The organism is Thiorhodococcus drewsii AZ1 (genome assembly GCF_000224065.1).
Taxonomy (GTDB): Bacteria; Pseudomonadota; Gammaproteobacteria; order Chromatiales; family Chromatiaceae; genus Imhoffiella; species Imhoffiella drewsii.
Genome location: NZ_AFWT01000018.1, coordinates 1 through 55555 on the forward strand (window position 1 = coordinate 1; position 55555 = coordinate 55555).

Sequence of the window (55555 nt, forward strand, 5' to 3'; positions counted from 1 at the left end):
AAAGATAGTGCTCTATAACCGCTATTTTTGAGTCGTTCGCCGACTTCAAAGCGGCTTGCGAGAATTTCTTTCGTCACCCGAACCAATATCGTGGTGACCTACGATCGTTGCTGACGGAAAACTTCGCCATTGTCGGCGAGTAAAAACCGAAAAATTGGTATTAGCTCGGTATACATGTATTGTTTACTCGGCCGCGCTGCTGGGTGAGCCTGGCTGACGACGCGATCCAGGGGCAATGAGGCGGATGCTAATTCTCGGCGCGGATCAAGTCGACGCGGCCGCCAAGTCGCGGTTTTTGGCCCATCAAGCTGACGTACGCTGCTACCATGCTCCAGCTTGGCTGGCGGCGTTATGCGAGGGCTTCGGGTTTCGCGATTGCACCCGCTATGCCGTCGAAAACGGCGATCTGGTCGGACTATTACCCATGATGCGTCGCAGCAGTCTTCGCGGACAGAGAGAGTGCGTCGCGTTGCCGTTTTCGCATCAGGTACCCTTGCTCGCGAGCGACGCCTCGGTGATTCCTCGGTTGGTAGAGGCTGCGCTTGAGTTGGCGCCTCGGCTTGTGGTACGCGATGCGGTCGCGTTGGCCGCTTCCGGCCGACGCATCGACAGTGGCTCTGTCACCGCTTGGGTGGATCTGCGCGATGGATACGAACAGGTGTCGCAGCGTTTCAGCAGTATGGCGCGGCGCGGCGTGCGGAAGGCTTTGCAGGAGGGGATTGATGTAACCCTCGCCACCGATGCCGCCGCCGTGGATCAGTTCTACGAGCTGATGATTGAAACCCGCAGACGACAGGGGGTGCCGATTTACCCTCGGCGCTTCCTGCACGCCATCAGGCGACACTTCGGGCTTGAGGCGTCACGACTGTGGCTTGCCCGCGATCAGGGGCGCGTGATCGCTGGGCTTTGGCTGCTGCTTTTCCAAGGGCATGTGCTATATGCCTTCGGTGCGTCTCGCTCGGAACCGGAGGCATTGCGCAAGCGACCCAACAATCTGCTCTTTGATCGCGTGATCGCCAGTCTTTGCAACGAAGGTTATCCGACTTTGGACCTCGGCAGCGCGCACCGCGACAATGCCGGTTTGATCGCGTTTAAGCAGGGATGGGGTGCGCAGATGGCTCCGATCACATGGCGCGTCTGGCCGGAGCAGTGTGGATTTCAACCCATCGCGCGAACCGGTGCGCTGGTCGGCGCGGTCTCCATGGCACTGCGCAAGATGCCCGTGCCGCTCTACCTGCAGCTGTCCGCGCTATTGATCGGGCGACTTGGATGATTCATCGGCGACTGACAACTACCGTTTGCTTGGCGGATGCCCCGGCTCCGCTTGAGGTGGCCGTCCTGGCGGAGCCGTCATGAGCGGGGTCTTGCGGCAGACGGCACTTGCATTGCAAAAATGCTTGAGCGGATTCGACGCCAGCGCCGATGCCGACGCAGCGAGCGACCTGGACGAGTTGTTAGCGCCAATCTTTGTCATCGGCGCTCCTCGCACCGGCTCCACGCTACTGTTTCAGGCGGTCTTGCAGCACTATCATGTGGCCTATATTTCAAACCTGATGGCCCTGATGCCGCGCTGGATGCTGCGCGTGTGCAGCGCTCGTCGTCGCTGTTGCAGTGGTTATCGTTCGTCACCGCGTCAGAGCCGATTCGGGTATGTATCTGGGCTGTGTGCACCGAACGAGGCAGGAGCGGTACTTCGCCACTGGTTCGGCTTCCCCGCCGACGCCCCTCACGTGGACCGAGTCCGAGCAACGGTCGCGACCATCGCACGACTGGCCCGTGCGCCACTATTCGTGAAGAACCAGGTCAACACCACCCGTGTCGATGCACTGCTCAGCATTTTTCCCGCAGCGCGCTTGCTGTTCCTGACTCGCGACCCAGTGTTTACGGCACAATCGCTGATCATGAGCCGACGGGTGCTGTCCACGGATGATCGTCAGTGGTGGAGCGTGGCGCCCTCGGGATATGAGACAGTGCTGGAGCGAGAACCGTTGTATCAAGTGTTGTGGCAGGTGGATCGCTTGGAAGAGCTGGCGCTAGCGGCCTGTCTGGCGCACCCGCAGCAGGCTCTGGTGGTGACCTATGAGGCACTATGCGAGCAAACGGCATCCACATTGACCGGTATCGGACAGGCATTTCAGCTCCAAGCAACCGGAATCGATGCCCCACCGCTAGACTCCGCAAACCGGGTACGCTTGCCCGCCGACGAATGGGAGCGACTGAATGCCCTGCACGCGCATCATTTCGCCTCGAACGCTCGGGAACGGGCATATCGGCGCTATGCGATTCGTGTAATCGGCTGACGAGCCGCTCCGGCGACGCAACCTACACTTTCGATCGGACTTCATACCATGGCCAGAAGCCCCGTTGCCCGTCTGTTGAACGCGATTGCCGGGGAGGGGTTGCCGCCAGCCATCCGCGATGGTGGTCTATTCGGTGCGCTACTGCAACGACTCTTCGGGCGGCGCATCACGGCTTTCGCGCGGCTGCGAGAGGCGTCGCCAAACTTGTCTGTACAAGCGCTGAAGACATTCTACGAGGACGAACTCTCGGGTCGAAGGCATCGCGTGTCCGACAATACGAGAGATGTGATCAGACGTATCGATACGGATGCACTGCCCGGTCGTTTCTGCGATGTCGGTTGCGGGACCGGGCATCTGCTGCGCGAACTCGTCAAGAACGGCGCGCGCTTTGGCGTCGGCGTGGATATCAACATCAGTCACGACGACGGGTCAGCCCGTGCGCTGTTCGTCGAGGCATTGATTGATCGGTTGCCTTTCGCCGATGCGACCTTCGAAACGGTGGTTTCGACCCATGCCCTGGAACACACGCTCGACCTGTGCGCGGCTGTCGGCGAGTTGCGCCGAATTGCAGGTCGCCGGTTGATCGTGGTCGTACCGCGGGAGCGCCCCTCGCGCTGGGCGCTCAACGCGCATTTGCACTTTTTCGTCTATCCGTGGCAACTGGCGTTGGCGATGCGTCCGACCGGAACCTACTGCTGCGAGCGCATCGGCTCAGCCCTGTATTACATTGAGGATTTGGCTTGATGTCCACCTACACGAAAACCCTTGCAGCAGCGGCGGAACGGGGCGCGATGGCCGCGTGAAGCGCTGGACGCAGTTGTTGGTGTATGCCTCTGTGGCCTTCGTGCTGCTGTGGCTCGCTCGCCAGGACATGCTGGCGATGCCGAATATACGGGACTGGCCGGCTTTGGCGGGAGCGGTCGCATTCCTGGGTGCGGGCTTCGCCGGTTCGGCATCGGCGTGGCGTCGCTTGCTTCAACTGCATGGCCTTGATGCGTCCCCAGCCCAGTCCTTGGCCTCGGTAGGGCTGACCATCTTCGGCAAGTACATCCCCGGTAAGTTGTGGGTGGTGATGGGGCGGGCGAGCTATCTGGCGGACCTAACCCGACAGCCGCTGTCGGTCCTGTCGATGGTGTCGCTACATGCACAGGTGATCACGTTGTGGGTTGGGCTACCGCTGGGGTCGCTGGTCTTTATCTTTGCCAATGACGGGACTTGGCGCAATTTGGCACTGCCGACGCTGGGGTTGTGGGCACTGATGTCGGCCTTCCTGTTTTCCGACGTGCTCGGGCGCAGCCTGAACTGGTCGCTGCAACGCTTGGGTCGACCTCGGATGTCATTGCCGTCATTGTCCCCTCGGCTGGTACTGCGCGCGGCGCCTTGGTTCTTGGTCGTCTGGCTCGCCTGGTGCATCGGATTCGCCTTGCTGGTGGCCGCCTTGAGCGGGGAGCCGCCGCGGCTTGCCGACGGACTCGCCTTCGTTTTGGCCGCGACCCTCGCTGTGCTAGCAATTATCGCGCCTGGCGGGCTTGGCGTGCGTGAGGGGTTGCTGGTGCTGCTGCTGGTGATGCTGGGCCATCCGACGCCGTTCGCGACCACGGTGTCGGTCATTGCACGCCTTTGGTTCCTTGGGGGCGAAATTCTGCTGTTCGCGGCGGGGCTTGCCGCGCAGCACGGCTTGGGCCGGCCGCCGCCACGGCATGACCGATGAAGAAGCGGCGGGGTTGCCTTTTATGCAGGCGATCAATGTCTTGCTGGTTGAGGCTCATTAAGCCTGCTGCCTGCAATGCCGGTGGGGATTTTAAGGGTCTTGGCAAGGTCCGGTTACTCGGCTCATCGCGCTCGAGTTCTGAAATCGGACGCGCGCAGGTGCTGGAGCAGTCGTTTCGCGAGATTGGTGGCGCTGTCGCGCGCGCGCGCTTCGGTCAGCGCCAGCATCCCGGAGGGCCAGCGCTCGGGATGGCAGCTCAAGACCAGGCGCGTCTCCTGTTGCCCAATCACATGGGCCGCGAGCCGCACTGGGTGGATCGGCCCCGGTAGCTCGCGCCCAGCGACTCGGTCGCGCAGATTGTACGGGCTGCCAAAAGTACCGCCCGTATCGGTGAGATAGAGGATGTCCGTGAAGTCGATACCGGTGGCATCGCCCAGGAGCGCAAATCGCTCTGGACCAATGCCTGTGGAAAAATCCATATTCGAGGCGGCGGACAGCGGTGCACCGTGAGGTGCAACCGTGTCAACCGGCACAAGAGAACGGCAGGCGGCCAATTCGCGTTCGAAAAGGGCCAGCGCGGCATCGCTATCCCCCTTGCAACGCGACAAGCTCTCATAGTGAAAACCGGTCTCGTGCCCAAGATCCGCAATACGCCGCATGGCTGCCTCGGGGAACCGCATGTGCTTGTCGCAGCGAAAATAGTAGGTCGCACGGATACTGCCCTTTGCTTCAGCCTCGGCCATGGTTACGGCGCGTTCGGGCAGACGGTCTACGTCATGGCGCAGGTAGACGAAGGGTTGCTTGGCGGGTGCCGCGAAATAATCGCGAATTGGATGAAATCGATAGCCAGCGGCGGCTAGCTCGTCGAGCAGAGACGCATACTTGGTCAGGGAGTGGGCCATGCGCGTTCTTTTGGTTTTCCTCGTGTGACTCAATGCTTGAGCGTCACGTCTCTCACTCGGCTGGCGCGTGAGTCATCCGCCGACATGGCCGCGTTCCAAGGGCCCGCATCAATGCCACACCTCATCGAGACCCTGGGCATCAAGGATCCGCTCGGACCAATGGAGCAAGGTGTCCGGATCGGCCTGCGCGATTCGCTCGCGGATGGCTTCACTGGGTGGGCCAAAACGGCGTTCGATCAAGCGCAGGAGAATCACCGCCGAGCCGAGTTGCTTACCTTGTTCGATCCCCTTTTCGATTCCGATCTGTTCCACAGAGGTGATGTAGGGCATGCGTCGCATCCTCTCCAGTTGTTCAAGCTCGCGCCACAGCGTGCGTTGCAGATCCGCCGGTAGCTGCATCATCCAGTCGATTACGCTAAATAGGTCGATGATGCGCTGCCTGTCCCAGCCGCGATCGTACAACAGCTTTGCTAGTCGCCACTTGGCGGCGTAGCGACCGGCATCGTCGCCTCAAGTCTGCTGCGTCAGCAGATGCGCCGCCGTGACCAGCGCGAAGGGGTTCGGGTCACTCAGCAGCTCCTCCAGTCGCGGCAGATAGTCCCGCAATTTCACGACCGGAAAACGTATCCCGACGTGGCAGCCGAACAGGCTGTAGCCAAACCGATGGGGCTTCCAGGAGGCGCTGGCATCGGCCAGGAGCGCCAGGGTGGCGACCGGACGGCGGTATTTGTCGTAGAGACGGTAATTATAGGTGAAGAGGCGCTCGGCAAAGTCCGTGTCGTGATCACTCTGGATTTCGAGGTGGATGAAGACCCAGTGTTCCGCGCCGTCGTGGGTGCCCACCCGCACCAGTTTATCAAGCAGACGCCGTCCGAGTTCGGCATCGCGCACGACCTGCGCCAGTTCCTGATCCAGGAAATCGTGGCCGCGCGACCAGTCAATCTTAGAGGCCGCTGCCGGAAAGTAGAAGGCCATGAATTCGGGAAAGGCCCGTGTCACGGCGTCTTTCCAGGGGGTGTCATAATCGTCGCGCGCGTCGTTCGTCATCCGTCTTGCCGTTCAATTCGACCGTGCTGGAGTCGATAATGGTGCCCGTCGCCGGGGCAGGTGGCTTGTCCCTTTCCGGTCAGTGGCAGTTCCAGCCGCTCGCCATGCGCACTCATCCAGCCGATGTGCCGCGCCGGAACGCCGACCATCAGGGCATAGGGCTTGACGTCCTTGGTGATGACTGATCCGGCACCGATGAAGGCATACTCGCCGATAGTCACTCCGCAGACGATGGTGCAGTTGGCGCCTAGGGTGGCGCCCCGTCGGACCAGTGTCGGGCGGTATTCGTCCTTGCGGGGAACGGCCGAGCGCGGGTTGTAGACGTTGGTGAAGACCATGCTCGGGCCGCAGAAGACGTCGTCTTCCAGGGTAACGCCGTCGTAGACGGAGACGTTGTTCTGGATCTTGACGTTGTCGCCAATGACGACCTGGTTGCCGATGAAGACGTTTTGCCCGAGCGAGCAGCCGTACCCGATTCGGGCACCGCCACAAATGTGGGCCCAGTGCCAGATGCGTGTGCCATTGGCGATTCGTGCGCCTTCGTCAATGATGGCGGTGGGGTGTGCGGAGTAGTCCATGAAGGGGAGACCGATCTAGCGTGCGCGTTTGCAGAAGGGGTGGTAGTCGCCCTGAAGGCCCTGGGGCGTGGTGTTGCGGATCTGGTAAACGGTCTCCACGGCGGTGCGGGCATCATCCAATCCGTAGCCCTCGCCATCAAGGATATGCTGGTAGCTCGCGGTGTGCAGATCGGTAAATCCTTCTGAGAACTCGACCTCCTGACCGCCTACGGTGATCGATCGATAGGTGCGCTGACCCTGTTCGCGCTGTGCCTCGGGCAGATGATCGGCGTTCACGGAAAGGAACCAGCGCACTCGCGCCTTTTCCAACTCCAGCCGGCCGGCGGCGCAATCGGCGCGGTTGATGTGCACGGTGCTGTAACGCACCTTGCCGAAGACCCAGGTCAGCATGTCGAAGAAATGCACGCCGATATTGGTCGCAATGCCCCCGGATTTTTCGGCGTCCCCCTTCCAACTGCGTTGATACCAGTTGCCGCGCGAGGTGATGTAGCTGATGTCGACCTCGTGGACGCTGTCGTCGGCGGATCGGATGGCATCCCTGAGGGCGATGATGGTGGGGTGCAGGCGCAGTTGTAGGATGTTGTAGATCCGGGAGCCAGTCTCTGACTCGATCTCATGCAGGCCGTCGAGGTTCCAGGGGTTCAGAACCAAGGGCTTTTCGCAGATGGCGTGGGCGCGGTTACGCAGGGCCAATCGGATGTGGGCATCGTGCAGATAGTTCGGTGAGCAGATGCTGACATAGTCCACAGCTGAGCCCTTGCGACGCAGCTTGTCGATATGGCGGTCGAAGCGCTCGGGTTCGGTGAAGAAGTCGGCTGACGGGAAATAGCTGTCGATGATGCCGACGCTATCGTTGGGGTCGAGCGCGGAGATGAGCTCATTGCCGGTGTCCTTGATGGCGCGCATGTGACGCGGGGCGACGAAGCCTGCGGCGCCGATGAGGGCAAAGGTCTTGGAGTCCATCAATGATCCCCGTGCGGTGGGTCTAGTTAATGCCGTTTCTTGTTCTTGGGAAGCCTGAATCCTCAGGCAAACTGCATGATGCACTTTTTTGCTGTCAGACGGGAGAGCTTACGGCGTGTAATGTGAACTTGGTCGCGGGGCTGAGTGCCGTATCAAGTCCCCGGAGCGAGCGAACTTGCTTCTTGGCAACGACCGTCGAACTTCTCAAAGTTCAACTCCATAGCCAAGGCTATGTCGAGTAACCGACCGCGCTGGCCGCTCAGTCAGCAACGATGCAGGCGCGCCGTCGCTCGCGGAACTGGGTGGCGGAGATCCAGAAGATATCCGGCTCGACTGTCTCGACGCGACGCTGGCGCTGGATGTGGTCTATGACGAGGTCGAGGGACTGGGCTAGCCTCGGCATCTCAACGATTCTCTACAACGCAGTAGATCGATCTTCCAACAGCCAATCGGCCCAGTCGGGTAGGGCGCCGCCGTCTGTCAGGATCTCCACGCGGCCGGCACGGATCACCGCGATTTGGCGGAAGGGATCGTCGGCGCTGGAGTTATCCAGAAGGCGGACGTGATCGCAGAGCGGGAGAGCGGTCTTCACGTGGCCGAGTAGTCGTGGGATTCGGGCCAAGACCTTGTCGGCCGGCATCGAATGGCCGCCTTCGCTGATGCGCTGGGCGACGCGGGCCTGGTTGAGCTCGGCGGTTTCGAGATGGATGAAGACCAGTACGATCTGGTAGCCGAGTGTCTTGGCTTGGGCGATGAAATCGATCTTCGAGGGGTGCGAGAAGACGGTTTCGAAGCAGAAGCTCCGTCCTTCTTTCAGGAGTCGTTGGCGCAGTTCGGTTGCGACCCAGGCGGCGTCGTAACTGCGGGCCTCGGGGGCGTTGGGATAGAGGTCCCGGGCGATCAGGTCGGCGTTGATGAAGGGCAGCCCGAGCGGGGCCAAGCGTAGGCGGTAAAAGGTGCTCTTTCCGGCGCCGTCGCCTCCGGTGAGGAGCCACAGCTGCCTGCCGTCGCTCACGATTCGGGCTCAGTCGTCACGACGAATCGCCCTCCCTCGAACTGGCCGACGTCGATTTGTCCGCCTGCACCGATGCGTTCCAGATAACCCGGATGCGCTCGCGAGGTTTGGTAGCGGATCGGGCTGGACGTCACGGCCGTGCCGAGGGTGCCTTGTGTGCGCTCTTGCTCCTGTGAGTTGAACACCTCATTTGGGTCCAATGGTGCCGTGGTGACCGGCTCAACGCGGACGCGCGCCAATCCGGCCGTGATCGACAGCAGCGCGTCCGGATGCAGCAGTTGCGAGACTTGGCGCCCGATGCTGGCCCAATATTCGATCTGCTCTGCCGTGCTGCGGTGAAAGCGTTCGCCCGTCACGGCGGCGGCCTGCATGAGTTCGTGTTGTAGACGAATCGGTGAAGCTGATTTGGGCATGGTCGAGGCACCAAATGAATAGAATTGAAGAAAACGTAGCAGAATGCTACGCCTGCTTCAATGTGGTGACTGTGAAGAAATCGACAGGTTTTCGACCGTCGCGGAAATCGCGTCCCGCTATCTTGGGCGCCTCAGGCATGTCAGGCATATGGCGGATTGATGTTGGTGCGCATGCATGTGCATCGACGAAAATCGGGAATCTATTCGATGCCTTTGGGCTTCGATGCAATCCAGTATGAGGTCGACCGATTGGTATTTCGTTTCTTGAAAGCAGGCGCGCAGCGCTTGACTGTTTCTCGTCCGGCGAACTCGATGTTGGCTGGGCTCATACTTTGGGTGTTGCCGATCCTGGCGCTCGCCGACGCACCCGCCTTTCCTCGACCGGAGCTCATGCTGCCGACCCAGTCTCTCGGTCCGGCTGAGTTGGCGGTCGTCGTGAACGACCGGGATCCCTTGAGTCGGCGAATCGCGGATTACTACATGGGGCGTCGCGCTATCCCCGTAGCGAATCTGGTTCATGTGGCGTTCGATCCGGGTCGGAGTGTTATGCCGGTGGATGAGTTCGCGGCCCTCCGGGCCGAGGTGGAGCAGGCGACTCCGGCGACGGTTCAGGCCTATGCACTGACCTGGGCGGCGCCCTATCGGGTTGGCTGCATGTCCATCACGACGGCCTTCGCGGCCGGTTATGACGCGGCGTTTTGCGCCAAGGGCTGTCGCATGACCAAGCCGAGTCCCTACTATGGATCTGACAGTTCGCGTCCGTTCGATGATCTGGGATGGCGGCCGACGATGGCGCTCGCAGGCACCAATTTCGCCGAGGTCAAGGCGCTGATCGACCGTGGTGTCGCCTCCGATGGCACCCGTCCGGCTGGCACGGGCTATCTGGTGAAGACCAGCGATGCGGCGCGTAGCGTGCGGGCGGCGAGCTTCGATCGAGCGCGATCGCTTTTCGGCTCGGCGGTGAGGCTGCGGCGGATCGACGCGGACAGCATTTCGGGTCGCCAGGATGTCCTCTTCTATCTCACCGGCGCGAGGCAGGTCCGCGAGATTCGCGCCAATCACTTTCTGCCGGGGGCGATCGCCGATCATCTGACCTCGACCGGAGGGAAATTGACCGACAGCCATCAGATGAGCGCGCTTGAGTGGCTGCGCGCCGGGGCGACCGGGAGCTATGGAACTGTCGTCGAGCCGTGCAATTTCACCAGCAAATTCCCGGATCCGGTCGAGCTGATCGGACGCTATCTGAATGGTGCGACCCTGATCGAGGCCTATTGGAAGAGCGTGCGCATGCCGGGGCAGGGGATCTTCATCGGTGAGCCGCTGGCACGCCCCTTCGGCGGCTATGGTGTGGCTTTCGATGGAACGCGCTGGGTCATGACCCTCTATGCGCTCACGCCTGGGCGCTACCGGTTGGAGGGCGCCGAGCAGCCCATGGGGCCGTATCGTCCGATCGCGGGGTTCGAGAAGTCGGGCGCGGAGCCGGTGCGGATTCGGACGGATCCGGGCGATCCGACCTATTTTCGGGTCGTGCCCGAGGCGGTGTCTGGTTCGGCATCGGGTTGAGCGGTCGGGGTGTCGGCGCTCAGGTCTTGCAGACAGGCGGCGCAGAGGCAATCGCCGTATCGATCTCGGATGCTGGCGGTTGTGGCTGGCGTGAGCGGGATCTTCATGCAGTCGCAGCGCTCGATCCGCGCTGCGTGACAGAGAAAGGTCTGACCGCAGCGCGGGCAGACCTTGCGGATCCCTGGATCCGACGGGATGCTCAATGCGCCAGCATGAAGGCGGTGAGGTCGGCGATCTCCTGCTCGGTCAGCTCGGTCTTGGGCATCGTTGCGCCGGGCAGGGTGCCTGTCGGATCCTTCAGATAGGCCCGGATCCAGGCGGCGTCGCGTTTGCTGCCGAGGTTGTCGAGCGATCCGCCCATCTCGGCCATGGGACCGGATTCACCGGCCAGGGTATGGCAGAGGTTGCAGGTTTTGGAGACGTAGAGCCCGGCGCCCCTCTGGACGTTTCCGTCCTGGGCGAATGCGCCTGCGCTGATGAGGGCCGAACCAATCAGCGCGGCAGTAAGGCGTGGATGGATCATGCAACTACTCCGAGGGGGTGTCCGCTGTGCCGGTTTTGGCCTCCGAGGATGTCTCCGAGGTCGGACTCAGATGTTTGAGAAGGTCCGTGTGGCCGACGTGCATGTGGCAGGTGACGCACTGCATGCGACCCTCACTGGCGAAATAGGTCTGGTGGCCGAAGGCGGCGGCGGGTTGCTGGTCGGGTGCCTCGGCTAGATGGGTGTGGCAGGTCAGGCAGCCGGAGTCGTAGACGAAGGTGCCGCGATGCTCCAGATTTGCGGTCCAGTCCGGTTCTCTGAATAGAGAGAGAAATTCGCCCCAGACGTCGACGACGCCTGTCTTCGCCTTGGCGACGATATAGTCGGTCTGCCCGGTATGGGGCAGATGGCAATCGGCGCAGGCCGCCGTCAGGCCCTTGGGGTTGGCTCCACCGTGGATGTCGGCGGCATAGGCGGCGGCGAATGGCTTCATGGTGTGACAGGTGGAGCAGAATTCCACTCCGGCGGTCGATTCGAGCGTGCTCTGGGTCAGGATCCACGAGCCGATCATGAGCATCGGCGTCAGCAGGCAGAGTCCCAGGATGAGAAAGATCCAGTTGCGGGTTTTCATTGGTCTTCGATTCGGTTGTTCGATGCCTGCGATGTTACGCTTCCAAAATCCGTGTCGCCAGGGTCGCGGCCGTGCTTTAGAAGTCGCTAATTTAAGCGTTTTCATGTGCTTGGCTACGCGATTGATATCCTTGTCCGTGAGGTGGGTTTGTGCGGTGTTTCCTGGGTTTCGTAGCGCTGTACCCAGGCTACGGGGTTCCGGGGTGTCGATTGCGACTCGCCGGCCTGTTGCCTTAACCTGAGGCGACACCCTTGGAATCCGTCCGCTCGTCGATGGCGGCCACTTTCGGATCCGTCCGCCTTCACGATCGAGGCCAGTTATGTTGCTCGAAGACACCGACCGCTATGCCCTGCGTCGGCAGGGACGCTATCTCTACGCTGATTTCAAGCGTCCGCATCGTGTGCTCAGCACCTGTCGCGTCAACGGCGGTGTGCGCGAGGATCTGACCCACGTCGCCAATCATCAGAGTTGCGAGGGTGTCGGCCATCTAGTGCCGACCGGAACCGATCTGAGTTGCGAGGCGGTTCATGTCCGCGCCTGTGCCGAAGTCGCGCTTCCGTCTGCGACCACGGCGCTGATGGCGACCGCCGCCAATATGCAGTGCGCAGTGCTTGGGCACGCCGAATATGCCGATCTGAGCGTGACGGTAGCAGCGACGGCCGGGGTGCTGAGCAACGCGACGCGTGCCGGCGACCCCGCCGGCTGGCACGAGTACCCAGAGGGCAGTCGACCGTTGGAGCCTGCGCCTGACTCGGACGTCTCTCCGGGCGAGCGCGGTTCTGGCACCATCGTGACCCTGGTCTTTATCAGCCAGCCCTGTACCCCGGCCTGTCTGGTGCGAGCTGCGACGCTGGTCACCGAGGGTAAGAGCACGGCCGTGCTGGACCTGCGCATGCCGAGCATCCAGTCGCCCGGGCTCGCGACCGGGACCGGAACCGACCAGATCGCCATCGCTGCCCCTTTGGCACGCGACGACGACTGGGAGCGCCATTGGGCCGGCGGTCACAATACGCTGGGCGAATTGCTCGGGCGCGCCACCCACGATGCCGTGACGCGTTGTTTGCTGCTCCAGAACGGTGTCTGTGCCGAGTTGCGCCGTTCGCTCTGTAGCGCGCTGGGTCGGCACGGGTGTCACGAAATGGCCCTGTGCGAACGCGCCCGCGCCGAGTTGGGTCCAGAGACGGCGCTTCTGTTCGAGCGCAACCTGCTCGCCATCATCCACGATCCGCAGAGCGCGGCGGCGGCCTATGGTTTGGCCGAGATCATGGATCTCACGCGCGCTGGGGTGCTGCATCGCGAGGTCGCGCGCGAGTCCATTCTCAACCAGGCCGCGCTGCTGGCGGCGGCGGTCGCGGTGGCGCCCGAGCGGTTCGCCGAGTTTCGCGACCTGCTGCGCCATCGGTATGCCCTGGAGCCCGCCGATCTGGCGGCGCTGGCCGTGGTGATCGGGTTTGCCCATAAATGGATCTGAGCGCGCATCTGGCCCTGGTTCTGGCGGCCTTCGTTTTAGATCTGATCTTCGGGGATCCCGTCTATCGATTTCACCCGATTCGGCTCTTGGGTGCCTGGAGCCTGGTCTGCGAGCGCGGGCTGTTCGGGCTGGGTTTGAACGGCCGGTTTGGCGGTGTGCTGCATTGGCTGATGGTGGTCGGCGGTGCGCTGGGTGTCTGGTGGGCCGTGCGCGAAGGGCTTGGCTGGATGCATCCCTGGCTGGCTTGGTGCTGGGATCTGTTCCTGGCCTACAGTCTGCTGTGCCTGCACGATCTGCTGGTTCATGGTTGGCGGGTGCTGAAGGCGCTGCCGGATCTGGAGCGCGCGCGGCATGCGGTCTCGATGCTGGTGGGGCGGGATACGGATCGGCTTGGGCGCGACGGGGTCGTTCGCGCCACCATCGAGAGCCTGTCCGAGAATCTGACCGATGCGGTCCTGACGCCGTTGTGGGCGCTCTGTCTGTTCGGCCTGCCTGGACTCATCCTGGTCAAGGCGGTCTCGAATCTGGACTCGATGGTCGGCTTCAAGGACGCGCGCTATGGCCGCTTCGGGTGGGCCGGGGCGCGCTCGGACGACCTGGCGCACTGGCTGCCGGCCCGACTGTCGGTCCCCTTGATCGCGCTCGCGTCGGCATTGATGCGTTTGCACCCCGGTCTCGTCTTCAGCGCCGCGTTGCGTTACCACGCACTGCTGCCCAGCCCTAACTCCGGCTGGAGCGAGGCCGCCTTCGCAGGCGCATTGCGAGTGCGGCTCATCGGTCCCATTCATGTTGGTGGTCGCTTGGTCGTCGATCTCTATATCGGTGACCCGGACTGGCCTGCCGACCTCGACGCTGGCCATCTGCGCCAAGCGCTGTGGCTCATTCTGATCAGCTCGCTGTTGGCGCTGGCGTTTGGGTTCGGGCTGGCAACCCTGCATTCGATCATCGGGTGAAAACCGGTACCCTTCAGAACAGTGTGCGCGCAACCTGGTCTGGGGATTTTGCAGTCATCCCGCTTGTCTCGGAGGGCTGCGGAAATGACCCGACGGTACACTCGACGTTCCGAGTCGGGCTGGTTATAACGTCTAGGCACGCGGCTGAATGATCTTTGAGCTGCTTCACGGTTTGTCGACGCCGAAGACGTCAGGATTAGGCAGGATAGGGAACGCGGCGATCGACTGAACCACCTCCGTAAATCACACTCTAGGCAACGGATCAATCGCGATTCGATTGCATGACGGGGCCACAGGGATTGGACGATCCGAGAGATACAGCAGCAGCGGTTCGCGCGGCCTTGCGGGACGATGTCGAGGACCTTCCTCCGGCCCCTGCCGCTGCCGTCAAGCTGTTGCGTCTGACGCGGGACGAGGGTGGCGACGTTTCGATTATCGCGCACCTGATCGAGACCGAGCCGGCACTGGCCGCAAAGGTGCTGAAGATCGTCAACTCGGCCTATTACGGTTTTCCGCGCAATATCCAATCGATCCATCGCGCCGTCACGCTCTTGGGGCTCTCCGCCGTGCGTCGGGCGGCCGTCCAGGTGCTCTTCTTCGACAGTATGGTGAGGCGTGGCGGCAAGGGCGCGTTCGATCGGCTCTTCTTCTGGCAGCATAGCCTGCTGGTCGCCATTCTCAGCCGGGGTCTGGGCGAGTGGCTCGGTCATCCGGATCCGGATTCGCTCTATGCGGCCGGTCTGCTGCACGATCTTGGCAAGGCGATCCTCGAATCCCAGGGGCGCATCCGATATAGCGATTTCCTGACCGCGTCCGTCAATAGCGGCAATCCGACGATCGAGGACGAGCGCACCTTCTTCGGCGTCTCGCACGATCTGGTCGGAGCCCTGGTGTGCGAGCGCTGGGGGCTGCCGGAGATGGTCTGTCGCGTTCAGGCCATGCATCACGCGCCCGACCTTTCCGAAGCCCCGACCCAGGAGGCGGCCCGGGAGGTGGCGATCGTGGCCATGGCCGATTTCATCGCCTGGACTCAGGGTATTGGCTCGGTCGATACCTTGAGCGGTCCACCACTGGCCTCGGACGTATTGGATCTGGTGCCTCTGGATCAGATCGATCTCGCGACCTTGCTGGAGGCGGCCGACGCCGAGATCACCGAGATCGGCGGCTTCTACGGTCTGGAATTCCCGACTTCGATGCAGTTGCGCGCAAGGATGGTCGGCACGGCCATCAGTCTGCGTCGGACCGCGCCGCTAGAGATCGGCCAAGCGCGATCCGAGCTGCGGGCGAGTTACACCCTGCCGCATCACAGTTTGGATCCGGACGAGTTCATTCCCAGCACCCTGGAGGCGTTGCGGGAGGAGTTCGGGATCGGATCTCTGCTGATGATGCAGATCGAGCCCAAACGACGCAGTCTGGTGGCGACCCATACCTGGCCCGAAATCGCGCCCGGTGCCTACTCTCGGTTGCGTCTTGAGCTTCCGATCGACACATTGTCCGGCGACCTGGTGCGCTGTCTTCGTGAGCGTCGACCGACGCTCGTCGGTCCGTCGGCCGAGAACGACGTCGTGTTGGCTGCACTCGGGGTGACTGTGGCCGCCGCCGTCCCCGTCCTGAATAACGGTCGTCTGCTGGGGGTTCTCTGGTTGGTCAATGGCCCTGGAGCCTCGTCTTTCGACGTTGGATTGTTACTGGAGGTTCAGCGCGTTGCCAGCGAGTTGGGGATTGCCCTGGATCGCAGTCGCGTTTTCGCCCTGGAGCGGGCCAGGGCCGAGATCGACGCGCTGACCCGTCTTTCCAACCGCGCGGCCATCGATCGGTTCCTGGATCAGGTGTTTCGCCAGTCGACCGAGTCCGGTCTTCGTTTTGCTGTGGGGCTGGTGGATGTGGATCGTTTCAAGGGCTTCAACGACACCTTCGGGCACCTGGCTGGGGACGATGTCCTGCGTATCGTGGCCGACAGTCTGCGTGGCATGACGCGTCCGAGGGATTTCATCGGTCGCTATGGCGGCGAGGAGTTTCTTTTCGTCCTGGTCGATTGCGATGCTCCTGGTGCCTTGAGCTATGCCGAGCGCATCCGGGCGGGGGTCGAGCAGCGCGGCCAGCTGCTTCTCGAACGTTTCCCTGGACATCCTCTGACCGTGAGCGTTGGCGTCGCGCTCTGTGACGGCAGGGGCGCAGATCCGGCTCAGGTCGTGGGCACCGCCGACCGCGCACTCTATCGCGCCAAGTCAGATGGACGTAATCGGGTCGTGCCGGCTTGGATACTGGGCGATTCTTCTGCTGTTTCCCCTGCCTGAGCCGGAGCCTCTGTCCTAAAACGGGCCGTTGAACTGCACCGTCAGGCGTTCGAACCCGAATCGGGCTTCAGATGTGCCGGACGAATTCCGAGCGCCAGTAGGGCGATCGCGTAGAGCATGCCGCCGGCGAGAATCCAGACGAAGAGATGTGCGATCCGCGTCCAGTTGTCCATCGCGATCCAGTCGGCGGTCGTGCCCGTGCCGAGGATGAGCGTGAGTCCCATGACGAGACTCGCGAGCGCTCCCTTGAACAGCAGGGCCGGCCATTCGGGGCGCGGCCATAGGATTCGCGATCTCATGAGCCCCTGGAGTAGCAAGCCGGCGTTGACCGTGGCCGCGACCGTGGTGCCGATGGCGAGGCCGGCATGCCCAAGCGGATACATGAGGGCCAGGCTGACGCCGATGTCCACCGCCAGCGCGATGGCGGCGATTCGCACCGGCGCGCGGGTGTCGTGGCGGGCATAGTAGCCGGGTGCCAGGACCTTGATCGCCATGAAACCGACGATTCCGGGCGCGTAGGCCATGAGGCTGTGGCTGGCCATGACGACATCATGGGCATCGAACTCGGACGAATGGAAGAGCGTGGCCATGAGCGGGCCCGAGAGCACCAGTAGACCGATGGCAGCCGGCAATCCCAGCAGCAGGACCCAGCGCAGCGCCCAGTCGAGCGTCGCCGAGAAATCGGCAGGATCCTTGTCGGCATGGCGTTGCGACAGTCGCGGCAGGATGACGGTCCCGAGGGCGACGGCGAGGATGCCGAGCGGAAACTCCATCAGGCGGTCGGAATAGTAGAGCCAGGAGATGCTGCCGGTGGCCAGCAGCGAGGCCAGCAGGGTATCGAGCAGCAGGCTGATCTGGGCGACCGAGACCCCGAAAATGGCCGGTCCCATGGTGCGGATGACGCGCCTGACGCCTGGGTCGCGGGCGTTGAAGCGCGGTCGTGGCAGCAGTCCGAGCTGACGCAGGAAGGGTAGCTGAACGGCGAGCTGGGCGATGCCGGCGATCAGTACGCCCAGCGCCAGCGCGACGATCGGCTGCTCCAGATGCGGGGCGAGCCAGATGGCGCAGCCGATGAGGCTGATGTTGAGGATGACCGGGGTGAGGGCGGGAACGCCGAAGCGCTCGTAGGTGTTGAGGATGCCGCCCGCGAGCGCCGTCAGCGAAATGAACAGCAGATAGGGGAAGGTGATCCGCAGCATCTCGACGGTCAGTTCGCGCTGGCCGGCGTCCGGGGCGAATCCCGGGGCGAACACCAGCACCAGCACGGGTGCGCCCAGGACGCCGAGCAGGGTGATGAACGCCAGTCCGGCGCCGAGTGTGCCGGCCATGTCGTCGACGAATCCCTTGAGCGCGGTGAATCCGCGCTGTTGGCGGTATTCGTTGAGCACGGGGACGAAGGCCATGGAGAAGGCGCCCTCGGCGAAGAGACGGCGCATGAAGTTGGGGATTCTGAAGGCGACGAAGAAGGCGTCGGTTGCGGCATCGGCCCCGAAGAGCCGGGCCAAGATCAGGTCGCGGGTGAATCCCAGGATGCGCGAAATCAGTGTGCTGCTGCCAACCTTGGCGAGCGATGCGGCGAGTGAGGCCACGCGGCGGCTCCGAAAAAGGCGCGATTATAGGGCCTCGGGTACCCCAGTGCGGCGGTTGGCAAGCGTCTCGCGCAGGGCGTGTCTAGGGCGGCACCCTATCGTCGATGCACCGAAGCTGTCGACGTCTGCCATGCGGTGCGTCGGAGGTGGACGCTTGGGTTCGGCAAGTCCGCGCGGATATCCGCTTCCGTTGGCGCGCGACCGATGATGTGGCCGATGTTAGGTCTCGATCCGTGTCGCGGAGCGAGTGGTCCGACGGACGGTGGTGCGGGCTGTGTTATGAGGGGGCTTTGGGTGCGATAAGGGGTTGACAGCTATGGGGGGATCATGAAAAATGGGCGGTCTCGAATTTACCACGCAGATTCAAGCAGCCGGATTCTCAGGAGACCCACTTGGCCAATTCACCACAAGCCCGTAAGCGCGCGCGTCAGGCAGAAGTTCGTCGTCAGCGTAACATGGCGCAGCGTAGCGCGTTGCGCACCTTCATCAAGAAGGTGGTCAAGGCGATCCGGGCGCAAGACAAGGATGCCGCTATCCAAGCCTTCAAGGAGGCTGTGCCTCAGATTGATCGCGCCGCCCGCAAGGGTGTGATTCACGCAAATAAGGCCGCTCGTCACAAGAGCCGTCTGAACGCGCACATCAAGACGATGGCCTGATACGGCGGTTTTCGGGAAGAATTTTGCAGTGACCCAATAGGGACCGTAGAGCTTCCTGAAAAACAAAAAAACCGGCTTAAAGCCGGTTTTTTTGTGCCTGTAAGATCGATGGAATCCGAGGTGTCGGTTCAGGGCGGCGAGCGGAAATCGGATCATTCACCGATTCCGCCTCATGATCATATGGGTTGCGTCTTGTGGCTGGAGCGCGGGCGGTAAGCGAGCCCCAACAGCAGCAGTCCGCAGAGGATCATGGGGGTCGAGAGAATCTGTCCCATGGTGAGCCAGTCGAAGGCGAGATAGCCGATGTGGGCGTCCGGCGTGCGCACGAATTCCAACAGAAAGCGGAAGCTGCCGTAGCAGGTCAGAAAGAGGCCCGAGACCGCCATCATGGGGCGGGGCTTGTGCGAGAAACCCCACAGGATCGCGAACAGTACCAGCCCTTCCAGCGTCGCCTCATAGAGCTGTGAGGCGTGCACGGCCGGGCTCAAGAGGGTGCCGGGAGGCTGGTCCAGGCATTGTCCGGGGAAGTGCTCGCAGGGCAGTCGCATTCCCCAGGGCATCTCGGTGCGGTGTCCCCAGAGTTCTCCGTTGATGAAGTTGCCGATGCGTCCGGCGAACAGACCGGGCGGGACCAGTGGCGCCAGGAAGTCCGCGACCTGGAAGAAGCGCATCCCCTGGCGTCGGGCGAAGAGGAACATGGCCACCAGGACGCCGATCAGCCCGCCGTGGAATGACATGCCGCCTTCCCAGACCTTGAGGATGTTGAGCGGGTTGGCGAGGATCTGATCGAAGCCGTAGAAGAGCATGTAGCCCAGGCGTCCGCCAGCGATGGTGCCCAGAATGCAATAGAAGATGAGGTCGTCAAGTTTGTCCGCGTTCCAGGGGGCGCCCATGCGGCCGATGCGCCAGCGCCCGAGCCCCCAGGCCGTGGCGAAGCCGATGAGATACATAAGGCCGTACCAATGGACCTTGAGTGGGCCAATGGCGAGCGCAATGGGGTCGATGTCGGGATAGGTCAGCATGGTTGCGGATGGTATCAGTGGGAGATGATAGGTTTGAACGCGGCGGCCGTTTCTGCAAAGTCGAACTCGGGGAGCTTGGAATAGAGGCGTCCTGAGAATTGCCCCGCCCACTGCTGCCCCTTCCCAAGGGGCGCGCGCAGGGTGGAGCCGGGGAGAATCGTGGTCCGAGTCGTCTGGGTCTGGAAACTGGCGACGCCTGTGTAGCCAAAGAGTCCGTAGAAGCCCTCGGCACCCTGATTGCCTTGGGAGCTGAGCAGCGACTCGGTGTCGCTCAGGCCGGGGAGCGGAATATTCTGGCCGAATTTGTAGGGTTCGTCGAAGGCCTCGAAGATATGGATCTGGACGCCATTCTTCCGCGACCAGGCGAACGCATCCGTGAGGAAGGCCGTCGTCAATTCGGGGTTGCAGTAGCGGCGCATGATGGCGAAACCCTCTGGTGTCAGGCGTCGCGCGTCCCGGTCGATATGAGCCGAGAGTTGGGCGGTGGCCGATCCGGCTGCTGGCGTCCTCAGGTTTTTCTGTCCCGAGAGGTTGAATGGGATGCCATCGGTGGGCTGGCCGATCTCTCCGATCATGAGTTCGATGGAACGGCCGTCGGCGAGCTCCGAGAGGGTGTGTGTCAGGCGCGTCCACTGGATGTCGAGTTCACCCGTCTTGGGGGCGAAGAAGGCGTCCCAATTGCCGGTTCGCGCGGCGATGTCCAGTGCCTCGGGGCTGGGGTAGATGTTTTCCATCAGAAAGTCCACTTCCGCGAGGAGATTCTTGACGTCGCGCGTGAATTGCTGAATCGCCGGATCGGTTGACCTTGGATCCAGCGCGCGAAACTGGTTGCCGCGGACCCCGACTCTGAGCCCGAGGCCGGCGAACTCGCCGCCGGGTGCCATCCGAGCCTTGGCGAAGCGCACCATCTCGGTGATCTGCTCGGTCGGGGTCGGCTGACCGGGCGTCTTCGCGGCGATGGTGGCGTATTCGTTGCTGACGATGAGGTGGGTGACCGTGCCGGGGAAGCGGTCGTTGGCAACCTTGGCCTGGGCGAGCGCAGAGAGGATGGCGAAACGCATGCGGTCGTTGATCAGCGTGCCGTAGACGGCGGCGTTCTCGACGCCTTGCTCGATGGTCAGGAGGCGTTTGCCGGCACGGGCGTTGATCTCGGCCGCCGCCAGGGCGATCTGGCCGTTGGCATCTCCGGCGAAGAAGCCTGGGTTGAGTCTAGCGCCCGGGTCTTGTTTGCGAGCTGGCGCGAACAGTCGGAGATGAACCGTATCGAGTTTCAGATCGCGCCCCGGTTCGCCCTGGGTTTGGATCAGGATTCGGCTCGGGTCCGGTTTCACATAGACGGCGGTCGGCGGGAAATGGAAATGGAGTGCGTCGATCGAGCGATTGGTTGTCGTTGGGCCGCCGTCGCCAGGGTGGAAGCGCACCCGGTTATCGGTCCAGACCGGAAGCGTGGCATAGCCTTCGCCGTCGAGTTCGCGCCAGTAGCCGGGTTGAAAGCCAGCTCCGTAGGTTGCCAGCTTGAGCGGTGAGTCTTGGGCGGCTTCGACCAGATAGCTGAGCTGGCGAAAGACCGATGCCTGATTGTCGATCTCTTGTGCCGGTCCGGGTTTCTGCCCGTCGAAAAAGCGGAAGAGGGTGCGGCTCCATTGGGCGTCGGTGGCATCCTCCAATGCCGTCGGGTCGAAGTCGAGCCGACCGCTGGCCTCGACGGATCTGAGTCGACCGTTTTGGGCGAAATAGAGGTCGATCTGCTGCTCGGCGCGCAGGAAGGCGTGCGCTGGATCGGCGATCGAGAGGCCCCCGACATAGGTGTTGAAGGAGGGCGTATAGAAGCGATTGCTGGCGTAGGGATTATCCGGGGTCTGACTCCATTGGCCGACATAGGGCTGATAGGCGAGACCCATTCGCGGCGTTTCCGCCCAGGCTGGGGTGATGCATCCGATCCAGGCGAGCAGAACGGCGATGCCGCGATGCCTGGCGGCTGCGACCCTCGGTTGCGCGAAGACTGCTGTCATCGGCGGCCTGCTCCCTTGTTGCCTTTGTCGGGGTTGCGTAACAACACATAGACGGCACCGGTGCCGCCGTCGCGCTGGGGCGTCGAGCAGAAGGCCAGCACCTGGTCGTAGAGCCGCAGCCAGTAGTTGATTTTGCCCTTGAGCACGGGTTGACGACCCGAAGACCGATGTCCCTTGCCGTGGATGATCCGTGCGCAGCGCACGCGGCGGTGCCGGCATTCGGCCAGAAATTCGCCGAGCAGCTGTCGGGCGTGCTCGGACTGGAGGCCGTGCATGTCGACTTCCAGACCGACCTCGATCGCGCCGCGTTGAAGGTCGGCGAGCAGGCGTCGCTGAATTCCGGGCCGCGCGAACAGCAGATACTCGGGCGTCTCGATCTCCGATTCCGACAGGCCGGCGACGCCATCCTCGTCGGGAAGCGCGGGCTCGCGCGGACGTGGCCGGGGTGGCGGCTTCTGGCGGTAAGGCTCGGCGGTTTCCAGCGTCAGGCGCGAGACATCCTGCATCTCACCGAGAAACAATTCCAGCTCGGATTCTTGGATCTGTTTCTTCATGTCCTGGTGCGAGATGGAGGCTCGGGTGATGGCGGGGGCAGGGCGCGCGTGGCGGCCAGTATATCAGCCTGTATCGGGTCTTGAGTCCTGTGCCGCTCGTCGAGTCGTGGGCGTTTTCGCATAAGACGCCCTCGGGTGATCGAGGTTCAATCGGGGGGCGATGCCGCGTTTCAGGGCGCGCGGGCGTCTGGGTTTGATGGGCGGCTCGCGGGCTGGGCTCCGAGTGTCGCGGCGAGGGTGTCGGTCGCCATGCTTTTGGGTATGATCTCAGTGCTTCACCGTCGCGGTGATCGGGGTGGCCGGTTCCCGGCATCCCTGTCATCGGATCAGGATGTGCTCGGCTCCCCGGGTCACCCGTATGTCTTCAGCGATCCAAGCGCTAGCCACAAGGGGCAACCGTAACTTCATGAAGATCCTCGTCAGCAACGACGATGGCTATCAGTCGCCAGGATTGATTGCCCTCGCCGACGCGCTCGGTCAATTGGGTGAGGTGCTGGTCGTGGCGCCCGAACGCGACCGAAGCGGCGCCAGCAATTCGCTCACCCTGGAGTTTCCGCTGCGGGCCAAGCGCATGGCCAATGGCTATATCCGTGTCGATGGGACCCCGACCGACTGTGTGCATCTGGCGCTCACCGGTTTGGCCGAGTCCGACCCGGATATCGTGGTTTCGGGCATCAATCATGGTCCCAATCTGGGCGACGATGTGCTTTATTCGGGTACGGTTGCGGCGGCGACCGAGGGTCGCTTTCTGGGTTTGCCCTCGATAGCCGTGTCGATCGCGGCCTACGAGCCGCTCTATTTGGAAACGGCAGCGCGCGTGGCCGTCGAATTGGTGTCGCGACTGCGCGAGTCGCCGCTCGAATCGAGCATCATCCTGAATGTGAACGTGCCGGATTGCCCCTATGCCGAACTCGCGGGATTCAAGGCGACTCGACTCGGCCATCGGCACAAGGCTGAGCCGGTGATCGCTGCTCAGGATCCTAGGGGCCGGGCCATCTATTGGGTCGGACCCGCCGGCCCCGAGCAAGACGCGGGACCGGATACCGATTTCCATGCCATTCGCAACGGATACGTCTCCATCACGCCCCTGCAGGTGGATCTGACGCGACACTCCGCGCTCGAATCGCTTGGATGCTGGCTGGCAACATGCAATTGATGGCGGATCCGGTCGACTCGGGAATCGGCATGACCTCGCGTCGTACGCGTGAGCGTCTGATTCAACGTCTATCGGATGCCGGAATCCAGTCGCAAGAGGTCCTGCAGGTGATGCGCCATCTGCCGCGTCATCTGTTCGTCGACGAGGCATTGGCCAGTCGCGCCTACGAAGATTCGGCCCTGCCGATCGGTCGCGGCCAGACCATCTCGCAGCCCTATACGGTTGCGCTCATGACGCAGGCGCTGTTCGAGCACTGTCGACCGGATACGGTGCTGGAGGTTGGAACCGGGTCCGGTTTTCAGACGGCGGTGCTTGCGTCTCTGGTGCGGCGGGTCTACAGCGTCGAACGGGTGTGCGAGCTGCTCGAACGCGCCCAGCAGCGGCTCGGAAGTCTCAAGATGCGCAACATCCGTTTTCGCCATGGCGACGGGGCCGAGGGTTGGCGCGAGTACGCACCCTTTCAGGGAATCATGGTGACGGCCGCGCCGCGCGGCGTTCCCCGGATGCTCGCCGAACAGCTCGCGCCCGGAGGGGCGATGGTGATGCCGGTCGGTGAGGGGGGGCAGCAGATGCTGGTGCGGGTGGTTCGTGGCGCCGATGGGTTCGAGCAAGAGATATTGGATTCGGTCAGTTTCGTTCCCTTGTTGACCGGGGTCGCTTGATGGTGTGATGCGGGCGAATTGCGCGCCGCCCGGTGAGCGCCTGTCATGCGGGAGAAGGCATGCTGGAGAAAGACCTGGATTCGACGCTCGATTCGATCTTGTTCCGACCGTTTCGGCCCCCATCTTGGTGGACAAGCCGTGGTTGGATTGCTGTATTGGCCGTTGTATCAATGCTGGTGGCCGTGCTCGTCGTCGAGGGCTGCGCCTCCAACAGGCCGGCTCCGGTCTACGGCTGGAACTGGGAGGGGCCGGCGCCGGATGGTTTCTATCTCGTGCGGCGAGGCGACAGTTTGAGCGTGGTCGCGGAGCGGCTTGGGATCAGCTCGCGCAGGCTTGCGAAGTGGAATCGTCTAAAGCCTCCGTACACCATTTATGCGGACACCCTGCTGAGAACTGCGCCTCCTGGAAAGACGCCCGCGCGTCGTCCGGCGTCCACTGTTGCGTCGAGGGCGACGCCAACACCGTCGACATCTCGTCGATCGGTGTCTTCTCAAGGGCTGAGTCGGACCAAGAAACGCGCCGGCCGCGAAGGTGCCGGAAGTCGTCGCGCCCCTTCGGGAGTGGACTGGTTCTGGCCGCTGAATGGCCCCTTGGTTCAGACCTTCAGGGAGGGTGATCGCACGCATTCGGGAATCCGTATCGGCGGCTCTCCTGGGGATGTCGTACGGGCTTCGGCGGACGGCCAAGTGGCCTATAGCGGTGGTGGACTCAAGGGTTATGGCAACCTTATCATCATCAAACATAACGATAAGTATTTGAGCGCCTATGGCTTCAATCGCCGGCTGCTGGTGGTGGAGGGGGATCGCGTCAAACGTGGGCAGGCGGTGGCAGAGGTTGGACAGGGGGCCGAGGGTCAATACCTGTTGCACTTTGAGGTTCGCCGCAATGGAACGGCTGTCGACCCCGTACTCTACCTGCCGCAGCGCGACTGAGCTGACCGGCATAATGGAGAGAGAGGGATTATGCCCATCGCTAAAGATCGCGAGGTCAACGAACGTTCGGCAGAGATCGACAGCGAGTCTTTGCTCTTGCTTCGCGAGGACTCGGATCCGATCGAGACGGAGGATGCCGAGGAGGTCGATTCGGCGAGCAGCGAGCCGGTCGATGACAAGGATGAGAGCGAGATTCCGACCGAGCGGTATGCCTCTGGCGAGAGCGATTTCGACGCGACACGTCTCTATCTCAATGAGATCGGTGAATCCAAGCTTCTGAGCGCCGAGGAGGAGGTCTACTTCTCTCGTCTGGCACAGTCGGGCGACAATGCCGCCCGTCAGCGCATGATCGTCAGCAATCTGCGGCTGGTCGTGAAGATTGCGCGGCGCTATCTCAACCGCGGGTTGCCGCTGCTCGATCTGATCGAGGAGGGCAACCTGGGCCTGATTCGGGCGGTGGAGAAGTTCGATCCGGAGCGCGGTTTCCGTTTCTCGACCTACGCTACCTGGTGGATCCGCCAGACCATCGAGCGGGCCATCATGAATCAGACGCGCACGGTTCGTCTGCCCATCCATGTCGTCAAGGAAATCAACGTCTATCTCAAGGCCGCGCGCAAGCTTGCCCAGCAACTCGATCACGAGCCCACGACCGAGGATATCGCGGGTCTGCTCGATAAGCCGATCAGTGACGTCAAGCGAATGCTCGGACTGAACGAGCGCATTGCCTCGGTCGATACGCCTTACAGCAAGGACGCCGACAAACCTCTCGTCGATATGCTGCAGGACGAGGCGGCCAACGATCCCTCGGACCGCATTCAGGACAACGACATTCAAACCAACCTCGAGCATTGGTTGGGTAAGCTGAATGGCAAGCAGCGCGAGGTCGTCGAGCGGCGTTTCGGCCTGCACGGCTACGAATACTCGACGCTCGAAAGCGTGGCTCAGGAACTCGGCGTCACCCGCGAGCGTGTGCGTCAGATCCAAATGGATGCGTTGAGACGCTTGCGCGATATCCTGGAAAAAGAGGGGTTTTCGGTCGATTCGTTCTTCAAGTGAGCGATCGGCTCTGTCTTTGACGATGCCTGACTTGATCTCGCTCAAGTAGTCTGCACATATCCGATATTTCCCGCTGATGTGGTGTTCGTCCTCGGTTAGGGACGGCTGTGTCAATAGTCCGCATCGAAAGAGTGCCTGTAACGCGCTTGGTGTTGACGCTGTGTCAGGGTTCCCGTGATATGGGCTCCTCGGAGCCCAAGGACCGAGGCATGCAGTCTTGCGGCTGGATGGCCTCGAAAACGTCGTCGTTTCCCCGTGTTTCCTTGGGAGGGGTCTATGCAAGCCAGTCTGGAGCAGAAGTACAATTTCGAGATTGTACGCTGGTTCACTGTGATGGCCGTGGTCTACCTGGTGGTGGGCGCGGCGGTCGGGGTCTACATCGCGTCGGAGCTGGCCTGGCCGTTCCTGAATTTCGATAGCCCTTACATCTCCTTCGGGCGTCTGCGCCCAGTCCATACCAATGCCGTCATCTTCGCCTTCGGCGGCTGTACCCTCATGGCGACTGCCTTCTACACCGTGCAGCGGACCTGTGGGGTACGGCTGTGGAGCGACAAATGGGCGCGCTTCACCTTCTGGGGCTGGAACGCGGTCATCGTTCTCGCGGTGCTGACGCTTCCGTTCGGACTCACCCAGTCCAAGGAATACGCCGAGTTGGAGTGGCCGATCGACATCCTGATCGCGGTCGTCTGGCTTTCCTTCACCATCAATTTCATCATGACCATCGCCATCCGTAAGACCTCGCACATCTATGTGTCGAATTGGTTCTTCCTCGGGATGATGGTGATGATCGTCTATCTGCACGTCGTCAATAGCCTTGCGATTCCGGTCGGACTCTTTAAGTCCTATTCGATCTTCTCCGGTGTGCAGGACGCCATGATCCAGTGGTGGTGGGGACACAACGCGGTTGGCTTCTACCTGACCGCCGGCTTCCTGGGAATCATGTATTACTTCGTGCCCAAGCAGGCGGGGCGCCCCATCTATTCCTATCGTCTGTCGGTCATCCATTTCTGGGCGCTCATGTTCGGTTATGTCTGGCTCGGTGCGCACCATCTTCAGTACACCGCGCTTCCTGACTGGACCGGTTCGCTCGGGGCGGCCGTCTCCATTGCCATGATCATCCCCTCCTGGGGCGGTGCGGTGAACGGTATGATGACGCTGTCCGGGGCCTGGGACCGCCTGCGCACCGACTATGTGCTGCGCTTCCTCATCATCGCCTTGGCCTTCTACGCCATGTCGACCTTCGAGGGACCGGTCATGGCGCTCAAGACCGTCAACGCGCTGTCGCATTACACGGACTGGACAATCGGTCACGTCCATTCGGGTGCCTTGGGCTGGGTAGCCGGCATTTCGATCGGTGCCATCTATCATCTGATGACGCGTCTCTATCACACAGAGATGTTCTCGGTGCGACTCATCAATTTCCATTTTTGGACCGCGACCATCGGTACCGTTATCTACATCGTGGCCATGTGGGTGTCGGGGATCATGCAGGGTCTCATGTGGCGGGCCTATGACGAATACGGCACCCTGGCTTACACCTTCGTCGAATCGGTTGACGCCATGCATCCCTACTATGCGATGCGCGCGATCGGCGGAATGATCTTCTTGCTGGGCGCCGTCGTGATGCTCTTCAACGTGCTCATGACCATCCGTAAATCCGTCGTTTCGGGCAGCCTGGACAAGGCCCGAGCCGTTCCTGTCGCCGCCTGATCCGCAAGGAGTCGTAGCCATGTCTGACGCAAAGGTGAAGCCAAAGTCTTTCCAGGAATGGATGGAAGTCAACATCTGGGCCCTTTTGATCGTTCTCGGGTTCGTGCTCTCCATCGGTGGGCTGGTCGAGATCGTGCCGCTCTTCTTCATGAAGAACACCTTGGAGCACACCAAGTTCCCCGAGATCGTCTGGGGCAAGTCCGGCAAGGAGCCGATCGTTGCAATCGATGAGGCGGGAAAGACCCAATGGAACTGGCAAACGGGGGATGGTGTGCGCCCCTATACGGCGGTGGAACTGGCCGGGCGCGACATCTTTCAGCGCGAGGGCTGCTATCTCTGTCACTCGCAGATGATTCGCCCCTTCCGCGACGAGAAGGAGCGCTATGGCCATTATTCGCTCGCCTCCGAATCGCTATTCGACCATCCGTTCCAATGGGGCTCCAAGCGCACGGGGCCTGATCTGGCGCGGGTCGGTGGCAAATATTCGGACGAATGGCACCGCCAACATCTCCGTGACCCACGTGCGCTGGTTCCGGAATCCGTGATGCCGGGCTATCCGTGGCTCGATCACTCTTACGTCAATGGAAAGAGTATCAGGCGCCATATGAAGGGGCTGCGTCTGGTTGGTGTGCCTTACGCCGATGCCGACATCGAGGCCGCTCCGGCCTTGCTCGACGGCAAGACCGAGATGGACGCGCTCGTCGCCTATCTCCAAGTCTTGGGCACCATGGTCAAGCTCGATGATTCGAAGGCCTACCGTGAATAGTCTGGTTAGCTACTTCGAAACCGACTGGCAGGCGATGACGCTCAACGACTGGGTCGGCACCATTCTGACGGTTGTTATCTTCCTGCTCATGCTCGTGGCCTATTTTCAGGTCTTTCGTCCGAAGAATCGGGAGCGGCTCGAATCCAAGAAGCACATCCTGTTCGACGAGGACCGCGAGAACAACGGAGACAACGATGGCGGACCATAATCCCTTTCCGGGCGAAAACAACACGGGGCACGTCTGGGACGACAATCTGCGCGAGCTCAAGAACTTGCCTCCGCGCTGGTGGATGATCGGGCTCTGGGCCTCGATTCTCTGGGTCGTCGGTTACACCGTCCTCTACCCTTCCTGGCCGGTCGGGCAGGAGCCGACGCAGGGCATTCTGGGCTGGACTCAGATGAAGGAGTACAAGCGGGGCCTGGAGCAGGTCGCGGCCAAGCGTGCCGAGTTCGAGGACAAGATCCAGGGCATGACCGCCGACGAGATCATCGCCGATCCCGGTCTGACCCAATATACCCTGGCCTCGGCCAAGGTGCTCTTCGGCGACAACTGTTCTGCCTGCCATGGCAGCGGTGGGCAGGGCAATCCGGGCTATCCGGTGCTTGCCGACGACGATTGGCTCTATGGCGGTACCACAACCAAGATCGCCCAGACCATCAGCGGAGGTCGTCAGGGTGCGATGACGGCGCATCAGAACATCCTTAAACCGGAGGAGGTGGATACGCTTGCCCACTGGGTGGTGCAGATGAACGAGACTGCCGGGAAGGGCGGTAGCGAAGCGGGATGGGCCTTGTTCAAGACCAAGGGCTGTACCGCCTGTCATGGCCAGACGGCGAACGGCGTCTTGGCCGAGTTGCCCAATGGCGATGTGGTCACCGTGGGCGCCGCCAATCTCACCGATGGTATCTGGCGCTTCGAGCCGGGCGGCTTCGAGAGTGCCAAGCACACCATCCTATATGGTGTGAATCAGCATGGGGTACCCGAGACCCGCAATGCGGTGATGCCTGCGTTCGCCGACGCCGGCAAGCTCACCGATGAGGAAATCAAAAAGCTCGTCGTTTATGTCCATGAACTCGGTGGGGGACAATGATTTCCGGCGGTTGAGCTGTATTGATCTCGTTTCGTCGTGGGGCGGCTCATCGCTCGCCCCAGCTCGACAGGGTTCGGCATGACAGCATGCGCGAGGAGGGGAGATGATGGGCGGATTCTTGACTTGGGACCTGGTGACCCTAATGTCCATTGCGGGTGTCTTGGTGGCCATCGGGATCGTTGTCTTCCTCGGCTTCAAGGTCGTCGAGTTGATGAATCGCGACGCGGATTCTCATCGCGACCAAGACGGATGATTCGAGGCGAGATCCGAAACGACTCATGGTGTCGCTGGGGGGATGCTCGAATCCCCCTTTTTTTGTCCCCGTACGGTTTGAGAGTCAGGTCTGTCTGAACCCGTTGATCCAGCAGTGGAGCAGTTCAAGTCGATGCGTAACCAAGATGCCTCCCCCCCGTCCGTTGTCGACGCGCTCTATCGCGAGGCGGACGATTGGCATGTCAACGCCGGCGGAGAGACGATCCATGCCAAGCGTCTTTCGGGACCCTGGCGTCGCTTCAAATGGCTCATGGCCTCGGTGTGGTTGATCTACTTCCTTGGTCCCTATCTGCGCTGGAACGGCCAACAGGCCGTGCTGTTCGACATCCCGAATCGGCAATACCACCTCTTTTCCACGACGGTCCTGCCTCAGGACTTCTGGATGCTGTCGCTGTTGTTGCTCTTCTTTGCGATCCTGCTCGCGGTCGTCACCGCCTTGGTTGGGCGGGCTTGGTGCGGCTTTTTCTGCTTCCAGACGGTGTGGACGGATGTGTTTACCTGGATCGAGGAGCGCCTTGAAGGGTCTCCTGTGGCTCGGCGCACGCTCGACAAGGCGCCGATGACCCTCGGCAAGCTGCGGATCAAGGCGATCAAGCATGGCCTTTGGATCCTCATCGGCTTTCTGACCGGCTTCAGTTTCGTCGCCTGGTTCACCGACGCCTTCGTGCTCTGGCGAACCTTTTTCGTCGGCGAGGCGAATGGCGCGGCCTATGCCACGGTGGCGCTTTTCACCGCTGGAACCTACGTGTTGGCGGGCTTTCTGCGCGAGCAGACCTGTTTTTGGCTCTGTCCCTATGCGCGCATCCAGGGGGTGATGCTCGATAGGACGACCATTGTTCCCGCCTACGACGAGCAGCGCGGGGAGCCGAGGGGACGGGTCCGGCGCGCCGAAGAGGCAAAGGCCATTGGGGATTGCGTCGATTGCAACCAGTGCGTTGCGGTCTGTCCGACGGGGATCGACATTCGACAGGGGCAGCAGGAGGGGTGCATCACCTGTGCGCTCTGTATCGATGCCTGCAATCACGTCATGGACAAGGTCGGGCGTCCGCGCGGCCTGATCCGTTATACCTCGCTCGACGAGTTGGAGGGGCATTCGACCAAACCCCTGCTGCTTCGGGCGCGGGTCTGGGTCTATTCCGGCATTCTGGCGCTGGCGCTTGGCGGGATTCTTTATGGTTTGACCTCGCTCGCACCCATCGAGCTCAAGGTGCTGCATGAGCGCGCGCCGCTTTTTGTGCTGCAGAGCGACGGTTCGATCCAGAATGCCTACACGCTCAAGGTGCTCAACAAGACTCCTGAGCCGATTGCGGTCACCATCAGCGTATCGGGTCATGATCAGATGACACTCGTGGGCGCAGACACGCCGGTCATGGCCGATCCCGGAAACGTCACGCCGGCCAGGCTGTTCGTCAAAATTCCGCGCCGGGACTTGGCGGAGGTGCAGCAGCCCATCGTTTTCCATGCCGAGACGCGACTTCCTTCCGGACAGACGATCGAGACCGAACGCGAGAGCGTCTTCATCGGTCCGAATCGCTGATTCTCGTCCATCGATTCCCACCCATTCAGGGGGCTCCCATGACCACCCATACGCCGTCGACCGACACGACTCCCTTCCGCAACCCCTGGGTCATTGGCTGGATCGGCCTTTTGGTGACGGTGCTCGGCGTTAATCTGCTGATGGTCTATCTGGCCTTTGCGACGAACCCGGGACTGGTCAACGCCGATTATTACGAGCGCGGACAGGACTACGAAAAGACGCTCCTGTCACGCAGGGAGCGCAATCCCAACTGGACCATGCAGTCCGATATCCCGGCCGATTTGCGTGTCGACGAGCCGCAAGCCATCCGTTTCTTCCTGGTCGACAAGGCGGGGCAGCCGCTGGACCCGGAATCCGTGACCTTCTATGCCTATCGTCCATCCGATGCGGCGCGTGACTTCATGCTGCCCATGAGCCGTGAGGGTCGGGGGCGTTATGTGGCGCTGGCCGATTTCCCGCTCATCGGGGTCTGGGACACGCTGATCGCGGTGCGATCCGGTGAGGACGAGTACAGCCTGAGCGAGCGCGTGAACGTCGGCGGACATTGATTCGTGTCGGACCAGGCCGTCGTCTTGGTCGAATCGGAGCTTCAGCCGAGCCCGTCATCGGTCGAGGCCGGTCGCTGTTACCATTGCGGTCTGCCGCTCGATCCGAAGACCCGAGCAAGGGCGCGTATCGCCGGGGATGAGCGCCATTTCTGCTGCTCCGGCTGCAAATCCGTGTGCGAGGCGATTCATGCGGCCGGGCTCGAAGGCTTCTATCGCCGCACGCCGGATGGCGAGATGCTGGGGCCGCCACCCGATCCGCCCAAGGACCTCTCGCTCTTCGACCTGGACGTCGTTCAAGAGGAATTCACCGACGTCTCTTGCGAGGGGCGCGAGATCAATCTGCTGGTCGAAGGCATCCACTGCGCTGCCTGCGTTTGGCTGATCGAGCGGGGTGTGCAGGGATTGCCCGGCGTCGAGGAGGCTCGGGTCAACCTGACCGGTCGGCGTCTGCGCGTGCGCTGGGACAATGCGCGTCTGCCATTGTCACGGATTCTGCGTCGTCTGGGCGACATCGGTTATCGCGCTACCCCCTTCGATCCGGACTCGGCCGAGGATGCCATCGGTCGCGAGAACCGTGCGCTCTTGTACCGTCTCGCCTGGGCCGGTTTCGCCATGATGAACCTGCTGTGGATCTCGATCGCACTCTATAGCGGAGCGGATCGCGGCGAGTTCCGGGATCTCTTCCACTGGATCGGCTTCATCCTGGCGACACCGACACTGCTCTACTCTGGATCGCCCTTTTTCAAGGGGGCCTGGTCGGGGTTGAAGAACGGACGGCTCGGTATGGATCTGCCGATCGCCATCGGGGTCAGTACGACCTATGGCTATTCGCTCTACGTGACGCTCGGCGGTTCCGAAATCGGTGCCGTCTACTGGGACACGGTCGTGAATTTCCTGTTCGTGATTCTGGTTGGGCGTTATCTGGAGGCCATTTCGCGACGGCGCGCGGTCGCATCCACCCAGCGTTTGCTCGATCTGCAGCCCAAGGTCGCGACTCGCCTCGATGATGAACAGGAGGAGGTGGTTCCGATCCGCTCGCTTGGACTCGGAGAGCGGGTTTTGGTGCGGCCCGGAGAGCGGATCCCGGTCGATGGGGAAGTGGTTTCCGGCCACAGTGGCATAGATGAATCCATGCTGACCGGTGAATCGCGCTCGGTGTCCAAATCGGTTGGCGACCGGGTTGCCGCCGGGACAATCAATGGGGCAGGGGTGCTGGAGGTCCGTATTTCCGCCCTGCTGCGCGAGACGGCGCTCGGACGCATCATCCAGCTGGTCGAGGAGGCGCAGTCCAGTCGCGCTCCTATTCAGCGTCTGGCCGATCGGGTGGTGCCCTGGTTCGTCGCCGTCACATTGGCGCTTGCGGCTGTCACCTTCGTTTTCTGGTTCGGCAAGGACGTCGAGCAGGCCCTGATGGCCGCGACCTCGGTGCTCATCATCAGCTGTCCTTGCGCCTTTGGTATGGCGACGCCCATGGCTGTCGCCGTGGCCTCGGGTCGAGGCGCCGCGCGCGGCATTCTCATCAAGAATGGCGCCGTGCTCGAACGGCTCTCGGGGATCCGTCACTTCGTCTTCGACAAGACGGGCACCCTCACCGAGGGACGCCCGGTACTGGTCGGTTGGTCGCGGCCCGATGGCGACTGGTGCGCGGACGCCTCGGTCGTCGCCCGCTTGAGCGCGTCCGAGCGAGTCGTTCTGGCTCGTTGCGGCGCACTGGAGTACCTTTCGGAGCATCCGGTCGCACGGGCCATTCGCGATTTCTGCGACTGCGCCGAGATCGATTGCTCCGGCGTTCGCGTGGAGGATGTGGAGGTTGCGCCAGGTCTGGGGATTCGGGGGCGTGTCGAGGACGAGAGGCTGGTGATCGGGAACCGGGAATGGCTCGCGCGCAATGGTGTCGGTCTTGCGTCAGCATCCGAAGCGGATTCGGATGTCGATGGTCTGGTCCATTGCGCGCTGGGCGGGCGGGAGGTCTTGCGCTTGCGGATCAGGGACAGGCTTCGCGCCGACGCGCGTGCACTCATCGAGCGGATGCGCGACAAGGGTCTGAAGACGATCCTGCTGACTGGCGATCGGCGCGAGGTCGCCGAGCGCGTTGCGGCGCAGCTCGGCGGCATGATCGCGGTCTCCCAGGTGTTGCCGGAGGACAAGGATGCGGTCGTCGCAGACCTGCAGCGCCAGGGGCACGCGGTTACCATGATCGGAGATGGGGTCAACGATGCGCCGGCCTTGGTGCGCGCCGACGTTGGTATCGCCATGGGCAGCGGGACCGATGTCTCGATCGCCAGTGCGGACATCGTGCTCATGTCGAGCGAGCTCGATCGAGTGATCGAGACCGTCGAGCTCGCGCGACGCACCTTGCGCACCATTCGTCAGAACATCGGTATTTCTATTCTTTATAACGTCATCATGGTGCCATTGGCGATGGCCGGCATCGTGACCCCTCTGATCGCAGCGGTGTCCATGCCCTTGAGCTCGCTCGCCGTGATCGGAAACTCGGCGCGCATTCGTGCTGACTCGAGCTGATCGTTGGAGGCATGATGGATGTCATCTATGGGTTGATTCCCGGTATGCTGCTCCTGGGGCTGGCGGCGGTGGCGGTGCTGTTCTGGGCGGCGCGCAGCGGTCAGTTCGACGATCTTGAGGGCGACGCGCGGCGTATTTTGCTCGACGAGGACGAGGACGAGGTCGATCCGCGTCGCGTGCCGGATGCCGAGCCCGATCAGGATTCGACGCCCGATCGGGACGCTTCGTCGTGGCGATGAGCGTTCTCGGTTGGGCCTGCGCCGAGGCGTGGGCGGAGGTCGAATTGAACACCCTTGCATGGCGTATGTTCGAGGTTATGCTGTCGATCTGGATCCAATAGCGCGGCTTATAATCCAACCCACTGGGAGATGAAGATGCTACTAGATGATGAACGTCGGGATTTCATGCGTTTAGTCACCGAGACCGAGGTCTCGATCACGCGACTGACCTCGGGGCAGGTGCTCGCCGCCAAGTTGATCAATCTGAGCGCCTCGGGTTGCGCCTTCTATACGGACAAGATCCTCGATCCCGGTGAAGAGCTGGAAATTCTGGTCCGCAGTCCGAGCGAGCGCATCGATCCTCTACGGCGACCGGCACGAGTCGCTCGGGTCAGTCAAGGAGAATCCCAGCATATGGTGGGTGTCGAGTTTCTCAACGATCTCAACTGAACCGCCTTATGATCCTGTTCGGCGAGCCACCCCGTCGTGCCGATCGTGGGATGGGAGGCTCGTCTTGTCCCTCCGGTGCGAATTCGCGCAATCCTGTCGTCCTGGCCCGGTTGTGCTGGGATTGATCCAAGCTCCATGGCGCGATCCTGTTCATCCTATATGCCCGGAGAGTCGGCGGGTTCGATTCATGCAGCCTTTCCCGATCCATGCAGCGCTTCTACTTCAGACTTCAAATCTCTCCCACAGAATATCTGCGTCACTACCAGGGTAGTGCTGGTCGGGTGGTGGTGCGGTCCCACGATGGGCGAAACCTCTCGTTCCCTGCATCGAATTTGCGCCAATTCGTTTCGATCAACGGTATTCATGGCGAATTCTGTCTAACCGTCGACGACAATCATCGATTGGTTTCGATCGAACGGCGCTCGCCCTGAGTGTGTTCGGCTACCAGTTTTTCAAGCGTGGCACTCAAGCTCGGCAAGGTTCGGCCGATATCTTCAGGTGTGCCTACAGCTCAGGGAGTCCGCCGTGATCAATATCAGTTCTCAAGCCTCGTCGGTGTCGACCGCTTACACCCTCAAAAGCTATTCCAGCACCGCTACTTCGGATGCCCAGGGCGGATCCGCCAATTCAGCTCTGTCTACACTTCAGGACAAGGCGCTGTCCGGTATCGCGCGCGAGATTCCCGGGATGGATGTCAGCGACATCAAGAAGCTTGATGCCAACGACTACAGTCCGGACAAAATCGCTAGCCGCATTAGTAAATTCGTCGCCGTTGGGCTGGAGAACGCGCGTGCGCGCGGAAAATCCGAGGAGGAGGTCCAGGCCCTCTACGACAGTGCGATGAAGGGCGTGGAACAGGGGTTCAAGGAGGCCAAGGACATCTTGTCGAATCTCAAGATGCTCAATGGCGATATCGCCGCTCAGGTTGGCGAGACCGAGAAGCAGACCTTCGCGGCGCTTGCCGATCTGGATCCCTCGAAGGTCTCGCAGCAGTCGCCAACTCTGACCGAGTCCGTCACTGGAGCCTCAATGGCGGAACGCTATCAGCGTGCTGAGGATTTTTCGCTCGAACTCAAGACTCGGGAGGGTGATACCGTCAAGGTGAGCTTTAGCCGCAACCTCGACATTCAGAACACGGTCGCCGCAGCCGCCGACAGTGAGGGCAATCAGGCGATGACCCTGGATCTGAGTCGGAGCGAGAGCAGCGGTTATCAATTCAGCGTCGAGGGCGATCTGAATGCGGATGAGTTGGGTGCCATTCAGAATCTGGTGCGGGATGTCGGTCAGGTCGCGTCGAACTTCTACGGTGGAGACGTGCAGAAGGCCTTTGAACAGGTTTCGGACGTTTCCTTCGACAGTTCTCAGCTGTCCTCGATGAACCTGCGGATGAGCCGCTCGGAACAGTATTCAGCCGCTCAACGCTATCAGCAGACCCAGCAGATGGACAGTCCGGAGCAAACTCAGGGCGCAAGGCGACTGGCTAATCTGGGACGGGATATGAGCGATAGCTTTAGCAACCCGGCGCTCGACTTCCTCGATCAGGCCCGAGAGTCCGCCGCCCAGATCATGCGGAATCTCGCCCAGCAGGACAGCACCTTCAAGGATGCGTCGAGCGACCAGCAGTCCCTGTTCCAAGAACGCCTCGATCGCTTCCTGGGTGCGTTCGCACAGACGGAGTGAGTCGTCTCGTGGGTGCGGCATCGGTCTGAAGATGCCTCAATACGTCACCCCGATGTTCAACGCTCGGCGAGGATGATCGAATATCGCGGCCTTGTAGACGCCTTTGGCGCAGGTTAGCATCAAGGAGCAGAGTTCGGCGCCGCTGTGTGGATCTTTGGGGCGTCGAATCGACGGATGAGGGTGAATCGCGTGAATTGATAAGGAGAGGTGGCACGTGTCGATCGGCCAGCGAATCCAAGTCGAGCGGGCAACTCCTGTCTTGTCAGTGCTTCTGTTGGGCGTTGCCGCCGCCTCCGCGCCACTTTTGGTCGATAGTTCGTCGGTTTTTACCTGGGCGCTCGCGTGTGTCCTGTTCGTTGCGGCGGTCTTCGTCGCATGTCGACTGGGCCGGCGGATGACCGCTCTCGCTGCCGCCTCTCGGGCTGAGATTCAAGGTGAATCGGACGAGCGATCGGATCAGCTTGAGGTTCGTAACCAGACCTTCGAGCGGCTCGGTGTCGAACTCTTTCCCATTTTTGTCCGGCATATCGAACACTTCCGCACGCTCGCCGAGCACGGCGTGACCCACCTCTCCGGTATCTTCAGCCAACTATCGGCGATTCAGATCGGGCCTCGGCACCTCTCAAATCTGCAGTTCCAGGGTCCTATGAGCCAGGTTCTTGGCTCTGTCCGCGAGGGACTGGAGGATTTGAGCGGAGGTTTGTTGGCCTGCTCGAAGCACGATTTCATGCAACGCAAACGGGATATCCTTGAGATCGATAGTTTGCAGACCAAAATGGTCGATTCCTACAGTACCGTCGAGTAGCTCGACCTGTATCGAGCGGCAGACGTCTCAGCCGCACCCAATGCCGGATCCGAGCTGACATTGTTTACTAGCCTTCCAGGAATGGATTCCCTGTTTTCGCTGTGCTGAATGGAATGTATTCGCATCACGAATGTCTCACATGTGAATAAATGCTCATCTACGCCAATAATCCTGTTTTGAGTCGTCCGCGACCTGGCTGAGGTGCGCTGACGAACGCTCACTGCGTCTAATGGAGAGTTTTATGGCGAAGACCATCCTGATGGTTGATGACTCGGCGTCGCTGCGAAGTGTCGTTGCGATCGCTCTGAGAGGGGCGGGATACGATGTGATCGAGGCGAGCGACGGCCGGGATGCGCTGGCCAAACTCGCCGGTCAGAAGGTGCATCTGGTCATCAGCGACGTCAACATGCCCAACATGGATGGGATCACCCTGGTCCAAGAGCTGAAGAAACAGCCGAGTTACCGTTTCACCCCGATCATGATGCTGACGACCGAGACCCAGCCCGAGAAGAAGGAGGCCGCGCGGGCGGCCGGCGCCAAGGCATGGCTGGTCAAACCCTTCCAGCCACCGATGTTGCTTGAGGCCGTATCCAAACTGGTTCTGCCCTGAGGCTTGGAGGTTCGATCGATGAATCCGCCCCAAGAGCCTTTGGAAGACGCACCTGGGTTTGTCTTCAAGGGTGAGCTGACCATCTATACGGCGGCGGAGTCATACGCCAGGCTGCAGGACTTTATGGTGGCGCATCATCGGTGCGCGCTCGATCTCTCCGCCGTCTCCGAAATCGATTGTGCCGGTTTGCAATGTCTGCTCAGGAGCGTGCAACTGGCAGAGCGCGAAGGCAAGCGCCTGATGTTGGCCGCTCGCAGCCAGGTCGTGGATGAGGCCATCGCACTGCTGCATCTGGGGTCGGCCTTCGGTATCGATGCGTCTCACTCGGAGCAGGATGCCTCATGAATCTCGATAACGCCCGCCAAGCCTTCATCGAAGAGGTCGCCGAGCTACTGCAGTCGATGGAGGATGCACTGCTCGCCTTGGAAGACAACCTGCAGGACGCGGAGTCGCTCAATGAGGTCTTCAGGGCGATGCATACCATCAAGGGAACGGCCGGCGTTTTTGGCTACAACGCGGTGGTGGAGTTCACGCATACGGTCGAGACGCTCATGGATCAGGTGCGCTCGGGGCAGCGGCCCTTGACGAATCCGCTCATCGCCACCCTCGTCGAGTGTCGCGATCATACGGAGCGCCTGGTGGAGTTCTTCTCCGAGGCGAGTTTGGAGGGTGATGCAGCGGGGGGGGGTGCGCTTGACGAGGGGCTGAGGGAGGCGGGCGACGCGCTTCTGCGTCGATTGGGGCAGCCTATCGCGCCAACGGAGTCTGTTGAGTCGAGGTCTACTGACCGGGCGAGTGGTAAGTTTCTACCGGTTTCGAGCGATACCTGGATGATCACGCTTGAATTCGGTTCGGACGCCTTCCGTAATGGCATGGATCCGCTGTCCTTTCTGCGTTATCTCGGGTCCTTGGGGGACCTGGTTCACGTCTCGACCCTGTTGCGAATGGATCCCGAGCGACCAGAGGCGTTCGATCCCGAGAGCTGTTACCTGTGTTTCGGAATTGCGTTCCGCAGCGATACGGACAAGGCGACCATCGCTGGAGTCTTTGAATTTGCCGAGCAGGATTGCGAGATCCGCATTCTGGAGCCCGAATCGGAACAGGCCAAATATCTCGATCTGCTTGGGGCGGTGCATGAGGATCAGGTGGGGACCATCGGCGAGCTGCTCGTTCATGTCGGTGCCTTGACTCGCCGCGAACTCGAACGCGCGCTCATGACGCAGGAGGCGGAGGCTGGATTGCAGTCGCCTGGCTCCGAGATACGGCGTCGTCTCGGCGAGATCCTGGTGGCGCAGGGCTCGATCAAGCCCAGCGTGGTCGAGCAGGCCGCCAAGACCCAGGAGGCGGTGCGTGTTCGACGCCAGGAAGAGAGTCATTTCATCCGAGTGGATGCACGGCGTCTCGGTCATCTGATCGATCTGGTGGGCGAATTGGTCACCAGCAGCGCAGCCATTCGTGTCATCGTCAATCGGGCAGGGATCGACGACGCGAGCGAGGTGGTCGATGGCGTCGATTATCTGGTGTCCGAAATTCGCGATAACGCGCTTCAGCTGCGGATGGTTCCGATCGAGGACTGTTTGTCGCGTTTTCGTCGGGTAGTACGGGATGCCTGCCAGGAACTCGGCAAGCAGATCGATCTCGTCATCACGGGTGGTGAAACCGAGCTGGATAAGACCGTGATCGAACGTATGATCGATCCGCTGACCCATCTTATCCGCAATGCCATTGACCACGGCATTGAGACACCCGATGTCCGCCAGGCTGCGGGTAAGTCTCCTGGCGGGACCCTCAATATCAACGCCTTCCATGACTCCGGGCACATCGTCATCGAGATCGCCGACGATGGTGCGGGGTTGGACTCCGCGCGCATTCGCGCCAAGGCGGAGGCGCGGGGTCTGGTCAAGCCGGAAGACAGCCTGAGCGAGGAGGAAGTCTTGCGCCTCATCTTTGCGCCCGGACTATCCACCAAGGAACAGGCGACCAATCTCTCGGGGCGCGGTGTCGGGATGGATGTGGTGCGGCGAAACATCGAGGAATTGCGCGGCTCGGTCGAGTTGGAGAGCGAACTCGGGGTCGGCACCAAGATCACCATTATCCTGCCGCTGACGCTTGCGATCATTGAGGGTTTTCTCGTGGCCTCTGGTGAGGACAAATTCATCATCCCGCTTTCACAAGTGGTCGAATGCGTGGAAATGAACATCGAGAGCACGCCCGGGCGCCATGGCAATGGTCAGCATTACATCAATCTGCGAGGTGAGGTGTTGCCCTTCATCCGCCTGACTGAGCTGTTCGAGAGCCGTGAAAACAGGAGCATCGAGCAACGGGAGAGCCTGGTCGTGGTGCGCTTCGGCCGTCACCGGATGGGGTTGGTCGTCGACGGCCTGCTCGGTGAGCTGCAGACCGTGATCAAACCGCTCGGCAAGCTGTTCGAGCGTCTTCACGGGGTCGCTGGCGCGACCATTCTGGGGACGGGCGAAATTGCCTTGATTCTGGATGTGACCGAGCTGGCGGCCGTTGATCAGGTCGGGCATCCGAGCACGAATGCGATGTTGACGACACATTAGGTGGTGGCGCTGTCCGGCAACCCTGGGTTCAGGGGGCGTCGCGCTTGATTTCTCTGGATACCTGAATCGATAAGGAGCGTTCCATGTTGCGTTCGATGACCATGGCCAAGAGACTCGTTCTTGGTTTCGGCACCGTGCTCGTGCTGTTAGTGATGGTGGGAGGGCTTTCTTTCTTGACGATCGATCGTGCCTCGTCCGGATTCTCCGAGTATCGCCAAAAGGCGATCCGCTCCAACCGAATGGGTGCGATGCAGGCGTCTATGCTGCTGGCGCGGTTTCAGGTGAAGGACTTTATTCATACACATAGCACCGAAAGCGTCACCGCCTTTAGGCGTTATGTCGAATCGACCAAGGCGACGCTCAATGAGATGTTAGGGCTGGTTCAGAATCCCGAGCGCAAGGCGCTGTTGGCGCAGTCTTCGACGGATATCGAGACCTACTCGCAGTCTTTCGACACCATGGTCTCTAAAGCGCAGGAAAGCGATCGGATCGAACACGAGGTGTTGGCCGTCGTGGGGGCTCAGATCGAGCAACGCCTGAACCGCATTCTTGAAAACGCGAACGAATCCGGTGATACGGATGCCGTTTTGTCTGCCGCTCGTGCCCTCCGTTATCTACTTATCGCGCGGATCAACGTCCGTGGCTTTATCTCGACTGGTGCTCAGGACGATGTCGATAAGGTGAATCGGGAATGGGATGCGTTCGTCAAGCAGATGGACGCATTGGACGCCAGTCTCCAGGATCCTTCGCGTCGCGCCCTGCTGGGGGAGATCGTGCGTTTCAAGGACGACTACTATACGGCCTTCGGCCAACTGGTGAGCATCGTCCATGAAGGCAATCAGATCGTTTCGGAGACGCTCAATACGCTTGGGCCGAAATTTGCCGAGGATATCGAAAAAGTCAAATCGTCTTATCACGATGAGCAAGACGCCCTCGGGCCGAAGATTCAGGCTGCCAATGATCGCGCGGTGGTGATGATCGCAATCTTGTCCCTGATAGCCCTGTCGGTGGGTGTTCTGATTGCCTGGTGGATCGTTCGTGTCGTGATGGGGCAGTTGGGCAAGGACCCTGCGGTGATTGCGGAGGTTACCCGTCAGATCGCGGGAGGGAACCTGGCCGTCGACTTCGATCAGACCGGGATTCGGGGTGTCTATCGGGACATGAACCTGATGGTCGAGCGCTTGCGTCAGGTCGTCGGAGAGGTGCGAAGCGGGTCGGATAATCTGTCTTCGGCCTCGACCGAGGTCAGTGCGACGGCGCAGTCGTTGAGCCAGGGGGCGACCGAACAGGCCGCCAGCGTCGAGGAGACAACGGCAAGCATCGAGCAGCTGAACGCCTCGGTCCAGCAGAACACCGAGAATGCCCGTGTCACCAATGGGATCGCCAAACATTCGGCCGAGGAGGCTCGGCGTGGTGGCGAGGCGGTTCAGCGTACCGTCGCGGCGATGCGCGAGATCGCAAGCAAGATCGGTCTGATTGAGGACATTGCCTACAAGACCAATCTGCTTGCGCTCAATGCGGCGATCGAGGCGGCACGGGCCGGTGAGCATGGCAAGGGCTTCACGGTGGTGGCGGCCGAGGTTCGCAAGCTGGCCGAGAACAGTGGCGTGACGGCGCAGGAGATCAAAAAACTGGCGACCGGCAGCGTGACCATCGCCGAGGAGGCCGGCACCTTGCTGGAGGAGATGGTACCCAATATCGCCAAGACTGCAGATCTGATCGAGGAGATTACCGCCGCGTCCGGAGAGCAGGCGACTGGTATCGGCCAGATCAATGAGGCCATGACGCAACTCGACAAGGCAACCCAGCAAAACGCCTCCTCATCGGAGGAGTTGGCGGCAACTGCGGAGGAGTTGAGCGGCCAGGCGAATCAGCTCCAAGAGATCATGTCTTTCTTCCGCATGGAAGGTGCCGACTCCCGATCGGTCGCGCGTCCAATAGTGCGTGCCGCCGACACGCCAAAATACAGGGCCAACGACTTCACCAACAGCTCGGCCGATCTCGCCGATTTCACAAACAAAGATTTCGAGCGCTTCTGAGCGGAGGATGGCGATGGGCGAACTCGTCGTGAGCGACAAGCGGGTCGAGGCAGCGCGGGATGGGACGGAGGAGATGTGTCAGTATCTGACCTTTTCCGTATCCGACGAGTGTTTTGCGATGTCGATCGGTGCGGTCAAGGAGATCATCGAGACCCCTCAGGTGACGCGTGTACCCATGACCCCGGACTACATTCGGGGCGTTATCAACCTGCGCGGCAGCGTGGTCCCCGTCGTCGATCTGGGTGCCCGTCTTGGTCGCAGTCCGCTGATTCTGACCAAGCGCAGCTGTATCGTTCTGGTCGAGGTGCGGGCTGGGGTGGGTGACGGCCATGTGCTCGGTATGCTGGTCGACGAGGTCAAGAGCATCCTGGATATCGCGCGCGACGATATCAGGCCTCCGCCCGAGTTCGGCTCCGAGATCCGGACCGATTTCATTGAGGCCATGGGGCGGGTGGACGATATTTTCCTTATCATCCTGAGCATGGACCACGTCCTCTCCATCCAGGAATTGGCGGCGCTTCGCCGTCTCGGCGAGGAGGCGGCTCAAACGAGCCAGGATGTCGATCCTTGATTTCCCCGCCGTGTTTGGCTCGCCGATCTCCGTTCCTCTCGGAGGCCGAGCCATGTGCATTGAAGGGCGAGGATGTCGATCGATTCCGTCGTTGTATCTCCGAATCGGCGGATCTCTCACCATGCGTTATATCGAGTCCCCGCAGTGTTTGACCACCGGGGCGCCCCTGCTTCAGCGATCCATTCCGCGTTTACGTTCGAGGTGAGCGAGAGCGCTCATTTGGAAATGCAAGATTCGTTCGCGGGCGGAACGCGTGTCGAAAGGCGTTTCCTCCATCCGGGCGAATACCATGTGACGCGCGAGCCCATGCTGATCTCGACGTTGCTCGGATCCTGTGTGTCCGTCTGTCTGTTCGACCCGGAGGCGCATGTGATGGGTATGAATCATTTTCTGCTGCCGACGGCGCGTTCTTGGTCGGTCGATCAGCCGCTTTTGAATTCGGAGGCCGGACGCTATGGACTGTGGGCCATGGAATTGCTGGTGAACGGCATGCTGGCCCTGGGGGCTCGGCGGGAGCGGTTGCGGGCCAAGGCTTTCGGTGGCGCGAACGTCTTGGACTCACTGATTCCGCCGTCGCCGGGGCGTGAGGCGATCGGAACCGCAAATGTACATTTCGTCCAACGCTTTTTGGAGCAGGATGGGATTTCGCTGGTCGCGCAGGACCTAGGCGGCAATCATGGGCGCCAGATTCATTTCTATGGCGGCGACTATGCGGTCTATCTGCGCCGTATTCCACGGGCGCAGTCGACCTCGGTCGAGGACCAGGAGCGCCGCTATCTGCAGCGTACGCTGCAGCTCAAGAGCCAGCCTGGCTCGGCTGACTTTTTCTGATGCATCCTCGATGATTCGGGGATGACATCGTGGCGAGCAGTTGGCTTCCGGCCGGTTTCAAAGGGGGGAAGGCGATGAGTCCGGTCAAGGTTCTGATCGTGGACGATTCCGCCGTCGTGCGCCAGGTGCTCACCGAGCAACTGAGTGGTATTGCGGGCATTCAGGTGATGGGCGCGGCGCGCGACCCCATTTTCGCTCAGCGGTTTCTGGAGCAGCGGTTGCTGGAGAATCAGTGGCCGGATGTGATCCTGCTCGATATCGAGATGCCGCGCATGGACGGCATCACCTTTTTGCGTCAGCTGATGAAGGAACACCCAACTCCGGTCGTCATCTGTTCGACGCTGACCGAAAAGGGCGCTGAGGTGACCATGCAGGCAATGAGTGCCGGTGCGGTCGACATCATCGCCAAACCCAAGCTCGCATTGCGCCAGTTTCTCGAAGAATCCCGAACGCTGCTGGGGGACGCGATCAAGGCCGCGAGTCATGCGCGCATGGACAAGATCTCGTCGCAGGCGCGCCACTCCCCGGTGCCGGTTCCCTTGCCAGCTAAGCTGACGGCCGATGTGGTGCTCGCCGAGCGCGGCTTCAGGCCGCTCGCCGAGACTACGGATCGGGTTGTCGCCATCGGGACCTCGACCGGAGGGACTCAGGCATTGGAATATGTGCTGACGCGGTTGCCTCGGACGACGCCAGGCATGGTCATCGTTCAGCACATGCCGGGACAGTTCACTGCGGCCTTTGCCAAGCGTCTCAACCAGTTGTGTGACATTGAGGTGCGCGAGGCCCGCGACGGAGACCGCGTCATTGCCGGTCTGGCCCTGATTGCGCCGGGAACCGATCATCTTCTGCTGCGTCGCAGCGGCGCCCAGTATCGCGTCGAGGTCAAGAACGGGCCTTTGGTCAGTCGGCATCGGCCGTCAGTGGATGTCCTCTTCCGTTCCACAGCCCAGTCCGCTGGGCCGAACGCCGTTGGGGTCATCATGACCGGCATGGGTGACGATGGGGCGCGCGGTCTGCTGGAGATGCATGAAGCGGGCGCCTTCACTGTCGCCCAGGACGAGGCGAGCTGCGTCGTGTATGGCATGCCCAAAGAGGCGGTCAAGCTCGGTGGCGTGGATGCCGTGCTGGGGTTGGCTCAGATTCCGAACGTCGTCGCGCAGGCACCGACGCGCTCTGTCTATATCAAGGCGACGGCGCACTGACTGTCCGTTGTTCGGTGCGTCGAGCGCCCGCGCGTTTCTTTCTGCAGGCGCTCGACTATGCCTGTCACACCTTGAAGTGTCCAACCAGGTTCTGAAGATCCGCCGCGAGTCGCGCCAATTGCTCCGATGCCTCTGTCGTCAGTCGCGCCGACTGGGCATTGCCTTCCGCAGCATCCATGATGCTGGAGACGTTGCGGTTCATCTCTTCCGCCACGGCGCTCTGTTCTTCGGCCGCGCTTGCGACCTGGGTATTGACATCGTTGATGGTGGTCACGGCGACGGTGATGGAGTCGAGCGAAGTTTCCGCTTCGATCGCGCTCTCGCGGCTTTCGGTCGCGCGCTGCTGGCTGTCCTCCATGACGGAGACCGCGCGGCGGCTTGCTTGCTGCAGTCGCTCGATCATCGCATGGATCTCCTGGGTCGAGGTTTGGGTCCGGTTGGCTAAGGAGCGGACCTCGTCCGCAACCACAGCGAATCCACGTCCAGCTTCGCCTGCGCGGGCGGCCTCGATGGCTGCATTCAGTGCCAGCAGATTGGTCTGTTCCGCGACGCCTCTGATGACATCGAGAATCTTGCCGATTTCTTCGCTATCGTGTCCGAGCTCGCGGATGACCTCCGCCGCGTTCTGAACCTCGTTGGCCAACTGTTCGATGCGGTTCATCGTGCCGCTGACCACGTCCTTGCCGGCCGTGGCGGCATCTTGAGCGGCATGAGTGGCCTCTGCGCCGTGTTGGGCGCTTTTGGCCACATCTTGGGCTGTCGCGCTCATCTCGTTCATCGCCGAGGCAAGCTGGTCGACCTCACTGCGTTGTTGGCTCACACCGGCATTCGTGCGTTCGGTGACGTTCGCGAGGTCCTCGGCCGCAGTTGAAAGCTGGGCGGTGGATTCGAGGATCCGTCGGATCAGATCCCGGAAGTTGTCCATCATGTCATTGAACGCGTGACAAGCACGTCCGATCTCGTCATTTCCCTTTGCCGAAAGTCGGCGAGCCAGGTCGCCGTCGCCCGAGGCGATGCCTTCGAGTCCGCGGGTCATCTCGTCGAGAGGACGGGTGACGAATTGCCGTGTGAAATAGTAGAGAACGATCAGTACCGGGAGACTCAGCAGGGCGGCCATGCTGAAGATCTTGATCGCGAACATGCGCACGTCCGCGTTCACCTCGTCGAGTTCGATCTCCATGCTCACGGCTCCGAGCACCGAATCCGGCGGGGGCATGGAATGACACATGGTGCAGTCTTTGCCTAGGTAGTTCTTACGCGCGAAGGCGGGTGCTACGGCGCGCAGTAGACTACCGTCATCGGAGAGCTGGAGATAGGTCTCTCCGGTTTCCAAGACCTGGCGCTCGATATCGTCACGAGGCTTCTCGTGGTTGGTGCCCTCGCCGTACTGCATGGAGACGTTCTTGCCTCGCAGCACACGCAGATCCTTGACGTTTCTGAGCTCGATGATCTGGTCCAGGAAGGCGGCTCGCTGCGAGATGGTTCCGGTGATCATCATGGTGGTGAGACCGGCCAGGGTCATTTCGTGCAGAGTACTGGTGAAGGCCTTGGCTTGATCGATCGCCGTTTGGCGCTGCTGATCGGCGGCCCACAGGATTAGAGCGGTCCACGCGGGTATCAGAATGAGCCACATGGCACCCAGCAGGCGCATCCAGATGGGCAGGTCGTTGATACGTCTCATATCTTTTCTCTGATTGTCTCGCCGCGCACGTTTCGCTTAGCTCAGTCTCGGATCCTGCCGTCTGCTTCGGGCGTCATCGGCTGCGGTCTATGTCTCAGTCATGGGTCCGGTCATTTCGTGAATGGCCGCATTCCTAGCAGGGTAGTGTGGACCTATTCGATAGGTCGGCCAAGCTCGATAACGTGCGTATCATCCGGTGGGTTGCGCTCGTTCAAATAGAAGCCGATTATCTGCGCCGCTTTCTCCACGCATCTGTGAATAGAGTTCCATTACTGGCGACCAATCCAGGTGTGAAAAGGTTTTTTGGGCCTCTTCGGTCTTTTGCCTCAGGGCCGCCTCCGATTTCTGCGCGACCAAGGCGGCATGACGTCCGATACCTTCCTCGTGGATGAAGAGACAACCGTCCATCAGGTCGGCGAGTTTGATGATGAGCGCCAGGGCGGAACCCTCCAGTGCGGATTTACGCGCGGCGATTTCAGGGGCGATCTCGCGCTCGATGCGGACGAGGGGGTCGTTGGCTCCAGTGATTTCGGCGATTCTATGCTTGAGTGGCGACGGCAGGTCGCCTGTCAGTAGCTCGGGCGCGTCATGGGTGAGTGCGTATTCCAACGCTTGGAGACGTGTCTCTGCGGGGAGTTCGTCACCTAAGATCCGAATCATGAGTTCACGTGCGATCATGGTGACCAAATAGTGGTGTTCGGCGAGGGTTTGGCTACGCGCGCAACGGACCGAGTGCCAGCGGGTCACGTGCCCGGATCGGGCAATGTCCTGCATATTGAGCTTCATGTCGTTCATAGTGACTCGCTGATGGATGTAGGAGCGGCTGCGCGCGGTTGCGACTGACTTGATGGTCGTGTGGGCGGCGTGTAGCATTTTGCCGACACTGAATTTCAGTACGCCTAAATTGTGAATTAAATCATGTCTTTGGATCCAGATTGTCTGGCCCGGCTTAAGCTGCGTCAACCGCCGTTCGATCCGTCTCCGAGCGAGGAGTTTCTCTACAGCGATCCGCTTCTCGAAAGTCTGATTGAGACGGCGAGCCGTGCCATGACCGCTCCGAGCGCGATTGTAATCCTGGCTGGCGCGAGTGGTTCCGGGCGCAGTATCCAACTGATGCGGCTGCTCGGCACATTGGCCGACCGGTTCGATCTCATCGCCTTCCGGGGGCGTCCGGAGATCCCGTTCGACGCGGTGGATCTCACCATCCGCAATCATCTGCGTGCTGGTGGTTTCGACGATCCTAGCCGCTCTCTGACGGATCTGCTGCGCGACCGAGGTCGTGCCGGGGATTCCATTGTACTGGCGATCGACGATGCGCATTTTCTCGGCATGGAAAGCATTCGGCAGCTTTTGCGGATGCGCTCCGAAATGCTCGAGGCCAAGGGGCAGGGGTTGAGGCTTGTTTTGGTAGGCGATCTCTCGCTGAGTCGTGGTCGGCTGCCTTTAACCGATCCGGCGGACGAGAATCAGGTGGTCCGTCTCAATCTGCGGCCTTTCAACCTTGAGCAGGCAGGCGCCTACCTGCGTCATCGGCTACGCGTGGCCGGAATCGACGATCCCGAGTCATTTCTCACCTCGGGTGATATCGCGGTGCTGCAAACCAACAGCAAGGGCATGCCCGCCGCGCTCAATGAGAACGCCAATGCCTGGCTGACGCGTCGCTGTCGTAGCGCCGGGGCGGGCAAGCAATCGGTTGTCGGTAAGCTGGGTGGTCTGGTGACTCAGTCTGCCGCCGCCTCGTCTCCTCAGCGTGAAACTCCGAAGGCTGTTGAGCCGTCCAATACCGAGCCCGAATCCTTGCTGCTGCCTCCGGAAGATCTCTTGGACTTGGATGAGGATGTGTTCGAGCCGAGCGACCCTCAGTTGTCGGACTTTCTGCGGCAGGAGGATCGTCGCGCCGACAGTTCCGACTTCGAACAGGTCTTGCGACACGTGCGCAATCATGAATTGACCCAGAAGCGTCTTGCGGTCGAGTCCGAGTCTACTGTGTCGCCCGCTCCTCAACCTGAGCCTTCCGCGCGATCGGAGCCGTATTGGAACCGACGCTGGTTCATTCCCGCCGTCGTTACCACCGTACTCTTGGCGATCGTCGGTCCTGTCGCCTTCCAGCTCTTCGGCGATCGAAGTAGCGATCCGCTATTGCGGGGTTCGGAACCGTCTCCGGACAAGGCTTCGACCGTGATGAGTCCGCCGCCTCAATCGGAGACGGCCAACGAAGTTCAGTCCGATGGCTCGGAAGGCGAGGGTGCGGCGACGACATCGTCTCAAGGGGCCGGCGCTGGTTCAGCGTCGCCAGCCCAAGACGTTGCATCCGAGATCTCCGTGCCCGAAGTGGACCGTCCGGAGAGGGCCGAGGTGTCGGATGGCGCAGTCGACGTCGCCGAGCGGCCCTTGGAGGTTGCGGAGCCCGCAGTTCCCTTGACCCCGTTTGATGAGGATCTGGCATGGCTGCGGCGTCAGGATACCGGTCGTCTCACGATTCAACTGGTTGCTGCGCGGGATCTTAAAACGGCGCGTGAATTCGTTCGTCGTCATGAATTGAATGGAGCCCACTATGTGCAGACGCGCTCTTTCGTGATTGCCGTGGTGGGCAGCTTTCCGAACCGTTCGGCCGCCAAGCAGATGTTGTCGGAATTGCCTGAGGGCGCGCGTTCGTCCGGTCCATGGATTCGCAGTATCGGCTCGGTGCTCGACTCCCAGAAATAGGCGTTCAACTGGGTCTTTTCTGAGTGTGATGCGTTTTGCAAGCCACTGTAATAGTAGGTTAATTTGCAAAACTGATCGCCGTGTTCGGCTATACTGACAGGCGGGAACAACGAGGAACGCACTCGTGGAAATTCGCTCCGCCGTCATTGCGCCAGTTCATGCCGCTTTTCATCCAGTCTCTTTGGGGCTGGATACGGTGCGGGCGGATGCTTTGCGCTCGGAGCCGACTGGGTCAGCAGAGACGACCTTCGCCCCCGTCGGGGCCGAGTCTGGCGCGGGTGCACCGTCCGAGGGGCAGGCATCGGAGAACTCGGGATCAGGGGATACCGGTTCGGAGAATTCCGGTTCGACTCCTGCGGTGCAAGATCTGTCCGAGGAGGAACTGCAGGAGGTTCAGCTTCTGCAGGCACGCGATTCCGAGGTGCGGGCCCATGAGCAGGCCCATATTGCGGCGGGCGGTGCCTATGTCACGGGGGCTGCGAGCTACAGCTTTCAAACCGGGCCGGATGGACGGCAGTATGCGATTGGCGGTGAGGTCAGCATTGATACATCCATGTCGTCGGATGCTGCCGCGAATCTCCAGAAGGCACGGACGCTGATTCGCGCGGCACTTGCGCCAGCCGAGCCTTCCGGGCAGGATCTAAGTGTCGCTGCATCCGCTCGGGCCATGGAGGCCGATGCATTGAGCGACCTTCAGCAGGAGCGTTTGGAAGAGCAGGATCAATTGGTGGAGGGTCGGGTGTCCGATGCCGAGTCCCGCATCCAAAACGGTGAATGGGGTAGCGGCGATCAGGCGGATTCCGCCGATGATAAGCCTTCCGATCCAGATGCCTTGCGCAAGGGGCTTGAGTCGCGTATATCCGCGCTCTTCGCTGGTCCTCAAGAGGACGGGGTAAGCCAATTCGCCTGATCGGTCGCCTTCTGTGATGGGCGCGCGGTTACGGGCTCAAGTTCTCAGCATGCTGGTCGTTACCTTAAATGTCTTCCAATGAGGAACCGGCCATGATGCTCGCCTCCGCTAGATCCGACATGACTGCCGAATCGATCCCGAGTGTCCAAAGTCTCGCCTTTACCCCGAATCTGTCCGTCGGATTTATGCCTGCTTTCCGTCACCAAGGAAGTGGCGAGGTGCGGCTGTGTCAGTTTTCTGACGGCTCTATTTCCACAATCCATGTGCTTGATTTTCTGCCGGAGGATTGGGTGATGGAGCGGGACGCCGAGGGGCGGCCTTTGGCGCTGGTCGGTGCGATTGAAGCCGGCTTCCTTCGCGGTGCGGATTTCTGGAGCCTGGGTGATCTGTTGCATCCAAGGCTTGATAGTTGATGGCGATATGCCAGCAGCGACGTCCGTGATGAACGAGTGTGGGCGGCGAGCCGGTTGGCGGTTATGCGCCAGGGTGGTCGCGCGCTATATGCGTTAGCCCGCGTTCACATCACATTGGAGGGGTTTGTGTCGGACCGACGTATTTTTCCCCGGCTGCCGCTGGCGGTTGAGGTCGAGCTGTACACGTGTGGCGAGCTGCCGGCTGTCGTTCGAACCGAGGATCTCAGCAATGGAGGCGCCTTTCTCGTGCTTAAAGGGGTTGATTTGCCACCCATGGGGAGCCGCGTGCAGGTTAGGGTCGTTGGGCCACTCGGTGGTGGGGAGCCTGCGCCATTGGTTGATGCACTCGTCGTGCGTCACGCTCCAGATGGCGTCGCGGTGCAATTCATCGACAAACCGGCTGTCTGAAACGCCTGGCGTCCAGGCACGATTCGAGGTGCGATCATGTCCATTTCATCCGTTTCGCAGTTTTCCTTTGCGAGCCTGTCACGTTCAGTTTCCAGTCTGAATCTGCTCAATGGGCAATCCTCTTCGGCTTCTGCGCAGAATTCGGTCTCAAGCACAGGATCCTCCAAGGCTGGCGATCTGCGTGCCGAGATTGCGAGCCGACTGGAGCAGGATCCGGATTATCAGATTTTGCGCAAGGTCTTCGCGCTGGAAACCAAGCTCCATGGTTCGAGGGTGGCGGAATCTTCGCGTCACTTGCAGGTATCCGAGTCTTCCGTAGAGCAGCTTTCGGAAATCCAGCTTGTCAGGGACGCCTCGTTGCGCAAACGGGTGGAGCTGAGCTTTGAGCGCCAATTCGAATCTCAGAGTCGGTTGACGGTCTCGACCGATGCGGGGACGAGCGACTGGTCCGTCCAAACCCAGAGTTTCCAGCGGGCATCGGTTCGGCTGGATGCCAGTATTGGCCTCGCAGGGGTCCGGACGGGCGATCCCCTGGTTCTGGACCTTTCGGGAGAGGGCATCATGACCACGGGGGTCGAGTCCGGCGTTCGATTCGACCTTGATGGGGATGGCTCTGAGGATCAGACGAGCTTTGCCACAGGTGGCAGCTGGTTTCTGGCGCTCGATCGCAACGCGAACGGTCGTATCGACGACGGACACGAACTCTTCGGCGATCAGAACGGGGCCACGCATGGGTTCGCCGAGTTGGCGCGATACGATGACAATGCCGACGGCGTGATCGATGCGTCGGACAAGGTCTTCTCCGAATTGCGGCTCACGCAGGTCAACGAGAAGGGCGAGCAGGTCGTCAAGACGCTTGCGGAGGCGGATGTGACCGCCTTGGATCTCGAGTATCAGAATACCCGCAAGGCGCTGAACCTCTATGATTCGGTCGCGCAGGTGGGGCAATTTCACCGCTCGGATGGCTCGACGGGCGAGACTGCCGACGTGCTTCTCGGGTATAGCGACATCGCCTGATCCCGTTTGGGTTCCGTGTTTTCGCTGCCTCGAGAGGCGGCCCAGTGAGTCTTGATGTCTCTGGTTCCTGGGGGAAGGGCAGCGATTTGCTCCAGCGGTTTGGAAGTCGATCCTGCTAGACTAGGAGCGATGGTTGCCTTGCTTTTCCAGGAATCGATTCATGCAGCAAACACCCGAATTCGCGTCGCTCCTGGCTCAGATCGAGCTCACGAAGGACCTTGCCGAAGATGCCTTGAATGCGCTGAGCGCTCAGTGCTGGTTCGGTGAACTTGGGCCCAAGAAGCGCATCCGTTCCGTCGATGTCCGCGCGCATCGGTTGTTCCTGGTCGATGGGAATATGGTTCGGATGTATGACGGAGTCACCGAGCGTCTGCAGAGCTTTCACGGATTGAGCGACCCCATCGATTTGTTCCCCGAGGCACGGGACGAGGGCGACTGCGTCATCACGGAGACGGCTTGCAAACTGCTTCGAATTCCCGCAGCGGCCTTGGAGGCCGTGCTGTCTAAGAGCACGGAGGTCGACGATATCGATTTGGATCCGACCGAGGCGGCCTTTCTTGCCGAACTCTATCAGCTCATCACCGACAATCGTCTCGAATTGCCGGCGCGACCCGAGGTTGCGCTCAAGATCCAGGAGCTTACCTCCGATCCCGATGCTGGCATCGACGAACTCACCGAGATCATCCAGCGCGATGGCACCATTGCCGGGGCCTTGCTGCATGCGACCAACAGCCCGCTGTTTCGTGCGTCCAAGGAGATTCTTTCGGTACGTGACGCCGTCCTTAGGATGGGGTTCCGCAACACTCGGATGCTCACGACCAATCTGGCCTTGCGCCAAGCCTTCAAGGCCAAGCACACGGCAACCAGAGATGCCATGGCGCGGGTCTGGTCCGATGGCGTGCTCTGTTCGGCCTACAGTTATCTACTCTCCGATGTGCTGCAGGTCCTGCACCGCGAGCGTGCGCTTTTGGCTGGACTGGTTGCAGGAATCGGCGCGGTCCCCATCATTCAGTTCATAGAGATGCGCGATGCCGATCCGGATCCGGATCTCATCGAATCGCTGGTCTATAAGTTGTCGAGCATTACCGGGGTTCTGGTTATCAACTATTGGGGACTTGGCGAGGATCTGGTGAAGGTGGCGGAGGAGTCGTCAAACTGGGGTTACGAGGCGGAAGAGCCCGATTACGCGAGCATTGGCCTCGTCGCGAAGTGGGCCATGCTGCAGAGCGAGGGCAGACCGTATCCAGATGCGGCTCAGGTGCCTGCTTTCAGAACATTGGGGCTGCCACCACCGGAGCCGGGCGAGCCGATCGCCGCCTTGGCCGACAGTGGAGAAGCGCTAGAATCATTGAAGTCGATGTTCAATCTATAGACCTGGGGAGGCGCAGATCAATAGCGTGTCCCGCATCCGATCAGCTCGCGACTCGAAAACCCCGCTTTCCGAGTCGCGCAAGGGAACAGAATTCTTCAGCGTTCCTCTAGAGTCCGTAGATTCATGCTCAACTATGGTTTAGGGTTTAATTCTTGAGGCGCGTCTTTAGATTCATGCCGGTCCTGCCGCATGTCCCGAGACGGACCTCGAATCTTTCTGGTCGTGGGAGTCTGCGCGCGTGTCATCACTGACCCTCGATAGCCTCGTTCGGAAAACCGGTCGTCTGCTGGCCATTCCTCGTGTGGTGGGCGAAATACTGCGACTCCTGAACGATACGAACAGCCGGCAGGCGGATATTGCTGCGCTTCTGGCGCAGGATCCCGCGCTCGTCGCCATCGTGCTTCGTTTGGCTAACAGTCCCGCCTTCGCGCCCGCCCGGACAGTGGATTCGGTCGACCGGGCCATCATGCTATTGGGACGCGATCATCTTCGGCGGTTGGTCGTCGCGGGCGCGGTGACACAGGCGTCCGAGCGTCTGCCGATGCAAAACCTGCTGCCACTGGAGGTTTTCTGGCGACACTCGTCATACTGCGCCGTCATTGCGCGGTTGCTGGCGGAGCGTCAGTCGCCCGATCTCGTGGGGACGGTCTTTCTCGGCGGTTTGCTGCATGATCTGGGGCAGCTCGTGCTCTTCTCGCAGGTCCCGGAAGAGGCTCATGCGGCCTTTCTGAGGAGTTTGGAGCATCCCGATGCGTTGAGTCCGGAGGCGGCCGAGCGGGAGGAGTTGGGTTTCGATCACGCTCAGTTGGGTGCCGCGCTCGCCGAGCGGTGGGGACTTCCAGACGTGTTATGCGCCTGTCTTGGGTACCACCATGCCCCGTTGCGGGCACCGGAGGCCTTTCGGGTTCCGGTCGGCCTCGTGCACCTCGCGAATTCGGCCTCGCACCTGGCCGAACTCGATTCTCGGAATTGGCGGGACGCGCCACCGACCGAGCCGGCTGTGCTGAAGTCGCTTGCGATCGATTCGGACCTCATCTTGGAGCTGATCGATGAGGCCCAGTATCAGGTTCTGGCCGTCGAGGCGCTACGCAATCCCAGGCTCGCTGACGACGGCTGACGACCGTTGGTATTCCATTCCAGAATACCTTTCTATTGAAGCTTCTTTGCTCGCTGGTCGACCGTCGGTGTCGGCGAGTAGGTTGAGGTTTCGCTCAGGCTGACAGGTTCGAGAAGTTTCGCCTCGAAATTCGTCAGTACGCTGAACTCGACCCGCCTTGATGCCCTCAGATCCTCCCGTCCTTCGCTGTCTTGGACAGGGCGGGAGGATGACATGCCGACCGCTGCCACGCGCGTGCGGAACCAGTCCTGATCTCTCACGCCATTGAGTCCATAGGCGAAGCGCAAGACCGACTGAGTGCGTTGCTGGCTCAATTCCATGTTGAAAAAATAGGCGTCCAGGGGGCTGCTGTCGGCGCTCCATTCGCTGGATGTGTGGCCCTCAATGCGAATCTCACGGATGACGCCCTTGAAGGGGGTCAATTCGGCGACATAGCGTGGGAGGAAGTCGCGTAGGATTGCCTCGAATTCCGGCTTGATCCTTGACGAGCTGCGATCGAAGAGCACGTCGGGCTCGCGGAATCTGAGCGTGAGCGTGGGTTCCACCAGT

General features: G+C 61.2%; 58 protein-coding genes (1 of these 58 cut by a window edge). 40 read left to right on the forward strand and 18 right to left on the reverse strand.

The genetic code is table 11. The features are described from left to right. Nucleotides 1-493 precede the first annotated feature (493 nt). The 4 genes from THIDRDRAFT_RS13150 to THIDRDRAFT_RS13165 all read left to right on the forward strand — a co-directional run bounded on the left by THIDRDRAFT_RS13150 (nucleotide 494) and on the right by THIDRDRAFT_RS13165 (nucleotide 4011). The gene (locus THIDRDRAFT_RS13150; RefSeq protein ID WP_159105412.1) at nucleotides 494-1273 is read left to right on the forward strand and encodes a GNAT family N-acetyltransferase; all 780 of its coding nucleotides are present in this window, start codon (nucleotides 494-496) and stop codon (nucleotides 1271-1273) included. Between the two features lie 79 nt (nucleotides 1274-1352). Next, nucleotides 1353-2300, forward strand: coding sequence for a sulfotransferase family protein (locus THIDRDRAFT_RS13155; protein ID WP_007041345.1), 948 nt, complete (start codon nucleotides 1353-1355; stop codon nucleotides 2298-2300). A gap of 48 nt (nucleotides 2301-2348) precedes the next feature. Further along, nucleotides 2349-3044, forward strand: coding sequence for a class I SAM-dependent methyltransferase (locus THIDRDRAFT_RS23860; protein WP_007041346.1), 696 nt, complete (start codon nucleotides 2349-2351; stop codon nucleotides 3042-3044). A 55-nt stretch (nucleotides 3045-3099) separates the two neighbouring features. Further along, entirely contained in the window at nucleotides 3100-4011 is a 912-nt protein-coding gene (locus tag THIDRDRAFT_RS13165; protein ID WP_007041347.1) for a lysylphosphatidylglycerol synthase domain-containing protein, read from the forward strand. Between the two features lie 122 nt (nucleotides 4012-4133). Here the strand turns inward: THIDRDRAFT_RS13165 and THIDRDRAFT_RS13170 are convergent, their stop codons facing one another. From THIDRDRAFT_RS13170 to THIDRDRAFT_RS13195, 8 genes are all read right to left on the reverse strand, one after another. Beyond that, complete coding sequence (locus THIDRDRAFT_RS13170) at nucleotides 4134-4913, reverse strand: hypothetical protein (RefSeq protein ID WP_007041348.1); 780 nt, start codon at nucleotides 4911-4913, stop codon at nucleotides 4134-4136. Nucleotides 4914-5021: 108 nt separating this feature from the next. Continuing rightward, complete coding sequence (locus THIDRDRAFT_RS26765) at nucleotides 5022-5315, reverse strand: DUF4351 domain-containing protein (protein WP_245535848.1); 294 nt, start codon at nucleotides 5313-5315, stop codon at nucleotides 5022-5024. 108 nt (nucleotides 5316-5423) lie between these two features. Continuing rightward, nucleotides 5424-5960: an RpnC/YadD family protein gene (locus THIDRDRAFT_RS26770; protein WP_007041350.1), complete on the reverse strand. Its 537-nt coding sequence runs from the start codon at nucleotides 5958-5960 to the stop codon at nucleotides 5424-5426. Then, nucleotides 5957-6538 carry an acyltransferase gene (locus tag THIDRDRAFT_RS13180; RefSeq protein ID WP_007041351.1) on the reverse strand — a complete coding sequence of 194 codons (582 nt, stop codon included), beginning with the start codon at nucleotides 6536-6538 and terminating at the stop codon, nucleotides 5957-5959. Before THIDRDRAFT_RS13180 ends, THIDRDRAFT_RS26770 begins: the two co-directional genes overlap by 4 nt. A gap of 15 nt (nucleotides 6539-6553) precedes the next feature. Then, a complete protein-coding gene (locus THIDRDRAFT_RS13185) occupies nucleotides 6554-7501 on the reverse strand; it encodes a Gfo/Idh/MocA family protein (RefSeq protein ID WP_007041352.1) in 948 nt (315 codons plus the stop codon). A gap of 259 nt (nucleotides 7502-7760) precedes the next feature. Next, complete coding sequence (locus tag THIDRDRAFT_RS26185; protein ID WP_007041353.1) at nucleotides 7761-7904, reverse strand: hypothetical protein; 144 nt, start codon at nucleotides 7902-7904, stop codon at nucleotides 7761-7763. Nucleotides 7905-7916: 12 nt separating this feature from the next. Then, complete coding sequence (locus THIDRDRAFT_RS13190) at nucleotides 7917-8516, reverse strand: ATPase (RefSeq protein ID WP_007041354.1); 600 nt, start codon at nucleotides 8514-8516, stop codon at nucleotides 7917-7919. Continuing rightward, the gene (locus THIDRDRAFT_RS13195; RefSeq protein ID WP_040844836.1) at nucleotides 8513-8929 is read right to left on the reverse strand and encodes a TA system antitoxin ParD family protein; all 417 of its coding nucleotides are present in this window, start codon (nucleotides 8927-8929) and stop codon (nucleotides 8513-8515) included. Before THIDRDRAFT_RS13195 ends, THIDRDRAFT_RS13190 begins: the two co-directional genes overlap by 4 nt. Nucleotides 8930-9241: 312 nt before the next feature. On the opposite strand from THIDRDRAFT_RS13195, the gene THIDRDRAFT_RS13200 reads away from it, so the two are divergent. Beyond that, nucleotides 9242-10492, forward strand: a complete 1251-nt coding sequence (locus THIDRDRAFT_RS13200) for a TIGR03790 family protein (protein ID WP_139058728.1) — start codon at nucleotides 9242-9244, stop codon at nucleotides 10490-10492. Here THIDRDRAFT_RS13200 and THIDRDRAFT_RS27325 read toward each other — a convergent pair. From THIDRDRAFT_RS27325 to THIDRDRAFT_RS13210, 3 genes are read right to left on the reverse strand one after another with little or no spacing between them, the layout of a single operon-like run. Beyond that, a complete protein-coding gene (locus THIDRDRAFT_RS27325) occupies nucleotides 10444-10695 on the reverse strand; it encodes a cysteine-rich CWC family protein (protein ID WP_083827486.1) in 252 nt (83 codons plus the stop codon). The genes THIDRDRAFT_RS13200 and THIDRDRAFT_RS27325 overlap by 49 nt on opposite strands. After that, nucleotides 10692-11015 (reverse strand): c-type cytochrome, encoded by a 324-nt coding sequence (locus tag THIDRDRAFT_RS13205; protein ID WP_007041357.1) that lies wholly within the window; start codon nucleotides 11013-11015, stop codon nucleotides 10692-10694. Before THIDRDRAFT_RS13205 ends, THIDRDRAFT_RS27325 begins: the two co-directional genes overlap by 4 nt. A gap of 4 nt (nucleotides 11016-11019) precedes the next feature. After that, a complete protein-coding gene (locus THIDRDRAFT_RS13210) occupies nucleotides 11020-11604 on the reverse strand; it encodes a cytochrome c3 family protein (protein WP_007041358.1) in 585 nt (194 codons plus the stop codon). A 319-nt stretch (nucleotides 11605-11923) separates the two neighbouring features. Here THIDRDRAFT_RS13210 and THIDRDRAFT_RS13215 point away from each other — a divergent pair, with 319 nt between their 5' ends. The 3 genes from THIDRDRAFT_RS13215 (at nucleotide 11924) to THIDRDRAFT_RS13225 (ending at nucleotide 16325) form a co-directional block, all read left to right on the forward strand. After that, the gene (locus THIDRDRAFT_RS13215) at nucleotides 11924-13075 is read left to right on the forward strand and encodes an adenosylcobinamide amidohydrolase (RefSeq protein ID WP_007041359.1); all 1152 of its coding nucleotides are present in this window, start codon (nucleotides 11924-11926) and stop codon (nucleotides 13073-13075) included. After that, on the forward strand, nucleotides 13066-14028 hold the full coding sequence (gene cbiB / locus THIDRDRAFT_RS13220) for an adenosylcobinamide-phosphate synthase CbiB (RefSeq protein ID WP_007041360.1): 963 nt from the start codon (nucleotides 13066-13068) through the stop codon (nucleotides 14026-14028). Before THIDRDRAFT_RS13215 ends, cbiB begins: the two co-directional genes overlap by 10 nt. Nucleotides 14029-14309: 281 nt before the next feature. After that, complete coding sequence (locus THIDRDRAFT_RS13225) at nucleotides 14310-16325, forward strand: sensor domain-containing diguanylate cyclase (protein ID WP_007041361.1); 2016 nt, start codon at nucleotides 14310-14312, stop codon at nucleotides 16323-16325. Nucleotides 16326-16366: 41 nt separating this feature from the next. On the opposite strand, the gene murJ is transcribed toward THIDRDRAFT_RS13225, so the two are convergent. After that, on the reverse strand, nucleotides 16367-17914 hold the full coding sequence (gene murJ, locus THIDRDRAFT_RS13230) for a murein biosynthesis integral membrane protein MurJ (protein ID WP_007041362.1): 1548 nt from the start codon (nucleotides 17912-17914) through the stop codon (nucleotides 16367-16369). Between the two features lie 392 nt (nucleotides 17915-18306). Here murJ and rpsT point away from each other — a divergent pair, with 392 nt between their 5' ends. Next, entirely contained in the window at nucleotides 18307-18570 is a 264-nt protein-coding gene (gene rpsT / locus THIDRDRAFT_RS13235) for a 30S ribosomal protein S20 (RefSeq protein ID WP_007041363.1), read from the forward strand. Between the two features lie 176 nt (nucleotides 18571-18746). Here rpsT and lgt read toward each other — a convergent pair whose 3' ends face one another. The 3 genes from lgt to THIDRDRAFT_RS13250 are packed head-to-tail and all read right to left on the reverse strand — an operon-like array spanning nucleotide 18747 to nucleotide 22158. Then, nucleotides 18747-19592, reverse strand: a complete 846-nt coding sequence (lgt, locus tag THIDRDRAFT_RS13240) for a prolipoprotein diacylglyceryl transferase (RefSeq protein WP_007041364.1) — start codon at nucleotides 19590-19592, stop codon at nucleotides 18747-18749. Between the two features lie 14 nt (nucleotides 19593-19606). Next, nucleotides 19607-21604 (reverse strand): glycoside hydrolase family 17 protein, encoded by a 1998-nt coding sequence (locus THIDRDRAFT_RS13245; protein ID WP_007041365.1) that lies wholly within the window; start codon nucleotides 21602-21604, stop codon nucleotides 19607-19609. Next, nucleotides 21601-22158 (reverse strand): Smr/MutS family protein, encoded by a 558-nt coding sequence (locus tag THIDRDRAFT_RS13250; RefSeq protein WP_007041366.1) that lies wholly within the window; start codon nucleotides 22156-22158, stop codon nucleotides 21601-21603. Before THIDRDRAFT_RS13250 ends, THIDRDRAFT_RS13245 begins: the two co-directional genes overlap by 4 nt. Before the next feature lie 406 nt (nucleotides 22159-22564). On the opposite strand from THIDRDRAFT_RS13250, the gene surE reads away from it, so the two are divergent. From surE to THIDRDRAFT_RS13370, 24 genes are all read left to right on the forward strand, one after another. Next, nucleotides 22565-23314: a 5'/3'-nucleotidase SurE gene (gene surE, locus THIDRDRAFT_RS13260; protein ID WP_040844838.1), complete on the forward strand. Its 750-nt coding sequence runs from the start codon at nucleotides 22565-22567 to the stop codon at nucleotides 23312-23314. Continuing rightward, complete coding sequence (locus tag THIDRDRAFT_RS13265) at nucleotides 23290-23976, forward strand: protein-L-isoaspartate(D-aspartate) O-methyltransferase (RefSeq protein WP_007041368.1); 687 nt, start codon at nucleotides 23290-23292, stop codon at nucleotides 23974-23976. The genes surE and THIDRDRAFT_RS13265 overlap by 25 nt, the downstream gene beginning before the upstream one ends. A 59-nt stretch (nucleotides 23977-24035) precedes the next feature. Continuing rightward, entirely contained in the window at nucleotides 24036-24908 is an 873-nt protein-coding gene (locus THIDRDRAFT_RS13270; RefSeq protein WP_007041369.1) for a peptidoglycan DD-metalloendopeptidase family protein, read from the forward strand. A 30-nt stretch (nucleotides 24909-24938) separates the two neighbouring features. Next, nucleotides 24939-25964: an RNA polymerase sigma factor RpoS gene (rpoS, locus tag THIDRDRAFT_RS13275; protein ID WP_007041370.1), complete on the forward strand. Its 1026-nt coding sequence runs from the start codon at nucleotides 24939-24941 to the stop codon at nucleotides 25962-25964. Nucleotides 25965-26240: 276 nt separating this feature from the next. Beyond that, the gene (ccoN, locus tag THIDRDRAFT_RS13280) at nucleotides 26241-27674 is read left to right on the forward strand and encodes a cytochrome-c oxidase, cbb3-type subunit I (RefSeq protein ID WP_007041371.1); all 1434 of its coding nucleotides are present in this window, start codon (nucleotides 26241-26243) and stop codon (nucleotides 27672-27674) included. Between the two features lie 19 nt (nucleotides 27675-27693). Then, nucleotides 27694-28440: a cytochrome-c oxidase, cbb3-type subunit II gene (ccoO, locus tag THIDRDRAFT_RS13285; protein WP_007041372.1), complete on the forward strand. Its 747-nt coding sequence runs from the start codon at nucleotides 27694-27696 to the stop codon at nucleotides 28438-28440. Next, nucleotides 28433-28648, forward strand: coding sequence for a cbb3-type cytochrome c oxidase subunit 3 (locus THIDRDRAFT_RS13290; RefSeq protein WP_007041373.1), 216 nt, complete (start codon nucleotides 28433-28435; stop codon nucleotides 28646-28648). The genes ccoO and THIDRDRAFT_RS13290 overlap by 8 nt, the downstream gene beginning before the upstream one ends. Continuing rightward, complete coding sequence (gene ccoP / locus THIDRDRAFT_RS13295; RefSeq protein WP_007041374.1) at nucleotides 28635-29531, forward strand: cytochrome-c oxidase, cbb3-type subunit III; 897 nt, start codon at nucleotides 28635-28637, stop codon at nucleotides 29529-29531. The genes THIDRDRAFT_RS13290 and ccoP overlap by 14 nt, the downstream gene beginning before the upstream one ends. Nucleotides 29532-29637: 106 nt before the next feature. Then, nucleotides 29638-29784: a hypothetical protein gene (locus THIDRDRAFT_RS26385; protein WP_173364692.1), complete on the forward strand. Its 147-nt coding sequence runs from the start codon at nucleotides 29638-29640 to the stop codon at nucleotides 29782-29784. Between the two features lie 132 nt (nucleotides 29785-29916). Then, nucleotides 29917-31341, forward strand: a complete 1425-nt coding sequence (ccoG, locus tag THIDRDRAFT_RS13300; protein ID WP_007041376.1) for a cytochrome c oxidase accessory protein CcoG — start codon at nucleotides 29917-29919, stop codon at nucleotides 31339-31341. 38 nt (nucleotides 31342-31379) lie between these two features. Next, the gene (locus THIDRDRAFT_RS13305) at nucleotides 31380-31889 is read left to right on the forward strand and encodes a FixH family protein (protein WP_007041377.1); all 510 of its coding nucleotides are present in this window, start codon (nucleotides 31380-31382) and stop codon (nucleotides 31887-31889) included. A 3-nt stretch (nucleotides 31890-31892) separates the two neighbouring features. Next, entirely contained in the window at nucleotides 31893-34412 is a 2520-nt protein-coding gene (locus tag THIDRDRAFT_RS13310; RefSeq protein ID WP_007041378.1) for a heavy metal translocating P-type ATPase, read from the forward strand. Nucleotides 34413-34426: 14 nt separating this feature from the next. Further along, the gene (gene ccoS / locus THIDRDRAFT_RS13315; protein WP_007041379.1) at nucleotides 34427-34651 is read left to right on the forward strand and encodes a cbb3-type cytochrome oxidase assembly protein CcoS; all 225 of its coding nucleotides are present in this window, start codon (nucleotides 34427-34429) and stop codon (nucleotides 34649-34651) included. Between the two features lie 135 nt (nucleotides 34652-34786). Then, on the forward strand, nucleotides 34787-35080 hold the full coding sequence (locus tag THIDRDRAFT_RS13320; protein WP_007041381.1) for a PilZ domain-containing protein: 294 nt from the start codon (nucleotides 34787-34789) through the stop codon (nucleotides 35078-35080). 206 nt (nucleotides 35081-35286) lie between these two features. Continuing rightward, nucleotides 35287-35511 (forward strand): DUF2835 domain-containing protein, encoded by a 225-nt coding sequence (locus tag THIDRDRAFT_RS13325; RefSeq protein ID WP_040844840.1) that lies wholly within the window; start codon nucleotides 35287-35289, stop codon nucleotides 35509-35511. A 94-nt stretch (nucleotides 35512-35605) separates the two neighbouring features. Next, complete coding sequence (locus tag THIDRDRAFT_RS13330) at nucleotides 35606-36760, forward strand: DUF5610 domain-containing protein (RefSeq protein ID WP_007041382.1); 1155 nt, start codon at nucleotides 35606-35608, stop codon at nucleotides 36758-36760. Between the two features lie 394 nt (nucleotides 36761-37154). After that, a complete protein-coding gene (locus tag THIDRDRAFT_RS13335) occupies nucleotides 37155-37565 on the forward strand; it encodes a hypothetical protein (RefSeq protein WP_139058729.1) in 411 nt (136 codons plus the stop codon). 241 nt (nucleotides 37566-37806) lie between these two features. Next, the gene (locus tag THIDRDRAFT_RS13340) at nucleotides 37807-38175 is read left to right on the forward strand and encodes a response regulator (protein WP_007041384.1); all 369 of its coding nucleotides are present in this window, start codon (nucleotides 37807-37809) and stop codon (nucleotides 38173-38175) included. 18 nt (nucleotides 38176-38193) lie between these two features. Next, nucleotides 38194-38520, forward strand: coding sequence for an STAS domain-containing protein (locus tag THIDRDRAFT_RS13345; RefSeq protein WP_007041385.1), 327 nt, complete (start codon nucleotides 38194-38196; stop codon nucleotides 38518-38520). Continuing rightward, a complete protein-coding gene (locus THIDRDRAFT_RS13350) occupies nucleotides 38517-40739 on the forward strand; it encodes a chemotaxis protein CheA (protein ID WP_007041386.1) in 2223 nt (740 codons plus the stop codon). Before THIDRDRAFT_RS13345 ends, THIDRDRAFT_RS13350 begins: the two co-directional genes overlap by 4 nt. Before the next feature lie 83 nt (nucleotides 40740-40822). After that, a complete protein-coding gene (locus THIDRDRAFT_RS13355; protein WP_007041387.1) occupies nucleotides 40823-42778 on the forward strand; it encodes a HAMP domain-containing methyl-accepting chemotaxis protein in 1956 nt (651 codons plus the stop codon). A gap of 13 nt (nucleotides 42779-42791) precedes the next feature. Then, nucleotides 42792-43349, forward strand: coding sequence for a chemotaxis protein CheW (locus THIDRDRAFT_RS13360; RefSeq protein ID WP_007041388.1), 558 nt, complete (start codon nucleotides 42792-42794; stop codon nucleotides 43347-43349). A 225-nt stretch (nucleotides 43350-43574) separates the two neighbouring features. Continuing rightward, complete coding sequence (locus THIDRDRAFT_RS13365) at nucleotides 43575-44180, forward strand: chemotaxis protein CheD (RefSeq protein ID WP_007041389.1); 606 nt, start codon at nucleotides 43575-43577, stop codon at nucleotides 44178-44180. Nucleotides 44181-44254: 74 nt separating this feature from the next. Beyond that, nucleotides 44255-45382: a protein-glutamate methylesterase/protein-glutamine glutaminase gene (locus THIDRDRAFT_RS13370; protein WP_007041390.1), complete on the forward strand. Its 1128-nt coding sequence runs from the start codon at nucleotides 44255-44257 to the stop codon at nucleotides 45380-45382. Nucleotides 45383-45446: 64 nt separating this feature from the next. Here THIDRDRAFT_RS13370 and THIDRDRAFT_RS13375 read toward each other — a convergent pair whose 3' ends face one another. Both THIDRDRAFT_RS13375 and THIDRDRAFT_RS13380 read right to left on the reverse strand, forming a co-directional pair. After that, entirely contained in the window at nucleotides 45447-47063 is a 1617-nt protein-coding gene (locus THIDRDRAFT_RS13375; protein WP_007041391.1) for a methyl-accepting chemotaxis protein, read from the reverse strand. Between the two features lie 189 nt (nucleotides 47064-47252). Next, entirely contained in the window at nucleotides 47253-47858 is a 606-nt protein-coding gene (locus THIDRDRAFT_RS13380; protein ID WP_139058730.1) for a YfbR-like 5'-deoxynucleotidase, read from the reverse strand. Nucleotides 47859-47981: 123 nt separating this feature from the next. On the opposite strand from THIDRDRAFT_RS13380, the gene THIDRDRAFT_RS13385 reads away from it, so the two are divergent. The 7 genes from THIDRDRAFT_RS13385 to THIDRDRAFT_RS13415 all read left to right on the forward strand — a co-directional run bounded on the left by THIDRDRAFT_RS13385 (nucleotide 47982) and on the right by THIDRDRAFT_RS13415 (nucleotide 55006). Continuing rightward, nucleotides 47982-49769, forward strand: coding sequence for an AAA family ATPase (locus THIDRDRAFT_RS13385; RefSeq protein WP_007041393.1), 1788 nt, complete (start codon nucleotides 47982-47984; stop codon nucleotides 49767-49769). Nucleotides 49770-49893: 124 nt separating this feature from the next. Continuing rightward, nucleotides 49894-50679, forward strand: a complete 786-nt coding sequence (locus THIDRDRAFT_RS13390; protein WP_007041394.1) for a putative metalloprotease CJM1_0395 family protein — start codon at nucleotides 49894-49896, stop codon at nucleotides 50677-50679. Nucleotides 50680-50771: 92 nt separating this feature from the next. Continuing rightward, on the forward strand, nucleotides 50772-51092 hold the full coding sequence (locus tag THIDRDRAFT_RS13395; RefSeq protein WP_007041395.1) for a hypothetical protein: 321 nt from the start codon (nucleotides 50772-50774) through the stop codon (nucleotides 51090-51092). Nucleotides 51093-51155: 63 nt separating this feature from the next. Then, complete coding sequence (locus THIDRDRAFT_RS13400; RefSeq protein WP_139058731.1) at nucleotides 51156-51500, forward strand: PilZ domain-containing protein; 345 nt, start codon at nucleotides 51156-51158, stop codon at nucleotides 51498-51500. Nucleotides 51501-51536: 36 nt separating this feature from the next. Continuing rightward, nucleotides 51537-52517 (forward strand): hypothetical protein, encoded by a 981-nt coding sequence (locus THIDRDRAFT_RS13405; RefSeq protein WP_007041397.1) that lies wholly within the window; start codon nucleotides 51537-51539, stop codon nucleotides 52515-52517. A gap of 160 nt (nucleotides 52518-52677) precedes the next feature. Continuing rightward, nucleotides 52678-53889 (forward strand): HDOD domain-containing protein, encoded by a 1212-nt coding sequence (locus THIDRDRAFT_RS13410; RefSeq protein WP_007041398.1) that lies wholly within the window; start codon nucleotides 52678-52680, stop codon nucleotides 53887-53889. Between the two features lie 238 nt (nucleotides 53890-54127). Next, complete coding sequence (locus tag THIDRDRAFT_RS13415; protein WP_007041399.1) at nucleotides 54128-55006, forward strand: HDOD domain-containing protein; 879 nt, start codon at nucleotides 54128-54130, stop codon at nucleotides 55004-55006. 32 nt (nucleotides 55007-55038) lie between these two features. Here THIDRDRAFT_RS13415 and THIDRDRAFT_RS13420 read toward each other — a convergent pair whose 3' ends face one another. Then, nucleotides 55039-55555: the 3' portion of an OmpA/MotB family protein gene (locus tag THIDRDRAFT_RS13420; protein WP_007041400.1), read on the reverse strand. 257 nt of this gene lie beyond the right edge of the window; 517 of the gene's 774 nt are visible here — the last part of the coding sequence; its start codon lies off the right edge, out of view; it ends in the stop codon at nucleotides 55039-55041.

Coding starts and splice junctions, on each gene's coding strand:
- THIDRDRAFT_RS13155 (WP_007041345.1), top strand. CDS start 1,353: ATGAGCGGGGTCTTGCGGCAGACGGCACTTGCATTGCAAAAATGCTTG.
- THIDRDRAFT_RS23860 (WP_007041346.1), top strand. CDS start 2,349: ATGGCCAGAAGCCCCGTTGCCCGTCTGTTGAACGCGATTGCCGGGGAG.
- THIDRDRAFT_RS13170 (WP_007041348.1), bottom strand. CDS start 4,913: ATGGCCCACTCCCTGACCAAGTATGCGTCTCTGCTCGACGAGCTAGCC.
- THIDRDRAFT_RS26765 (WP_245535848.1), bottom strand. CDS start 5,315: ATGATGCAGCTACCGGCGGATCTGCAACGCACGCTGTGGCGCGAGCTT.
- THIDRDRAFT_RS26770 (WP_007041350.1), bottom strand. CDS start 5,960: ATGACGAACGACGCGCGCGACGATTATGACACCCCCTGGAAAGACGCC.
- THIDRDRAFT_RS13180 (WP_007041351.1), bottom strand. CDS start 6,538: ATGGACTACTCCGCACACCCCACCGCCATCATTGACGAAGGCGCACGA.
- THIDRDRAFT_RS13185 (WP_007041352.1), bottom strand. CDS start 7,501: ATGGACTCCAAGACCTTTGCCCTCATCGGCGCCGCAGGCTTCGTCGCC.
- THIDRDRAFT_RS26185 (WP_007041353.1), bottom strand. CDS start 7,904: ATGCCGAGGCTAGCCCAGTCCCTCGACCTCGTCATAGACCACATCCAG.
- THIDRDRAFT_RS13195 (WP_040844836.1), bottom strand. CDS start 8,929: ATGCCCAAATCAGCTTCACCGATTCGTCTACAACACGAACTCATGCAG.
- THIDRDRAFT_RS13200 (WP_139058728.1), top strand. CDS start 9,242: ATGTTGGCTGGGCTCATACTTTGGGTGTTGCCGATCCTGGCGCTCGCC.
- THIDRDRAFT_RS13205 (WP_007041357.1), bottom strand. CDS start 11,015: ATGATCCATCCACGCCTTACTGCCGCGCTGATTGGTTCGGCCCTCATC.
- THIDRDRAFT_RS13210 (WP_007041358.1), bottom strand. CDS start 11,604: ATGAAAACCCGCAACTGGATCTTTCTCATCCTGGGACTCTGCCTGCTG.
- THIDRDRAFT_RS13215 (WP_007041359.1), top strand. CDS start 11,924: ATGTTGCTCGAAGACACCGACCGCTATGCCCTGCGTCGGCAGGGACGC.
- cbiB (WP_007041360.1), top strand. CDS start 13,066: ATGGATCTGAGCGCGCATCTGGCCCTGGTTCTGGCGGCCTTCGTTTTA.
- THIDRDRAFT_RS13225 (WP_007041361.1), top strand. CDS start 14,310: ATGACGGGGCCACAGGGATTGGACGATCCGAGAGATACAGCAGCAGCG.
- lgt (WP_007041364.1), bottom strand. CDS start 19,592: ATGCTGACCTATCCCGACATCGACCCCATTGCGCTCGCCATTGGCCCA.
- THIDRDRAFT_RS13245 (WP_007041365.1), bottom strand. CDS start 21,604: ATGACAGCAGTCTTCGCGCAACCGAGGGTCGCAGCCGCCAGGCATCGC.
- THIDRDRAFT_RS13250 (WP_007041366.1), bottom strand. CDS start 22,158: ATGAAGAAACAGATCCAAGAATCCGAGCTGGAATTGTTTCTCGGTGAG.
- surE (WP_040844838.1), top strand. CDS start 22,565: ATGAAGATCCTCGTCAGCAACGACGATGGCTATCAGTCGCCAGGATTG.
- THIDRDRAFT_RS13265 (WP_007041368.1), top strand. CDS start 23,290: ATGCTGGCTGGCAACATGCAATTGATGGCGGATCCGGTCGACTCGGGA.
- THIDRDRAFT_RS13270 (WP_007041369.1), top strand. CDS start 24,036: ATGCTGGAGAAAGACCTGGATTCGACGCTCGATTCGATCTTGTTCCGA.
- rpoS (WP_007041370.1), top strand. CDS start 24,939: ATGCCCATCGCTAAAGATCGCGAGGTCAACGAACGTTCGGCAGAGATC.
- ccoN (WP_007041371.1), top strand. CDS start 26,241: ATGCAAGCCAGTCTGGAGCAGAAGTACAATTTCGAGATTGTACGCTGG.
- ccoO (WP_007041372.1), top strand. CDS start 27,694: ATGTCTGACGCAAAGGTGAAGCCAAAGTCTTTCCAGGAATGGATGGAA.
- ccoP (WP_007041374.1), top strand. CDS start 28,635: ATGGCGGACCATAATCCCTTTCCGGGCGAAAACAACACGGGGCACGTC.
- THIDRDRAFT_RS26385 (WP_173364692.1), top strand. CDS start 29,638: ATGGGCGGATTCTTGACTTGGGACCTGGTGACCCTAATGTCCATTGCG.
- ccoG (WP_007041376.1), top strand. CDS start 29,917: ATGCGTAACCAAGATGCCTCCCCCCCGTCCGTTGTCGACGCGCTCTAT.
- THIDRDRAFT_RS13305 (WP_007041377.1), top strand. CDS start 31,380: ATGACCACCCATACGCCGTCGACCGACACGACTCCCTTCCGCAACCCC.
- ccoS (WP_007041379.1), top strand. CDS start 34,427: ATGGATGTCATCTATGGGTTGATTCCCGGTATGCTGCTCCTGGGGCTG.
- THIDRDRAFT_RS13320 (WP_007041381.1), top strand. CDS start 34,787: ATGCTACTAGATGATGAACGTCGGGATTTCATGCGTTTAGTCACCGAG.
- THIDRDRAFT_RS13325 (WP_040844840.1), top strand. CDS start 35,287: ATGCAGCGCTTCTACTTCAGACTTCAAATCTCTCCCACAGAATATCTG.
- THIDRDRAFT_RS13335 (WP_139058729.1), top strand. CDS start 37,155: ATGACCGCTCTCGCTGCCGCCTCTCGGGCTGAGATTCAAGGTGAATCG.
- THIDRDRAFT_RS13340 (WP_007041384.1), top strand. CDS start 37,807: ATGGCGAAGACCATCCTGATGGTTGATGACTCGGCGTCGCTGCGAAGT.
- THIDRDRAFT_RS13345 (WP_007041385.1), top strand. CDS start 38,194: ATGAATCCGCCCCAAGAGCCTTTGGAAGACGCACCTGGGTTTGTCTTC.
- THIDRDRAFT_RS13350 (WP_007041386.1), top strand. CDS start 38,517: ATGAATCTCGATAACGCCCGCCAAGCCTTCATCGAAGAGGTCGCCGAG.
- THIDRDRAFT_RS13355 (WP_007041387.1), top strand. CDS start 40,823: ATGTTGCGTTCGATGACCATGGCCAAGAGACTCGTTCTTGGTTTCGGC.
- THIDRDRAFT_RS13360 (WP_007041388.1), top strand. CDS start 42,792: ATGGGCGAACTCGTCGTGAGCGACAAGCGGGTCGAGGCAGCGCGGGAT.
- THIDRDRAFT_RS13365 (WP_007041389.1), top strand. CDS start 43,575: ATGCAAGATTCGTTCGCGGGCGGAACGCGTGTCGAAAGGCGTTTCCTC.
- THIDRDRAFT_RS13370 (WP_007041390.1), top strand. CDS start 44,255: ATGAGTCCGGTCAAGGTTCTGATCGTGGACGATTCCGCCGTCGTGCGC.
- THIDRDRAFT_RS13375 (WP_007041391.1), bottom strand. CDS start 47,063: ATGAGACGTATCAACGACCTGCCCATCTGGATGCGCCTGCTGGGTGCC.
- THIDRDRAFT_RS13380 (WP_139058730.1), bottom strand. CDS start 47,858: ATGAACGACATGAAGCTCAATATGCAGGACATTGCCCGATCCGGGCAC.
- THIDRDRAFT_RS13385 (WP_007041393.1), top strand. CDS start 47,982: ATGTCTTTGGATCCAGATTGTCTGGCCCGGCTTAAGCTGCGTCAACCG.
- THIDRDRAFT_RS13395 (WP_007041395.1), top strand. CDS start 50,772: ATGATGCTCGCCTCCGCTAGATCCGACATGACTGCCGAATCGATCCCG.
- THIDRDRAFT_RS13400 (WP_139058731.1), top strand. CDS start 51,156: ATGCGCCAGGGTGGTCGCGCGCTATATGCGTTAGCCCGCGTTCACATC.
- THIDRDRAFT_RS13405 (WP_007041397.1), top strand. CDS start 51,537: ATGTCCATTTCATCCGTTTCGCAGTTTTCCTTTGCGAGCCTGTCACGT.
- THIDRDRAFT_RS13410 (WP_007041398.1), top strand. CDS start 52,678: ATGCAGCAAACACCCGAATTCGCGTCGCTCCTGGCTCAGATCGAGCTC.